General features: G+C 67.6%; 57 protein-coding genes, 1 tRNA gene and 1 riboswitch (1 of these 59 cut by a window edge). Of the genes, 32 read left to right on the forward strand and 26 right to left on the reverse strand.

Features of this window, described 5'->3' with window-relative positions; all coding sequences use genetic code 11:
- From BMX29_RS17345 to BMX29_RS17370, 6 genes are all read right to left on the reverse strand, one after another.
- Positions 1–152: GTP-binding protein (locus tag BMX29_RS17345; RefSeq protein WP_244889267.1), on the reverse strand; the 152-nt coding region annotated here is incomplete at its 3' end.
- A 116-nt stretch (positions 153–268) separates the two neighbouring features.
- Positions 269–937: a hypothetical protein gene (locus BMX29_RS17350; protein WP_051487795.1), complete on the reverse strand. Its 669-nt coding sequence runs from the start codon at positions 935–937 to the stop codon at positions 269–271.
- Between the two features lie 118 nt (positions 938–1,055).
- The gene (locus BMX29_RS17355) at positions 1,056–1,631 is read right to left on the reverse strand and encodes a cob(I)yrinic acid a,c-diamide adenosyltransferase (protein WP_043845336.1); all 576 of its coding nucleotides are present in this window, start codon (positions 1,629–1,631) and stop codon (positions 1,056–1,058) included.
- A 4-nt stretch (positions 1,632–1,635) separates the two neighbouring features.
- The gene (locus tag BMX29_RS17360; RefSeq protein WP_043845338.1) at positions 1,636–1,839 is read right to left on the reverse strand and encodes a twin transmembrane helix small protein; all 204 of its coding nucleotides are present in this window, start codon (positions 1,837–1,839) and stop codon (positions 1,636–1,638) included.
- Between the two features lie 41 nt (positions 1,840–1,880).
- Complete coding sequence (locus tag BMX29_RS17365) at positions 1,881–2,711, reverse strand: SDR family NAD(P)-dependent oxidoreductase (RefSeq protein WP_092815358.1); 831 nt, start codon at positions 2,709–2,711, stop codon at positions 1,881–1,883.
- Positions 2,712–2,774: 63 nt separating this feature from the next.
- Positions 2,775–3,386: an SH3 domain-containing protein gene (locus BMX29_RS17370; protein ID WP_043845341.1), complete on the reverse strand. Its 612-nt coding sequence runs from the start codon at positions 3,384–3,386 to the stop codon at positions 2,775–2,777.
- 179 nt (positions 3,387–3,565) lie between these two features.
- On the opposite strand from BMX29_RS17370, the gene BMX29_RS17375 reads away from it, so the two are divergent.
- The 5 genes from BMX29_RS17375 to BMX29_RS17395 all read left to right on the forward strand — a co-directional run bounded on the left by BMX29_RS17375 (position 3,566) and on the right by BMX29_RS17395 (position 10,164).
- The gene (locus BMX29_RS17375) at positions 3,566–5,884 is read left to right on the forward strand and encodes a DNA topoisomerase IV subunit A (RefSeq protein WP_092815361.1); all 2,319 of its coding nucleotides are present in this window, start codon (positions 3,566–3,568) and stop codon (positions 5,882–5,884) included.
- Positions 5,885–5,926: 42 nt separating this feature from the next.
- Positions 5,927–7,177 (forward strand): DUF898 family protein, encoded by a 1,251-nt coding sequence (locus tag BMX29_RS17380; RefSeq protein WP_092815364.1) that lies wholly within the window; start codon positions 5,927–5,929, stop codon positions 7,175–7,177.
- Between the two features lie 4 nt (positions 7,178–7,181).
- Positions 7,182–8,303 (forward strand): M48 family metallopeptidase, encoded by a 1,122-nt coding sequence (locus tag BMX29_RS17385; protein WP_092815475.1) that lies wholly within the window; start codon positions 7,182–7,184, stop codon positions 8,301–8,303.
- Between the two features lie 176 nt (positions 8,304–8,479).
- Positions 8,480–9,238 (forward strand): electron transfer flavoprotein subunit beta/FixA family protein, encoded by a 759-nt coding sequence (locus BMX29_RS17390; RefSeq protein ID WP_043845343.1) that lies wholly within the window; start codon positions 8,480–8,482, stop codon positions 9,236–9,238.
- Positions 9,238–10,164 (forward strand): electron transfer flavoprotein subunit alpha/FixB family protein, encoded by a 927-nt coding sequence (locus BMX29_RS17395; protein WP_092815367.1) that lies wholly within the window; start codon positions 9,238–9,240, stop codon positions 10,162–10,164. The genes BMX29_RS17390 and BMX29_RS17395 overlap by 1 nt, the downstream gene beginning before the upstream one ends.
- 56 nt (positions 10,165–10,220) lie before the next feature.
- On the opposite strand, the gene BMX29_RS17400 is transcribed toward BMX29_RS17395, so the two are convergent.
- Positions 10,221–11,066, reverse strand: a complete 846-nt coding sequence (locus BMX29_RS17400) for a DUF6473 family protein (protein ID WP_092815370.1) — start codon at positions 11,064–11,066, stop codon at positions 10,221–10,223.
- 161 nt (positions 11,067–11,227) lie between these two features.
- On the opposite strand from BMX29_RS17400, the gene BMX29_RS17405 reads away from it, so the two are divergent.
- The 4 genes from BMX29_RS17405 (at position 11,228) to BMX29_RS17420 (ending at position 15,544) form a co-directional block, all read left to right on the forward strand.
- Positions 11,228–12,103 carry a 3-hydroxybutyryl-CoA dehydrogenase gene (locus tag BMX29_RS17405; protein ID WP_092815373.1) on the forward strand — a complete coding sequence of 292 codons (876 nt, stop codon included), beginning with the start codon at positions 11,228–11,230 and terminating at the stop codon, positions 12,101–12,103.
- Positions 12,104–12,215: 112 nt separating this feature from the next.
- Entirely contained in the window at positions 12,216–12,398 is a 183-nt protein-coding gene (locus BMX29_RS17410) for a hypothetical protein (protein ID WP_092815376.1), read from the forward strand.
- Positions 12,399–12,504: 106 nt separating this feature from the next.
- Positions 12,505–14,052 (forward strand): murein biosynthesis integral membrane protein MurJ, encoded by a 1,548-nt coding sequence (gene murJ, locus BMX29_RS17415; protein WP_092815379.1) that lies wholly within the window; start codon positions 12,505–12,507, stop codon positions 14,050–14,052.
- A 19-nt stretch (positions 14,053–14,071) separates the two neighbouring features.
- Entirely contained in the window at positions 14,072–15,544 is a 1,473-nt protein-coding gene (locus BMX29_RS17420; protein WP_043845354.1) for a phospholipase D family protein, read from the forward strand.
- 7 nt (positions 15,545–15,551) lie between these two features.
- On the opposite strand, the gene BMX29_RS17425 is transcribed toward BMX29_RS17420, so the two are convergent.
- Entirely contained in the window at positions 15,552–16,229 is a 678-nt protein-coding gene (locus BMX29_RS17425) for a rhomboid family intramembrane serine protease (protein ID WP_092815382.1), read from the reverse strand.
- 118 nt (positions 16,230–16,347) lie between these two features.
- On the opposite strand from BMX29_RS17425, the gene BMX29_RS17430 reads away from it, so the two are divergent.
- The 14 genes from BMX29_RS17430 to BMX29_RS17495 all read left to right on the forward strand — a co-directional run bounded on the left by BMX29_RS17430 (position 16,348) and on the right by BMX29_RS17495 (position 29,267).
- A complete protein-coding gene (locus BMX29_RS17430; protein ID WP_092815385.1) occupies positions 16,348–17,676 on the forward strand; it encodes an ABC1 kinase family protein in 1,329 nt (442 codons plus the stop codon).
- A gap of 106 nt (positions 17,677–17,782) precedes the next feature.
- Complete coding sequence (locus tag BMX29_RS17435; RefSeq protein WP_092815388.1) at positions 17,783–18,283, forward strand: VOC family protein; 501 nt, start codon at positions 17,783–17,785, stop codon at positions 18,281–18,283.
- A gap of 61 nt (positions 18,284–18,344) precedes the next feature.
- Positions 18,345–19,217, forward strand: a complete 873-nt coding sequence (locus BMX29_RS17440; protein WP_092815391.1) for a branched-chain amino acid aminotransferase — start codon at positions 18,345–18,347, stop codon at positions 19,215–19,217.
- A 70-nt stretch (positions 19,218–19,287) separates the two neighbouring features.
- Positions 19,288–19,740, forward strand: a complete 453-nt coding sequence (locus tag BMX29_RS17445; RefSeq protein WP_043845364.1) for a universal stress protein — start codon at positions 19,288–19,290, stop codon at positions 19,738–19,740.
- A gap of 66 nt (positions 19,741–19,806) precedes the next feature.
- Entirely contained in the window at positions 19,807–20,910 is a 1,104-nt protein-coding gene (locus BMX29_RS17450; protein ID WP_139197075.1) for an endonuclease/exonuclease/phosphatase family protein, read from the forward strand.
- Positions 20,911–20,998: 88 nt separating this feature from the next.
- Positions 20,999–21,571 (forward strand): NifU family protein, encoded by a 573-nt coding sequence (locus BMX29_RS17455; RefSeq protein WP_043845366.1) that lies wholly within the window; start codon positions 20,999–21,001, stop codon positions 21,569–21,571.
- Complete coding sequence (gene tsaB, locus BMX29_RS17460) at positions 21,558–22,145, forward strand: tRNA (adenosine(37)-N6)-threonylcarbamoyltransferase complex dimerization subunit type 1 TsaB (protein ID WP_092815397.1); 588 nt, start codon at positions 21,558–21,560, stop codon at positions 22,143–22,145. The genes BMX29_RS17455 and tsaB overlap by 14 nt, the downstream gene beginning before the upstream one ends.
- Entirely contained in the window at positions 22,135–22,566 is a 432-nt protein-coding gene (locus tag BMX29_RS17465) for a GNAT family N-acetyltransferase (RefSeq protein ID WP_043845369.1), read from the forward strand. Before tsaB ends, BMX29_RS17465 begins: the two co-directional genes overlap by 11 nt.
- Before the next feature lie 132 nt (positions 22,567–22,698).
- Positions 22,699–23,703, forward strand: a complete 1,005-nt coding sequence (locus tag BMX29_RS17470; protein WP_092815403.1) for a BMP family lipoprotein — start codon at positions 22,699–22,701, stop codon at positions 23,701–23,703.
- A 79-nt stretch (positions 23,704–23,782) separates the two neighbouring features.
- Positions 23,783–25,384 carry an ABC transporter ATP-binding protein gene (locus tag BMX29_RS17475; RefSeq protein ID WP_092815406.1) on the forward strand — a complete coding sequence of 534 codons (1,602 nt, stop codon included), beginning with the start codon at positions 23,783–23,785 and terminating at the stop codon, positions 25,382–25,384.
- Positions 25,377–26,471, forward strand: coding sequence for an ABC transporter permease (locus tag BMX29_RS17480; RefSeq protein WP_092815409.1), 1,095 nt, complete (start codon positions 25,377–25,379; stop codon positions 26,469–26,471). The genes BMX29_RS17475 and BMX29_RS17480 overlap by 8 nt, the downstream gene beginning before the upstream one ends.
- Before the next feature lie 10 nt (positions 26,472–26,481).
- Entirely contained in the window at positions 26,482–27,447 is a 966-nt protein-coding gene (locus tag BMX29_RS17485; RefSeq protein WP_092815412.1) for an ABC transporter permease, read from the forward strand.
- Between the two features lie 111 nt (positions 27,448–27,558).
- A complete protein-coding gene (locus BMX29_RS17490) occupies positions 27,559–28,476 on the forward strand; it encodes a sulfite exporter TauE/SafE family protein (protein WP_092815415.1) in 918 nt (305 codons plus the stop codon).
- Positions 28,473–29,267 (forward strand): TIGR02186 family protein, encoded by a 795-nt coding sequence (locus tag BMX29_RS17495; RefSeq protein ID WP_081749803.1) that lies wholly within the window; start codon positions 28,473–28,475, stop codon positions 29,265–29,267. Before BMX29_RS17490 ends, BMX29_RS17495 begins: the two co-directional genes overlap by 4 nt.
- Positions 29,268–29,272: 5 nt before the next feature.
- On the opposite strand, the gene BMX29_RS17500 is transcribed toward BMX29_RS17495, so the two are convergent.
- On the reverse strand, positions 29,273–29,797 hold the full coding sequence (locus BMX29_RS17500; protein ID WP_092815418.1) for a DUF421 domain-containing protein: 525 nt from the start codon (positions 29,795–29,797) through the stop codon (positions 29,273–29,275).
- A gap of 97 nt (positions 29,798–29,894) precedes the next feature.
- Positions 29,895–30,015, forward strand: a riboswitch (TPP riboswitch).
- Positions 30,016–30,067: 52 nt separating this feature from the next.
- Here BMX29_RS17500 and BMX29_RS17505 point away from each other — a divergent pair.
- The 3 genes from BMX29_RS17505 to BMX29_RS17515 are packed head-to-tail and all read left to right on the forward strand — an operon-like array spanning position 30,068 to position 33,250.
- Positions 30,068–31,072 (forward strand): thiamine ABC transporter substrate-binding protein, encoded by a 1,005-nt coding sequence (locus tag BMX29_RS17505; RefSeq protein ID WP_092815421.1) that lies wholly within the window; start codon positions 30,068–30,070, stop codon positions 31,070–31,072.
- On the forward strand, positions 31,048–32,559 hold the full coding sequence (locus tag BMX29_RS17510) for an ABC transporter permease family protein (protein ID WP_092815424.1): 1,512 nt from the start codon (positions 31,048–31,050) through the stop codon (positions 32,557–32,559). Before BMX29_RS17505 ends, BMX29_RS17510 begins: the two co-directional genes overlap by 25 nt.
- Entirely contained in the window at positions 32,552–33,250 is a 699-nt protein-coding gene (locus BMX29_RS17515; RefSeq protein ID WP_092815426.1) for a thiamine ABC transporter ATP-binding protein, read from the forward strand. Before BMX29_RS17510 ends, BMX29_RS17515 begins: the two co-directional genes overlap by 8 nt.
- A 14-nt stretch (positions 33,251–33,264) precedes the next feature.
- Here BMX29_RS17515 and BMX29_RS17520 read toward each other — a convergent pair whose 3' ends face one another.
- The 5 genes from BMX29_RS17520 to BMX29_RS17540 form a co-directional block, all read right to left on the reverse strand.
- A complete protein-coding gene (locus BMX29_RS17520) occupies positions 33,265–33,867 on the reverse strand; it encodes a glutathione S-transferase (RefSeq protein WP_043845624.1) in 603 nt (200 codons plus the stop codon).
- A 79-nt stretch (positions 33,868–33,946) separates the two neighbouring features.
- Positions 33,947–34,573: an FMN-binding negative transcriptional regulator gene (locus tag BMX29_RS17525; RefSeq protein ID WP_092815429.1), complete on the reverse strand. Its 627-nt coding sequence runs from the start codon at positions 34,571–34,573 to the stop codon at positions 33,947–33,949.
- Between the two features lie 52 nt (positions 34,574–34,625).
- Positions 34,626–35,549: a tyrosine recombinase XerC gene (locus BMX29_RS17530; protein WP_092815432.1), complete on the reverse strand. Its 924-nt coding sequence runs from the start codon at positions 35,547–35,549 to the stop codon at positions 34,626–34,628.
- Positions 35,546–36,253, reverse strand: a complete 708-nt coding sequence (locus BMX29_RS17535) for a DUF484 family protein (RefSeq protein WP_092815435.1) — start codon at positions 36,251–36,253, stop codon at positions 35,546–35,548. The genes BMX29_RS17530 and BMX29_RS17535 overlap by 4 nt, the downstream gene beginning before the upstream one ends.
- 175 nt (positions 36,254–36,428) lie before the next feature.
- Positions 36,429–37,100, reverse strand: coding sequence for an outer membrane protein (locus BMX29_RS17540; RefSeq protein WP_092815438.1), 672 nt, complete (start codon positions 37,098–37,100; stop codon positions 36,429–36,431).
- A 229-nt stretch (positions 37,101–37,329) separates the two neighbouring features.
- Between BMX29_RS17540 and petA the strand changes: the two genes are divergently transcribed.
- The 4 genes from petA (at position 37,330) to BMX29_RS17560 (ending at position 40,606) form a co-directional block, all read left to right on the forward strand.
- The gene (gene petA, locus BMX29_RS17545; protein WP_092815441.1) at positions 37,330–37,893 is read left to right on the forward strand and encodes a ubiquinol-cytochrome c reductase iron-sulfur subunit; all 564 of its coding nucleotides are present in this window, start codon (positions 37,330–37,332) and stop codon (positions 37,891–37,893) included.
- Positions 37,894–37,908: 15 nt separating this feature from the next.
- Positions 37,909–39,255: a cytochrome b gene (gene petB / locus BMX29_RS17550; protein WP_043845393.1), complete on the forward strand. Its 1,347-nt coding sequence runs from the start codon at positions 37,909–37,911 to the stop codon at positions 39,253–39,255.
- Positions 39,256–39,275: 20 nt separating this feature from the next.
- Positions 39,276–40,073, forward strand: a complete 798-nt coding sequence (locus tag BMX29_RS17555) for a cytochrome c1 (protein WP_092815478.1) — start codon at positions 39,276–39,278, stop codon at positions 40,071–40,073.
- Between the two features lie 128 nt (positions 40,074–40,201).
- Positions 40,202–40,606, forward strand: a complete 405-nt coding sequence (locus tag BMX29_RS17560) for a hypothetical protein (RefSeq protein WP_092815443.1) — start codon at positions 40,202–40,204, stop codon at positions 40,604–40,606.
- A 36-nt stretch (positions 40,607–40,642) separates the two neighbouring features.
- Here BMX29_RS17560 and BMX29_RS17565 read toward each other — a convergent pair whose 3' ends face one another.
- The 8 genes from BMX29_RS17565 to dapF form a co-directional block, all read right to left on the reverse strand.
- Positions 40,643–41,128: a PRC-barrel domain-containing protein gene (locus BMX29_RS17565; protein WP_092815446.1), complete on the reverse strand. Its 486-nt coding sequence runs from the start codon at positions 41,126–41,128 to the stop codon at positions 40,643–40,645.
- A 70-nt stretch (positions 41,129–41,198) separates the two neighbouring features.
- Positions 41,199–43,067, reverse strand: a complete 1,869-nt coding sequence (gene uvrC / locus BMX29_RS17570) for an excinuclease ABC subunit UvrC (protein ID WP_092815449.1) — start codon at positions 43,065–43,067, stop codon at positions 41,199–41,201.
- 305 nt (positions 43,068–43,372) lie between these two features.
- The gene (locus tag BMX29_RS17575) at positions 43,373–44,167 is read right to left on the reverse strand and encodes an SDR family oxidoreductase (protein WP_092815451.1); all 795 of its coding nucleotides are present in this window, start codon (positions 44,165–44,167) and stop codon (positions 43,373–43,375) included.
- Between the two features lie 22 nt (positions 44,168–44,189).
- Entirely contained in the window at positions 44,190–45,137 is a 948-nt protein-coding gene (locus BMX29_RS17580; RefSeq protein ID WP_043845402.1) for a calcium/sodium antiporter, read from the reverse strand.
- Positions 45,138–45,308: 171 nt separating this feature from the next.
- Positions 45,309–46,106, reverse strand: a complete 798-nt coding sequence (locus BMX29_RS17585) for a S49 family peptidase (protein WP_092815453.1) — start codon at positions 46,104–46,106, stop codon at positions 45,309–45,311.
- 82 nt (positions 46,107–46,188) lie between these two features.
- On the reverse strand, positions 46,189–47,307 hold the full coding sequence (locus BMX29_RS17590) for a beta-ketoacyl-ACP synthase III (RefSeq protein WP_092815456.1): 1,119 nt from the start codon (positions 47,305–47,307) through the stop codon (positions 46,189–46,191).
- A 49-nt stretch (positions 47,308–47,356) separates the two neighbouring features.
- Positions 47,357–48,661 carry a tRNA (N(6)-L-threonylcarbamoyladenosine(37)-C(2))-methylthiotransferase MtaB gene (gene mtaB / locus BMX29_RS17595; RefSeq protein ID WP_092815459.1) on the reverse strand — a complete coding sequence of 435 codons (1,305 nt, stop codon included), beginning with the start codon at positions 48,659–48,661 and terminating at the stop codon, positions 47,357–47,359.
- Complete coding sequence (gene dapF, locus BMX29_RS17600) at positions 48,658–49,461, reverse strand: diaminopimelate epimerase (protein WP_342342399.1); 804 nt, start codon at positions 49,459–49,461, stop codon at positions 48,658–48,660. The genes mtaB and dapF overlap by 4 nt, the downstream gene beginning before the upstream one ends.
- A gap of 161 nt (positions 49,462–49,622) precedes the next feature.
- Here dapF and BMX29_RS17605 point away from each other — a divergent pair.
- Positions 49,623–49,698, forward strand: a tRNA-Lys gene (locus BMX29_RS17605).
- Positions 49,699–49,702: 4 nt separating this feature from the next.
- Here the strand turns inward: BMX29_RS17605 and BMX29_RS17610 are convergent.
- Together BMX29_RS17610 and BMX29_RS18960 are read right to left on the reverse strand one after the other, a co-directional pair.
- A complete protein-coding gene (locus BMX29_RS17610; RefSeq protein ID WP_092815463.1) occupies positions 49,703–50,821 on the reverse strand; it encodes a tyrosine-type recombinase/integrase in 1,119 nt (372 codons plus the stop codon).
- 188 nt (positions 50,822–51,009) lie between these two features.
- On the reverse strand, positions 51,010–51,234 hold the full coding sequence (locus BMX29_RS18960) for a hypothetical protein (RefSeq protein ID WP_139197077.1): 225 nt from the start codon (positions 51,232–51,234) through the stop codon (positions 51,010–51,012).
- Between the two features lie 138 nt (positions 51,235–51,372).
- Here BMX29_RS18960 and BMX29_RS17615 point away from each other — a divergent pair, with 138 nt between their 5' ends.
- Entirely contained in the window at positions 51,373–51,795 is a 423-nt protein-coding gene (locus tag BMX29_RS17615) for a helix-turn-helix domain-containing protein (RefSeq protein ID WP_092815466.1), read from the forward strand.
- Positions 51,796–52,352: 557 nt separating this feature from the next.
- Here the strand turns inward: BMX29_RS17615 and BMX29_RS17620 are convergent.
- Positions 52,353–53,741 carry an IS1182 family transposase gene (locus BMX29_RS17620; RefSeq protein ID WP_092815469.1) on the reverse strand — a complete coding sequence of 463 codons (1,389 nt, stop codon included), beginning with the start codon at positions 53,739–53,741 and terminating at the stop codon, positions 52,353–52,355.
- A gap of 606 nt (positions 53,742–54,347) precedes the next feature.
- Positions 54,348–54,511, reverse strand: the end of a protein-coding gene (locus BMX29_RS17625) for a cytochrome c oxidase assembly protein (protein ID WP_043843767.1). It continues 820 nt past the right edge of the window; only the last 164 of its 984 coding nucleotides appear in the window; the start codon falls outside the window, past its right edge — the gene reads right to left on this strand; its stop codon occupies positions 54,348–54,350.

Below are 54,511 nucleotides of genomic sequence, written 5' to 3' on the forward strand. Positions count from 1 at the left end.
TCTTCCGGCGCACCGTCGATCTGGTCATACGCCCGGAAGTCACCGAAATACTTCGTGATCGCAGCCGTCAGCGTCGTCTTGCCGTGGTCGACGTGACCAATGGTGCCGATGTTGCAGTGCGGCTTGCCGCGTTCGAACTTTTCCTTTGCCATCTCTCACAGACGCCTTTGTTGAGGGTTCTTGGACCTGGCGGCCCGGCTACATCGCGGGCCACATATTTTGTCGGGATCGGAAAATCAAGCGCGGTTTCCCGGCCCGCGGCCGACGCTCAGCCGGCAGCCGGCACCGGCGGGGACGCACCTTCCGCAGCGTCACCCGAGGTGTCGGACGTGGTCGCCGCCTCGGCCTCCTCCGCGGTCTCCTCGGCCACCGCGTCGGCGCCGCCGAACCAGCCCTCGGACTGGGCCTGGCGCCGCATCCACTTCTCGATCTGCAGCGCGGCGTTCTTTGACAGGTTCTCGAGTTGCTCGGCCTTGGACTGGGTGACGCCGGAGCCCACGATGGTCTCGGGCGACGGTGCTTCCAACGCGGTGATCTCCTCGGCCTCGGGGTTGAGCCGCGCCTCGGACACGGTCTCGTAGACGCCGTCCTTCAGCACCGAGACGCGCACGATCACGACCGACTTGGGCGAGAACACGATCGGAATGCCGGGCTGGGCCAGCACGAAGCCCTCGACGCTGACGCCGAGGTGGTAGAGCTGGTCGCCCTGATAGCGGCGGAAGCGTTCCTCGAGTGCCGCGTCCATCGCCTCGATCCACTCGTCGCCGCTGGCCTTCCGCGAGGCCGGCCCCTGCACGATGTTGGGCGCCGTCACCACGGCGTGACCGAGGCGGAAATCGCCAAGCGGGCGCAGCGGCCGTTCGAGCTCGCGCGCGCCGTCGGCGCAGGCGGCGAGCGTCAGGCAGGCGGCGGACAGGATGGCCAGTCGGCGCAGCATCGGGGTTCCTCCGGGGTCGGCGTGACCTCCGGCGGGATAGACCACACGGGCCTGCCGCGCAACGCCGGGCGGCGTCCGGCGTATCGACGGAGGCCGCGCGACGCGGGCGGTCGCGATCTCAGTCGCGGTTGGCGCCGGGCACCCAGAGGACGTCGGCCCGTCCCTCGTCGTTGCCGATCCGCGCGGCCACGAAGAACCAGTCCGACAGGCGGTTGAGATAGGTCACCGCGGCTTCGTTCACGCCCTCGATCGCCGAAAGTTCGATCACGTGGCGCTCGGCGCGACGGGCCACCGTGCGAGCATGGTGCAAGTGGGCCGAGACAGCCGAACCGCCCGGCAGGATGAAGCTGCGCAGCGGTTCGAGCTTCGCGTTCATCGCGTCGATCTCGCCTTCCAGCCGCTTGGTCTGCGAGGGCACCATACGCAGAGGCGTGTATTCGGCCTCCTGGTCGCGCTCCATGTCCGGGCGGCAGAGGTCCGCGCCGAGGTCGAAGAGATCGTTCTGGATGCGCGCGAGCTGCTCGGACATGACGCCCTCGGCATGGAGGCGGGCGATGCCCACGACCGAGTTCAGCTCGTCGGTGGTGCCGTAGGCGACCACACGGGCCGAGTGCTTTGCCACACGGGTGCCGTCGCCCAGCGCGGTTTCCCCCGCGTCGCCGGTGCGGGTGTAAATCTTGTTCAGGACGACCATGCTTTCAGCCTCCGCGCCGGACCCACACGAACAGCAGGATCAGCAGGACCGCAACGAACTGCGCCGCGATCCGCCACCGCATGAGCTTGTTGGCGTATTTCTTGTTGAATTCCCCACCCTTCGCGAAGCCGCCGATGCCGGTCATGAGGATCACGACCACGACGAACATCACGAGGGCCATGACGATGAATAGCGGGTCTGAGCTCATCTGTCCGTCCCTTTGCTTCCCTGCGCCGACGTAGCGCCGGGTTACGCCCGGTCGAGCAACCGGTCCAGCAGCCGCGCCGGCATCACCCGCTTGAGCGCACCCGCGACATGGGTGTGCGGGGTCACGTAATACCGCACCCGCGGGCGCGGGGCCTCGAGCGCGTGGATCAGCTTCTTCGTGACGTCCGAGGCGGGATAGCCGCCCCCGCTGCCCTCGTAGAGCTGGGTCAGCAGGCTTTCGCGATACTGATCGGCGCGCGCGCTCTTTTCCCAGTCCACCCATTTCTCGAACGCGGCGATGGCGTTCTTGCGAAAGGCGGTGTCGATGGGGCCGGGCTCGATCACCGAAACCTCGATGCCGGTGCCGCGCATCTCCATGCGAAGCGCGTCGGACCAGCCCTCGACCGCGAACTTGGTGGCGCAGTAGGCCCCGCGCCACTTGGTCGCGATGAGCCCCAGAACCGACGAATTCATCACGATCCGCCCGCCGCCGTGGGCGCGCATCATCGGGATCACCCGTGTGGTCAGGTCATGCCAACCGAGGAAGTTCGACTCGAAGATCGCCCGCATGGCCGCGGGGGGCACATCCTCGAGCGGTCCGGGAATCGCGTAGGCGCCGTTGTGGAACACCGCGTCAAGCCGCCCGCCGGTGCGCTCCGCGATCTCGGCCACGGCCGCGGCGATGCTGTCGGGATCGGCGTAGTCGAGGCGCAGCGCTTCCAGCCCCCCACCGGAGAGCCGTTCGACGTCCTCCGTTTTCCGGGCGGCGGCGAAAACGCGCCAGCCGCGCTCGGACAGGGTTCGGGCGGCATCGAGACCGATGCCCGAGGAACAGCCGGTGATCAGGAGAGTGCGCGTGTTAATCTCGGTCATGTCCCGCGCTTACGATGACCGCGGGCGCGGCGCAATTGCGCGCCGCGCCGCAGGGGCGCCGCTTCAGCGCGACGCGGTCACAAGGTAGTCGGCCATCCAGCCAATGCGGTTGTTCTCGACGGTGCGAAGCTTGACCCAGCCATCGTTGCTGCGCAGCACCTGCACTTCGTCGCCGCGGCGAAGCTGTGCGATCACCGAGAAATTGGTACCGGGCCCGGTCCGCATGTTGACCACGTTGCCATCGACGACCCGCATGTCCGCGGAAGACTCTTCCGCGTTGGAGGAACTCGCGGTGGTCTCGCGCACGCTCACCCCGGTCTCGACGTCAGTGTCCGTGGTGCGGCGGGTGAGCGGCACGTCGGCCAGCGGATCGTCCGAGCCTGCGCTTCCGCTGTTCAGCGATACCGCGATCGGCTCGGGCGTGTCGGACGCCTGCGCCGGCGCCTTCTGCGCGGGCGTCGCCTCGGACGCTTCGGCGGAGGCGACGACCTGCGTCAGCACGCCGCCGCTGTCGGCTCGCGCAACCTGCTCGGACTGCGCTTCGGCGGCGTCGGCTTCAGCCACCGCGTCGGCGTTCTTGTCCAGCCACCAGCCGGGTTCGAAATCGGATCCGCCTGACATTTCGTAGAAGGCCAGGAACAGGGCCCCGAACGTCACCAGAATGAACTTGTACATGGTCGTCACCTCGTTGGCTCGACCGCCGGCCTTCAATGGACCGGCGACATCTTGCTTACTCGATTCCCAACCTTTCGCGTAGCCAAAATGTTTCCCGAAATAAGCATCGCGCGCGATCCTATCAGCCGTAGAGGCGCATCCGCTTTACCCCTGCCGCGGGCGTGTATATCACAGGATTTATGGATGATCCGGCCGATGACCCCAACATGAACACCCGTGACCTCGCCGAGCCGTTGAGCCGCGCGATCGGTGAGCGCTATCTGACCTACGCGCTTTCGACGATCATGAATCGGGCACTTCCCGATGCGCGCGACGGCCTGAAGCCCGTGCACCGGCGAATCCTCTTCGCGATGCGCGAGTTGCGACTCGCGTCCAACGGCGGCTTCCGCAAGTCGGCCAAGATCTCGGGCGACGTGATGGGCAACTACCACCCGCACGGCGACGCCGCGATCTACGACGCGATGGCCCGCCTCGCCCAGGACTTCGTGATCCGCTACAAGCTGGTCGACGGCCAGGGCAACTTCGGTAACATCGACGGCGACAACCCGGCCGCCTCGCGCTACACCGAGGCCCGGCTGTCGGTCGCGGCCGAGGCGCTGCTGGACGGCCTCAACGAGAACGCCGTCGACTTCCGCCCGAACTACGACGGCACGCTCGAAGAACCCGCCGTCCTGCCCGCGTCGTTCCCGAACCTGCTGGCCAACGGCGCCTCGGGAATCGCGGTGGGCATGGCCACGAACATCCCGCCGCACAACATCGGCGAGTTGATCGATGCCTGCCTGCACCTGATCCGCACGCCGAACGCGCAGGACGACACGCTGGTCAACTACATCCCCGGCCCGGACTTCCCCACCGGGGGCGTGCTGGTCGAGGGCCGGGACCAGATCCTGCAGGCCTACCGCACCGGCCGCGGCTCGTTCCGCCTGCGCGCGCGCTGGCATATCGAGGATCTCGGCCGGGGCACGTGGCAGATCGTGGTCACCGAGATCCCCTACCAGGTCCAGAAGTCGAAGCTGGTGGAACGGCTGGCCGAACTGATCCAGACCAAGAAGGTCCCGATCCTCGCCGACATCCGCGACGAGAGCGCCGAGGACGTCCGCATGATCCTCGAGCCGCGCTCGAAGAACGTCGATCCCGACGTGATGATGTCGACGCTGTTCAAGAACTCGGACCTCGAACTGCGCTTCTCTCTCAACATGAACGTGCTGATCGACGGCGTGACGCCCAAGGTCTGCTCGCTCAAGGAAGTGCTGCGCGCCTTCCTCGATTTCAGGCGCGACGTGCTGATCCGCCGCTCGCACCACCGGATGGAGAAGATCGACCACCGGCTCGAGGTGCTCGAAGGCCTGATCGTCGCCTTCCTCAACCTCGACCGCGTTATCGACATCATCCGTTACGACGACGACCCCAAGGCGGCGCTGATGCGCGAGGACTGGGGCCGCGACCACGTCCGCGCCACGTCCGAGAAGGACTACATCGCCCCCGCGCCCCTGCCCGACGACGGTGCGGTCAGCCTGACCGAGGTCCAGGCCGAGGCCATCCTGAACATGCGCCTGCGCTCGTTGCGCCGCCTCGAGGAAATCGAGCTGGTGGCCGAACGCGACCGCCTGATGGAGGAACGCGCCGGGATCGAGGACCTGCTGGCCAGCGAGGACCTGCAATGGTCGCGCATCTCGGACCAGCTCAAAGAGACCAAGAAGGCCTTCACCAAGGACGTGGCGGGCAAGCGTCGCACCCTCATCGAAGAGGCCGGCGAATCCGAGGACGTGCCGATCGAGGCGATGATCGACCGCGAGCCGATCACGGTCGTCTGCTCCGAGCGCGGCTGGATCCGCGCGCTCAGCGGGCACGTCGCGCTGGACCGTGAGCTCAAGTTCAAGGACGGCGACGGACCGCGCTTCATCTTCCACGCCGAGACCACCGACAAGCTGCTGGTCTTCGGCTCGAACGGGCGCTTTTACACGGTATCGGCCGCGAACCTGCCCGGCGGGCGCGGCATGGGCGAGCCGCTGCGCCTGATGGTCGACCTTCCGAACGAGGCCGAGATCATCGACATCCTGATCCACCAGCCGCGCCGCAAGCTGCTGCTTGCGTCCACCGCGGGCGACGGTTTCGTCGTGCCCGAGGACGAGGTCGTGGCGCAGACCCGCGCGGGCAAGCAGGTCCTGACGGTGCGGGGCGACACCCGTGCCGCACTCTGCAAGCCGACAGCGGGCAATGCCGTCGCGGTGGTGGGCGAGAACCGCAAGCTGCTGGTCTTCGACATCGCCGAGCTGCCCGAAATGGCCAAGGGCAAGGGCGTGCGCCTGCAGAAGTACAAGGACGGCGGACTCTCGGACGCGATCACCTTCACGCTCGAGGCCGGTCTGACATGGCTGGACCCGGCAGGCCGCACGCGCACCGTCGCACAACCCGAGCTGGACGAGTGGCGCGCCAAGCGGGCGACCGCGGGCCGGATGGCGCCGCGCGGCTTCCCGCGGGACAACCGCTTTACCTGACGCGGCGCGCTGTGGCGGGCGCGGGAAACGCACGGAGGCCGAATGACCGACACGCCGCCGCCGCACCCGGCCGAGGCGCCGCCGCCCCTTCCGCCGCGCGCCGCCGGGCCGCGCTACACCGGTGCGCCCTACCCGATCTTCATGCTCGGGCTTAAGACCGGGCTGCTGACGGTCCTGACGCTCGGCATCTACCGCTTCTGGGCCAAGACCCGGGTCCGACGCTACATCTGGTCGTCGGTCGAGCTCGACGGCGACCGGTTTGAATACACCGGAACGGGCGTAGAGAAGCTCCTCGGCTTCCTGCTGGCGGTGGTGATCCTCGCCGTCTACGTCGGGCTGATCCAGATCGGGCTGTTCTATTTCGGCCTCACGCTCTGGACCGAGCCGGAGACCCGGGTCGAGGTCCTGGCCCGCTCCGTGGCCTTCCTGCTGACCGGCGCGGCGGTGCTGCCCTTCGTCCAGTTCGCGATCTACCGCGCGCGGCGCTACCGGCTGGCGCGCACGCGCTGGCGGGGCATCCGCTTCGGCATGGACAAGGCGGCGTGGGGCTACGCGGTCCGCGCGCTGGGGTACATGGCCCTCACCGGGGTGACGCTGGGCCTGCTTCTGCCACTGCAGACCTTCCGGCTGACGCGCTACATGACCGACCGCAGCTGGTTCGGCGACACGCGTTTCCGGCAGGAGGGCCACTGGACCGCGCTTTACGGCGCGATGCGGCAGATATTCTACGCGGTGGCGTTCGGCGCGGCCGCCGCCCTCATCACCTACCTGCTGGAGTGGCCACTGCTGCCGCCTCTCGCCCTGCCAGCCACCGGCATCTGGCTGGTGTTCGGCCTCTTCGTCTACCGCGTCAGGTCCTTCGCCTACCTCGCCTCGCACACGGTCCTCGACGGGCATGCGGGCCTCACCGCGTCACCGTCGGTGAAGACCATCTTCACACGCTACGCGCTCGGCAGCCTCGCCATCGGCCTCGTGTCCTCGGTGGTCTTCGGCGTGCTCGGCGGCGCCATCGCGATCATCGCGGGCGGGGCCGGGCAGATGGCGGGGGAGGACGGCGCATTGGTGGGCCTTGTCGTCGCCGCGCTGCCGGCCATGATGGTCTACCTTCTCGGCTTCGTCTTCATCGGCGCGGCGACGCTGGCGCTGATCTCCCAGCCGGTGCTGGCGCATTATGTCACGACGCTGACCGTCTCGGACGCCGATGCGCTCGGCGCCGTACAGCAGCGCACGGGCGATCGCGGCGCGGATGCCGAAGGCTTCGCCGACGCGCTCGACCTCGGCGGGGCGTTCTGAGGCGATGGACACCACAGCGCGCTTTTCCGACGGGCTTACCGCCGCCACCCGCGAGGTTCGCGTGCGGCTGTCCGCCGACCGGCTGGCCCTGATGATCGAAGGGGCGGGCACGGACGCGCCCCTGCGCTGGCCGTTGGGCGAGCTGCGCGCCCTGCCCGACCATTCCCGGCCCGACGAGATCGTCCTGACCCATGTGGAGCCGCACGGCGACGAGACGCAGGTGCAGGCCGCGCGGCTTGTCGTGTCGGAGCCCGACGCGGTGGCGTGGCTGCACCGGACCCGGCCTGCGCTGTTCTCGCGCCCGCATCGTCCGGGCACCGCGCGGCGCCTCGCGCTCTACGGCGGCGGCGCGCTGGCGGCGGTGGTGCTGATGCTGTTCGTCATCCTGCCCGCGCTTGCCGGCACGCTGGCAGGGATGCTGCCGCCCGAGCGCGAACAGGCCTTCGGTCAGACCGTCCTGAGGCAGATGGAGCGCGTGCTTGGCGCGGAAGATGCCGGCGCGCTCGATTGCTCGAGCACGGACGGACGTGCCGCACTCGACCTGATGACGGCGCGGCTCACCGAGGGGCGCGACCTCGCCTACGACATCGACGTGCGGGTCTTCGACCACGACATGGTCAACGCCTTCGCCGCGCCGGGCGGCCAGATCGTGCTGATCCGGGGCATGCTCGACCTCGCCGAGGGCCGGGACGAGATCGCCGCCGTCCTCGCTCACGAGATTGGCCACGTGGAAGCCCGCGACCCCACCCGTGCGGCGCTGCGCACAGCCGGGTCGGTCGGCCTTCTCGGGCTTCTGTTCGGCGATTTCGCCGGTGGCGCGGTCATGTTGACGTTGGCCGAGCGGCTGATCGACGCCTCTTACAGCCAGAAGGCCGAGGCCCGCGCCGACCGCTATGCCTACGGGCTGCTGCGCGAGGCGCAGGTGGAACCGGCCGCACTTGGCGACCTGTTCGAAACGCTGGCCGGGGAGGCCGGCGAAGCCCCCGGCGCACTGTCGCATTTCCTGAGCCACCCGCGCCTGTCGGACCGCGTCGAGGCCGCCCGCGCCGCCACGCGGGAGGACGCGGAGACCCGTCCGATCCTCGACGACGCGGCCTGGACCGACCTGCGCAACATCTGCGGATAACGGGCAGGTTCGCGGCGTTTCTTGCGTTCCACGCATGGGTGCATGCCGAAAACGCGACGTTCCGGGTCCATGAAGCGCCGGTTTTCCCCTGTTGCCGTGCCGGTCTGGGCGTTATCTCAATGCCAGCACACCGGCGCCCATCCCACGCGGCGCCAGCTTGAGGAGGTCAGAAGCGCATGAAGGTACTCGTGCCCGTCAAAAGGGTGATCGACTACAACGTGAAGGTCCGGGTTAAGTCGGACGGCACCGGGGTCGATCTCGCCAACGTCAAGATGTCGATGAACCCGTTCGACGAGATCGCCGTCGAAGAGGCGATCCGGCTGAAAGAGGCCGGCAAGGCCGAAGAAGTGATCGCGGTCTCGATCGGCGTGAAGCAGGCGCAGGAAACCCTGCGGACCGCGCTCGCCATGGGCGCCGACCGGGCGATCCTGATCGTCGCGGCCGACGACGTCCACCAGGACATCGAGCCGCTGGCCGTCGCGAAGCTCCTGAAGGGCGTGATCGACGCCGAGGAGCCGGGCCTCGTCATCGCCGGCAAGCAGGCGATCGACAACGACCTGAACGCCACCGGCCAGATGCTGGCCGCGCTGACCGGCTGGGCGCAGGCGACGAACGCCAACACGCTCGACATCGACGGCGATCACGCCGTGGTCGCGCGCGAGGTGGACGGCGGCCTGCAGACCATCAAGGTCAAGATGCCCGCCATCGTCACCACCGACCTGCGCCTCAACGAGCCGCGCTATGCGTCGCTTCCGAACATCATGAAGGCCAAGAAGAAGCCCCTCGAGGAGAAGACCCCCGAGGATTACGGCGTCGACGTGAGCCCCCGCCTCGAGGTTGTGAAGACCGCCGAGCCGCCGGAGCGCGCCGCGGGCGAGATGGTGCCCGACGTCGATACGCTCGTGGCGAAGCTCAAGGAAAAGGGAGTCGTGTGATGGCCGTTCTTCTGATGGCAGAAATCAACGACGGCGCGCTGTCGATGGACGCCACCGCCAAGGCGGTTGCGGCGGTCAGCTCGCTGGGAGATGTGCACGTTCTCGCCGTTGGCGCCAAGGCCGCCGACGCGGCCAACGAGGCAGCCACGATCGACGGCGTGGCCAAGGTGCTGGTCGCCGAGGACGCGCGCTACGGTCACCGTCTCGCGGAGCCGACCGCGGCGCTCGTCGCCAAGCTTGCCGAGGGCTACGACCACATCGTCGCGCCTGCGACCACCGACGCCAAGAACATCCTGCCGCGCGTCGCCGCGCTGCTGGATGTCATGGTGCTGACCGACGTGACCAACGTGGTCGATGCCGACACGTTCGAGCGTCCGATCTACGCCGGCAACGCGATGCAGACCGTCAAGTCGAAGGACGCCAAGAAGGTGCTGACCATCCGCACCTCGACCTTCGACGCGGCCGGAACCGGTGGCTCCGCCTCGGTCGAAACCGTGGACGCGGCGGACGATCCGGCCGTGTCCGAGTGGGTCGAGGACAAGCTTGCCGAAAGCGACCGTCCGGAACTCACCTCCGCGGGCATCGTCGTCTCGGGTGGCCGCGGCGTTGGCTCGGAAGAGAACTTCGCGGTGGTCGAGAAGCTCGCCGACAAGCTCGGTGCGGCCGTGGGCGCCTCGCGCGCGGCGGTCGATTCGGGCTTCGCCCCGAACGACTGGCAGGTCGGTCAGACCGGCAAGGTCGTGGCCCCCGATCTCTACATCGCCGTGGGCATCTCGGGCGCGATCCAGCACCTTGCCGGCATGAAGGACTCCAAGGTGATCGTCGCGATCAACAAGGACGAAGAGGCGCCGATCTTCCAGGTGGCCGATTACGGCCTCGTGGGCGACCTCTTCGAAGTGGTCCCCGAGCTGACCGAGAAGGTCTGATAGGACGACAGACCGCCCGGCGCCGAAACCATGGCGCCGGGCGGCTTTTTTCCGGCTCAGGCTGCCTGCAGGGCCCGCGCCACCAGCGGGGCCAGAAGTCCGGCGATCTCTTCGTGGGCCACGGCGCCCAGAAGCTGCCCAGCCGCTCCAGCATCGAAATCCGAGAATGTCATACCGTCGGTCCCCGCCGCGCGGGCCGCGTCGCTGCGGACATAGACGACCGTGTCGTCGGCCAGCGGCGCCAGTGCGTCGATCATGGCGCGCGTGACGAAGAGCGGCTCGGCGCCAAGCGGCTCGCCCTCGGCGTAGGAAAGCGTCTCGGGCGGCTCGGCCTCGGCGCACCACAACAACGTCACCGGCGCGGGCAGCAGGGCGATCAGCGCCTTCATTCGCGCCGTCCACGCAGCCTGCAACTCGGCCGTGACCAGCGCGAACCGCTCCGCGTCCGTGTCGAGAAGCGTGCGCAACAGGCCCCGCGTGAAGGCGTGCTCGCTGAAGTCGATCTCGGGATAGAGCGCGGCCAGAGTGTCGGACGCTTTCACGAAGCGGTCGTTCCGGCGTGGATGCACGCGATAGAGTCGGTTCGAATTGTTCTGCGCCCCGGTCAGCTCGATCACCACATGCGCGGCGCCGGCCGCGAGGCCCGGCACGACCGGGTCGCTGACGAAGGCATCCGGGCCCGCGTTGACCACCCCGAAGTTCACGCAGGGCAGACCGGAGGCGCGCTCCACCTGAGCGACGAACGGGTCCGGCACGAAGCGGCCGTAGGTTTCCGTGCCTCCGAGGAACGCGGCGAAGGCCCCCTCGCAGGACTTGCGCGGCCCGCGGAACGTGATCCGCGAGGCGCCGTAGCGGCAGGGATAATACTCCATCCCGCCGCGCTCATGGCTGGCGTACGACATCTCTCACCCAACATTTCAACTCACCCGAAGGGGAAGACACCCGATTCGCGTTGACGAAGGGCTAAGGTGAAAAAGCGTCTCGAACTTTCCCGGCCCGCCCTTGTGCCCGCGTTTTGCCCGTGCCTATGCTCTGGCCTGATCAAAAGGGCATGAGGCAGAATATGGAGATCAAGAGCGTCGGCGTCGTGGGCGCAGGCCAGATGGGCAACGGCATCGCGCACGTCATGGCGCTGGCCGGCTTCGACGTCATGCTCAACGACGTGAGCGGGGACGCGCTGGAGAAGGCGCGTGCGATCATCGAGAAGAACCTCGACCGTCAGGTCAGCCGCGAAAAGATCTCGGCCGAGGAACGCGATTCCGCGCTCGCGCGCATCCGCACCACGATGGAGCTTCCCGACCTCGGCCAGACCGACCTCGTGATCGAGGCCGCGACCGAACGCGAAGAGGTGAAGCACAAGATCTTCGAAGGCATCGTGCCCCATCTCAAGGAAAACACGATCCTGACGTCGAACACCTCTTCGATCTCGATCACGCGGCTCGCCTCGCGCACCGACCGCCCCGAGAAGTTCCTGGGCTTCCACTTCATGAACCCGGTTCCGGTGATGAGCCTCGTGGAACTGATCCGCGGCATCGCCACCGACCAGGAGACCTACGAGGCCTGCCTCGCCGTGGTCGAGAAGCTGGGCAAGACCGCCGCCTCGGCCGAGGACTTCCCGGCGTTCATCGTGAACCGCATCCTCGTGCCGATGATCAACGAGGCCTGCTACACGCTGCTCGAAGGCGTCGGCAACGTGCGCTCCATCGACCAGGCGATGAAGCTCGGGGCGAACCACCCGATGGGCCCGCTTGAACTGGCCGACTTCATCGGCCTCGACACCTGCCTCGCGATCATGAACGTGCTGCACGAGGGGCTCGGCGACACCAAGTATCGGCCCTGTCCCCTCCTGTCGAAATATGTCGAGGCGGGCTGGCTCGGCCGCAAGACCAAGCGCGGCTTCTACGACTACCGCGGAGACGAGCCGGTCCCGACCCGCTGATCGGCGGCGGATCGCCCGCCGTGGCGGGCCGGCGTTGCGCGGGGCCTGCGGTCTGCGTAGGTGAGGCTCGCCCGCACGAGGCGGGCTGCTTGCGTTCCGAGAAAGGCCCGCCATGCGCCCCGTTCTGACCGTCCTGCTCCTCGCGGCCGCGCTGCCGCTCTCGGGCTGCCTCGCGATCCGCACGGCCGATACCGCGAAGGATGCGACCGTCTTCACCACCAAGACCGCGGTGAAGGGCACCGTCGGCGCGGGCAAGCTGGCGACCCGCCCCTTCCGCGAGCGCGACGACGACTGACGCGCGCCCGCGCGATTTCGTTTCCTCCCGCCGCGACTTGGGATAAGCCTGCGCGCAACCGGCGTCCGCAGAACGGCGCCCCAAGGCGGGCAGAGGCACCCCTGACATGCAACCGATCCGACTGCTGACCGGCGTTCTGACCGTGGGGGTCTGGACCCTCCTGTCCCGTGTTCTGGGGCTCGTGCGCGAGATCGTCATCCTCGCCCTGATCGGGCCCGGCCCGGTGATGGACGCCTTCGTGGCCGCCTTCCGCCTGCCCAATATGTTCCGCCGCTTCTTCGCCGAGGGGGCGTTCAACGCGGCCTTCGTACCGATGTTCTCGAAGCGGCTCGAGGCCGACGACGCGCCGCTCGATTTCGGGTCGTCGGCGCTGTCCGGACTGGCCTTCGTGCTGCTGATCATCTCGGCGCTCGCGATGATCTTCATGCCGGCACTGGTCTACGCCACCGCCGAGGGCTTCGCCAACGACCCGCGCTTCGCGCTGACGGTCGATTTCGGCCGCATCGTCTTTCCCTACATCCTGTTCATCTCGCTGGCGGCGCTGCTGTCGGGCGCGCTAAACGCCGCCGGACGCTTTGCCGCCGCCGCCGCTGCGCCGGTTCTGCTGAACGTTCTGGTGATCTCGGGCATGGCAATCGCCGCCTGGCTCGGGGGCAACGTGGTGTTGACGCTCGTGTGGCTGATCCCGGTCGCGGGCATCGCGCAGCTCATCCTCGTCTGGGTGGCGGCCGAACGCGCGGGCCTCAAACTGCGCCCCCGCCGCCCCCGCTGGACGCCCGAGATGAAGAACCTCGTCCGCGTCGCCGTTCCCGCGGCGCTTGCGGGAGGCGTGATGCAGGTGAACCTGCTCGTGGGCCAGCAAGTCGCGTCGAACTTCGAGAAGGCCGTGGGCTGGCTCTACGCCGCCGACCGTCTGTACCAGCTTCCTCTGGGCGTTGTCGGCATCGCGGTGGGGATCGTGCTGCTGCCCGACCTGTCGCGCAAGCTCAAGGCAGGCGACGACGCCGGCGGCCGGGCGGCCTTCTCGCGCGCGGCGGAGATCTCACTGGCGCTGACCCTGCCCTCGGCGGTGGCGCTCGTGGTGATTCCACTGCCCATCGTCGCGGTGCTGTTCCAGCGCGGGGCGACCAGCATGGCGGACGCCGCCGCCATCGCGCAGGCTGTGGCGATCTACGGCCTCGGTCTGCCGGCCTTCGTGCTCCAGAAGGTGCTTCAGCCGCTGTTCTTCGCGCGCGAGGACACGAAGACCCCTTTCCGCTACGCCGTGGTGTCGATGGTGGTGAATGCCGTTCTGGCGATCGGCCTCGCGCCTGTGCTTGGCTGGCTCGCACCCGCCATAGCGACCACGGTCGCGGGCTGGGCTCTGGTGGCGCTTCTTCTGATCGGCGGCCGCAGGCTTGGACCGGTGGCCCGCGTGGATGATCGCTTTCGCAAGCGGGCATGGCGTATCGCCGCGGCGTCGGTCATTCTCGGGGCGGTGCTTTGGGGAACGATGTTCGCCCTCGAGCCTTTACTCAATGCGGGCGGCATGCGTTACGTCGCGCTTATTCTGCTGATCGCAATCGGAGCCGCCGTCTATGGCCTTGTCGGACACGCAATCGGAGCCTTCCGCCTCGGAGACTTCCGCGAGGCCGTCTCGCGGCGGCGCCGCTGAGGACGCCAAGCTTCGATCCATGATCACGGCCGCGGAGGTCTATCCGCAGCTGGAAGAGCTTGTCGCCGGGGCCGAGGACGAGGTTCTTCTGTCCTACCGCGTGTTCGAGCCCTCGACCCGGCTGCGGTCCGAGAGCGTGCGAGCCCACGGTCTGGAGACCTGGCTCGACCTCCTGGATTGGGTGACCAACCGCGGCGTGCGGCTGCGTCTCGCGATCACCGATTTCGACCCGCTCTTCGCCTCGGACCTGCACCGGCTGTCGTGGACCTCGGCCAGCAAGTTCGCCGACCACGTTTCGGGCGACGTGCAGATCCTGCTCGCGCCGCACGGGCAGGAGGTCGGCTGGATCTGGCGCCGCGCGCTCGTGTTCAAGATCGCCGAAAAGCTCAAATCGCTGAAATCCTCGCCCGAGGACCGCCTGACGCCGGTGCAACGCAAGCTCCTGAAGGCGCGCCCCTTCCTGCGGCCGGTCACGCTGCACCAGAAGGTCGCCGTGGTGGACGGGACGCGCACCATCGTCGGCGGCCTCGACGTGAACGAGCGCCGCTGGGACGACAACGACCACGACCGCCCCGCCGAGGAAACCTGGCACGACGTCAGCCTCTATGCCGAGGGCGAGATCGCTGCAGCCGCGCGCGCCCATTTCGCGGACACCTGGAACCAGGCCCTGGAAGACGATGCCTCGTCGCTCGCCGACCCGGCCCGCCCGATGCCGACGCCCGACCGTCCGCAGGGGCAGTCGGACCTGCGCTTCGTCCGGACCATGTCCAAACCGCGTCACGGCCCCCTCAGCTTCGGGCCGAAGCCCTACCTGACCGAGCACGAGGAGGTCACCCTCAAGGCCATCGGCGAGGCGGAGCACATGATCCACCTCGAGACGCAATTCCTGCGCCACCGTCCCATCTCGGATGCCCTCTGCGAGGCGGCGGAACGGTCGAAGGATCTGCAACTGGTGCTTCTGCTGCCGCCCGAGCCCGAGCGCATCCTCTTCGGCGGTGCCGACAGCTTCGACGCGCGCCACGCCCACGCGCTGCAGACGCTGGCGCTCGGCGACATCGTGAAGGCATACGGCGAACGCGCGGCGCTTCTGTCGCCGGGTCAGACCCGCTCTGCGCGCGAGGGGTTCTCCCGCGCGCTCGGTGGCGCCGGGCCGATCTACGTCCATGCCAAGGTGACGCTGATCGACGACCGCTTCGGACTGGTGGGGTCGGCAAACCTCAACGGCCGGTCCATGCGCTGGGACACCGAGGCGTCGATCCTCTTCCGCGACCATGAGCGGGTGCACGACCTGCGGATGCGCCTCGCGCGCAAGTGGCTGTCCTCGCACATCGAGGACGGCAGCCCGGATCGCGCCCTGACGTGGGCCGAGGCGGCCCGCGCGAACGCCCGCCTCGATCCCGAGGACCGGATCGGCTTCCTCATGCCCTACCCGCTTGGCCGCGCGCGCCGTTTCTCGCGGCACCTGCCGTTGCTGCCGGACGAAATGTTCTGACAGCGCCCTAGCGGCGGATGCGCGCCAGAAGCCGCGTGGCGCCGCCGGGCACCAGCAGCATGGTTAGCGCGAAGCCGCAGGCAAAGCCCGCGATCTCGGCGATCCACCACGGGCCGACCCCGAAGAACAGACCGAAGACCAGCTGCAGCCCCATCAGGATTCCGATCAGGCTGAAGGCGCGCAACTGGCCCTCGCCCGTCTGGCCGAGCCGGACATAGAGCAGGTAGGTGAACGCGCCGATCAGGCCGTAGACCGGCGGGAAGCCTCCGTAGAGCGGCTGTCCCGAGACCGCGCCGAACACCACCGCGCCGCCCGCAGCCGACCCGAAGAAGATCGCCAGCGTCTTCGCCTGCCCGAGCGTCTCGGCCACCATCTTGCCCAGCGCCAGCAGCATGACGCAGGCAAAGAGCGTCTGGCTGAACGCGCCGTTGATGAACGGGTAGGTCACAATCCGGACCACATGCTCGGGCGGGTATTGCCCGGTGCGGGTCATCCAGCCGACGATCTCGCCCGAAAAGGCGAAGCGCTCGATCAGCTGCACCCGCCAGCCGATGGCCTGCGGCCCACCGACGAGGCCCCGCGCCCCCAGCGACACCGCCGCCTCGACCAGCGCCATGACCCCGAAGAGGCCGAGGACCACGGGCGGGACCGGGTTGACCGGGCTGGCATTGTGGGGGTGCTGCATGGCGGGGCTCCCGTGACGCTTTGCCCCGGCCTAGAGCAGCCCGGCGGCGATGGCCAGACGGCGGCAGCGGCTTACCTCTCGGCTGCGCGCGATGGCGCGCCACCCGAGGACCCCGCCGATGACCGATGACCGCGATCGCTACCTCTCACGTCCGCTGCCGGTGCCGTCCCGACGGCTCGGCCGCATGGCGCGGCTGGGCGGGCTGACCGGTGGCGTCGTGGGCCGCGCCGCATGGGCCGGTGCGCGCGAGATGGCAGGCGGCCGGCGCCCCGACCTGCGCGGTCTCATGCTGACCCCGGCAAACGCCACCCGTGTCGCGTCCGAGCTTGCGCGGATGCGCGGGGCCGCGATGAAACTCGGACAGCTCGTGTCGATGGAGGCGGGCGAGTATCTCTCGCCCGAGTTGGCCGAAATCCTCGCCACCCTGCGCTCCGAGGCGCACGCCATGCCGGGGCCGCAGCTCAAGCGCGTGCTGGCCGAGAACTGGGGCGACGACTTCCTGACCCGGCTCGCCAAGTTCGACGTCCGCCCGATCGCGGCGGCCTCCATCGGGCAGGTGCACCGTGCCGTGACCCGCGACGACCGGACGCTGGCGGTGAAGGTGCAGTATCCCGGCATCCGCGACAGCATCGACAGCGACATCGCCAATCTCGGCGCGCTCATGCGCTGGTTGGGCATGGTGCCGAAGGGGCTCGACCTCGCGCCGCTTCTGGAGGATGCCCGCGTGCAGTTGCACGAGGAGGCCGACTACCGGCGCGAGGCCGGGCAGATGACGCGCTTCGCCGACCTTCTGGAGAACGATCCGGATTTCGTCGTGCCGCGGCCGCATGCGGATTTCACCAGCCGCGACGTACTGGCGATGGACTTCCTGCCCGGCGTGCCGGTCGAAACCCTCACCACCGCCCCGCAAGAGGCGCGCGACGGGGTGGCCCGGAGGCTGATCGCGCTGCTTCTGCGCGAGCTTTTCGAGTTCCGGCTGATCCAGACAGACCCGAACTTCGCCAACTACCGCTACGACCCGGAGACCGGGCGCATTTCCTTGCTGGATTTCGGCGCCACGCGCACCTTCCCCGCACCTCTCGTGGCCGATTTCCGCGACCTGCTGCGCGCCGGGCTCGCGGGCGACCGGGACGCCATGCGGGCAACGGCCACGCGCATCGGCTACCTCTCGGACGATTTGCCGCCGCCGCGTCTCGCCACGCTTCTGGACATGATGGAGATGTGCTTTGCGCCGCTCGGGCAGGATGCGCCGTTCGACTTCGCCGCATCGGATCTGCCCGCAAGGCTGACCGAACAGGCCATCGCCTTCGGCCGAGAGCGGGACATCGCCCCCGTGCCGCCCACCGACGCGCTGTTCCTGCAACGCAAGGTGGCGGGGCTCTACCTGCTTGCGGCCCGGCTGGGCGCGCGTGTGGCGTTGCGCCCCTTGGTCACGCCCTACGCCTGATCTGCGCAAAATTGCACATATCCAGTCCCGCCATGCCCGTATCGCGCGCGGCAGCACGGGTCTAAATCGGGGTCAACGCCAACACAGGTTCAAGGAGGGTCCCACGATGACCACCGAAGCCCCGGCCGGCATGCGCATCGGCCACGTTCACCTCAAGGTCTCCGACCTCGACCGCTCGATCGACTTCTACCAGCGTGTGCTCGGCCTCAAGCTGATGCAGAGATATGGCCCGAGCGCCGCGTTCCTGTCGGCGGGCGGCTACCACCACCACCTCGGCCTGAACACCTGGGACAGCAAGGGCGCCGGCCCCGCCCCGCGCGGCTATCCGGGCCTCTTCCACACCGCGTTCCTGTTCCCCGACCGCAAGACGCTGGGCGAGGCCCTGGCCCGCGCCATCGCGGCAGGCGTCGAGATCTCGGGCGCGGCGGATCACGGCGTGTCCGAGGCCGTCTACTTCGACGATCCCGACGGCAACGGCGTCGAGATCTACCGCGACCGCCCCGAGGCCGACTGGCCACGCGACGAGAACGGCGACCTGGCGCTCTACAACCGCCCGCTCGACCTGGAGGCGCTGCTCGCGGACGCCGGCGTCACGCTGCCGGCCTGATCGGGTGGACCTTCCGGCGCGGCGGGCATAGCGTCCGCCGCGCACGACCAAGGAGGGCCCGATGGCGACCGGCCGCAACATCCGCACCTATTTCGACGGCACCTGGCACGACGGCGACGTGGCGGTGATGCGCGCGGCCGACCACGGCGCGTGGCTGGGCTCCACCGTGTTCGACGGAGCCCGCTACGTGGACGGCATGGCGCCGGATCTCGACCTGCACTGCGCCCGGACCAACCGCTCGGCCCGCGCGCTGATGATCGAGCCCACCAGGACCGACGCCGAGATCCTCGAGATCGCACGCGAGGGCCTGTCGCAGATGCCCGCCGACGCGCCGGTCTACATCCGGCCGATGTACTGGTCGCTGAACTCGGAACCCTCGGCGATCATGCCCAAGATCGGCCCCGACCAGACCGGCTTCGCTTTTTGCCTCGAGGAATTCCCGATGCTGCCCGCCGATCACGCGGTGCGGCTGGGACGGACTTCGTTCCGCCGACCGGTGCTCGAGGACAACGTGGTGAACGCCAAGGCCGGCTGCCTCTATCCGAACAACGCCCGGATGCTGGCCGAGGTCGGCCGCCGCGGGTTCGAGAATGCGCTGGTGGCGGATGCCATGGGAAACGTGGCCGAGACGGCGACGTCGAACGTCTTCATGGTTCGCGACGGCGTGGTCTTCACTCCGATTCCGAACGGCACCTTCCTCGCCGGGATCACCCGCGCGCGCCATATCGAGAACCTGCGCGCAGACGGCGTCGAGGTGGTCGAGACGGTCCTGAGCTTTGCCGACTTCGAGGCCGCGGACGAGGTGTTCCTGACCGGCAACCTCAACAAGGTCACGCCGGTCTCGGCCTTCGAGGACACGACCTACGAGATCGGTCCGATGACCCGGCGGGCCCGCGACATCTACTGGGACTGGGCGGCGTCCAACCCGTTCTGATCGCAGGGCCGGGCGGCTTGCGCGGCCCCGGCCGCACTGCCATGATCGACCGGCAGGAAGGACCCAGCCCATGCGCAAGTTCCTCGTCGTGCTCGACGACAGCCGCGAATGTCTCAACGCCATGCGCTTCGCCGCCATGCGTGCGGCCAAGACCGGTGGCGGTGTGGCGATCCTGTCGGTGATCCCCCCCGACGAGTTCAACCACTGGATCGGCGTGGGCGACATCATGCGCGAAGAGGCCCGCGAGCGCATCCAGGCGCACTTCGAGGTCTTCGCCAAATGGATGCGCGACCGCCAGAAGGTCGACCCCGAGCTGGTGATCCGCGAGGGCGATCCGGTCACGCAGATCGTGGCTCAGGTGGGTGACGACCCCGATATAGGCGTTCTGGTACTCGGCGCCGGCACCGACGGCGGACCGGGTCCGCTGGTGACGCAGCTGACCCGGAACTCCGGCAGCCTGCCGATCCCGATCACCATCGTGCCGGGCGATCTGTCCAAGGAACGCCTCGAGGCGATCACCTGAGACGCGACCGGCGTGGCCGCGCGTGATAGGCTCGCGGCGATTTTCCATCACCTGGACATTGCCGCCATGCCCCGCACCAACATGCGCGACCTGACCTTCGCGACGATGAACCTGCTCAACCTGCAAGCGCCGGGCGGGCTGACCTATTCCAGCACCCCGCCCTTTCCGGACGACGCCGAGGGCCGCGCCGCCTACCGGCGCAAGGTGGCGTGGATCGGCGCGAAGATCGCGCAGGTCGAGGCCGAGGTCATCGCCTTCCAGGAGGTCTGGGACGCGGACGCGCTCCGTGCCTGTTTCGACGCGGCGGGCCTAACGGATACCTACGATATCGTGGCCCGAGACGCGCCCGGCCGGGGCCGGCCGCAGGTGGCGCTGGCCGTGGCGAGGGACCGCAACGGCGGCAGCCAGCTGATTGAGGCCGACTGGCACGCTGAGTTTCCCGACACCTTTCGCTTCGACGGCATCCGCGAAAGCGACGGCGCGCAGGAAGAGGTCACGATCACCATCAACGCGTTCTCGCGCCCCCTGCTGATCGCCCGCATCCAGCCCGAGGGCACCTCGCCCAGACCGCCCGAGGTCACGATCGTCTGCGCTCACCTGAAGTCCAAGGGCCCCGCCCGCGTCTCCTTCGCGCGGCCGCGCCCGGTGGTCCTGCAGGAACATGCCGCGCGCGCTAAGTCCGCCCTGTCCCATATCCGCCGGGTGATGGAGGCGGGCGCCCTCCGCGTGCTTCTGGACGAGCGCATGTCCGCGACCGACGAGGCGCCGCTATCCCCCGTCGTGGTGCTGGGCGATCTGAACGACGACACCTCCTCGGTCACGACCGAGCTGATCTCGGACCAGCCGACCTTTCGCGTGATCGAGAAAAGCACCGCGGGACGGCAGGCGGACAAGGGCCTCTACTCGGTGGAGCGGCTGCAGCAGTACCGCTCGCTCCGGCACGTATACTATACCCATATCTACCAGAACAAACGCGAGAGCCTCGACCATATCCTGGTGTCGGAAGAGTTCTACGACCACTCGCGCAAGCGGCTCTGGTCGTTCCGCGAGATGGAGGTCATCAACGACCACCTGAACCGCGAGGACTACGAGGAGGCGCTCGGTGCCTCGGATCACGGCATCGTGCGCGCCTATTTCGACTGGAACCCCATGCCGGACGAGATCGGCTGACAGCCGGCCAAAGTTTAGAACCGTTCCAAACCTTGACCCTGTTCGGGCGGATGGCCATATTCGCGGTCAACCGAGAAAGGGCAGCGCCATGTTCATCCAGACCGAATCGACTCCGAACCCGGCCACGCTGAAGTTCCTGCCGGGCCAGACGGTGCTCGAGGCGGGCACCGCCGACTTCCCGTCCCCCGAGGGCGCGGGCACCTCGCCGCTGGCCACGCGCCTGTTCGAGGTGCAGGGCGTCACGGGCGTGTTCTTCGGCAACGACTTCGTTACCGTGACCAAGGCCGACGAAAGCGACTGGGACCACGTGAAGCCCGGCGTGCTGGGTGCGATCATGGAGCACTTCCAGTCCGGCAAGCCGGTCATGGCCGAGGGTGCGATGGACGCCGCCGGTGACGGCCACGCCGAGCACACCGGCGAGGACGGCGAGATTGTCGGCCAGATCAAGGAGTTGCTCGACACCCGCGTGCGGCCCGCGGTGGCTCAGGATGGCGGCGACATCACGTTCCACGGCTTCGAGCGCGGCGTCGTCTACCTGCACATGCAGGGCGCCTGCGCGGGCTGCCCGTCCTCGACCCTGACGCTGAAGATGGGGATCGAGAACCTGCTGCGTCACTACATCCCCGAGGTCACCGAGGTGCGTCCGGTTGGCGTCTTCTGATCGACCGATCCTCGGGTTCGACACGTCGGCCGCGCATTGCGCGGCCGTCTTGCTGTCGGGCGACCGGATCCTTGCCCAGCGCACCGAAGAGATGACCCGCGGCCAGGCCGAGCGCCTGTTGCCGCTGATCGAAGATGTTCTGGCCGAGGCGGGCGTGGCCTGGGACGAGGTCGGGCGGCTTGGCGTCGGCACCGGCCCGGGAAACTTCACCGGGCTTCGGATCGCCGTCGCGGCGGCGCGCGGGCTGGCGCTGGCGCTCGACATTCCCGCGAGCGGCGTGTCCACCTTTGACGCGATCACGCCCGAGGCCGGCGCCCGCGCCGCGATCCCCGCGCCGCGCGATCAGGTTTACCTGCGCGACGCGGCCGGTGAAATCACCCTCCATCCCCGCGACGAGGCCGAGGCGGCAGGCCCGCTGACGTTCCCGCCCGAACCCGGCATACTCGCCGCCGCGATCGCACGCGCCGCGGCACGGGCCGAACCGCCCTTTACTGTTCCGGCCCCGCTCTATGTTCGTCCGGCGGATGCGGCCCCCGCCCGCGACGTGCCCCCGAGGATCCTCGATGACGCCTGACGATATTGCTGCCCTGATGCAGCGGGCCTATCGCCATCAGACACCGTGGCGTCCCGACGACGTGGCCGCAGTGACCGCGCGCCGGACGACGCGGGTCTTCTCCGACGACGGCGCGGTGCTGATCGCGCAGGTGGTCGCGGACGAGGCCGAGATCCTCGCGCTCGTGACCGATCCCGATCGCCAGCGCGAAGGCCGTGCGGCGCGGCTTCTCGATACCTTCCACGCCGAGATGGCCGAGGGCGGCGTGACCCGCACCGTGCTCGACGTGGCCGAGGACAACGCGCCGGCTCTCGCCCTTTACGAATCCCGTGGCTACCGGACAACGGCGGCGCGCGCGGCCTACTACAAGCGTCCCGAGGGTGGGCATGCCGACGCATTGCTCATGGCGCGACCGATGACGGAAGGTCACGCGAGGTCGTGACCGGCCGGACCCCGCGTTCCGGGGAAAAACCGGTTGACCCTCTCATACCCCTCCGTCCTAAATTGCCGCCGATGCAATAACAGGACGCCGGCGGCGCAAGATCGCCCGCGCGTCCGGACCAGGGAGCCCTGCATGACCGTGATGAAATCCCTTCTCGGCGCCTCCGCCGCGCTGGCGCTGAGCGCCGCCGCCGCGATCGCCGACCCCGCGCTGATCTACGATCTGGGCGGGAAGTTCGACAAGTCGTTCAACGAGGCCGCCTTCAACGGTGCACAGCGCTGGGCCGATGAAACCGGCGGCTCCTACCGCGATATCGAGCTTCAGTCCGAGGCGCAGCGCGAGCAGGCCCTGCGCCGCTTCGCCGAGGCGGGCTTCAACCCGGTCATCACCACCGGCTTCTCGATGTCGACGCCGATCGCCAACGTCGCCGGCGACTATCCCGACACCAAGTTCGTGACCATCGACGGCTACGTCGACCCGGAGGAGCACGAGAACGTGAAATCCATCCTCTTCGCGGAGGAGCAGGGCTCGTATCTCGTCGGCATGCTGGCGGCGATGGCGTCGGAGTCGAACACGGTATCCTTCGTGGGCGGCATGGACATCCCGCTGATCCGGGCCTTCGCCTGCGGCTACGCGCAGGGCGCCAAGTCCGTCAGCGACGACATTGAGGTGATCGTCAACATGACCGGCACCACGCCGGCGGCCTGGAACGACCCGGTGAAGGGCTCGGAGCTGACCAACGCGCAGATCAGCCAAGGCTCGGACGTGGTGTTCGCCGCGGCCGGCGGCACCGGCATCGGCGTTCTGCAGACCGCCGCGGACGAGGACATCCTGTCGATCGGCGTGGACAGCAACCAGAACTACCTGCACCCGGGCCAGGTCCTGACCTCGATGCTCAAGCGCGTGGACGTCGCCGTCTATGACGCGATGCAGGCGGGACCCGATCTCGAGACCGGCGTCGAGACGCTGGCGCTCGCGGATGACGGCGTAGGCTACGCCCTCGACGAGAACAACGAAGAGCTCATCACCGAAGAGATGAAGACGGCCGTCGACGAGGCGCGCCAGCAGATCATCGACGGCGAGATCGAGGTCCACGACTACCGCTCGGACGACAGCTGCCCGGCGATCAGCTTCTGATCCCGGCCTTCATCACGACACTCTCGACGGGGGCTGCACCTGCTGCAGCCCCCGTATCGGACGTTCACCGGAGCCACGGATGACCGACCCCGCCCCAGCCATCGAACTTCAGGGCATTTCCAAATCCTTCGGCCCGGTGCAGGCCAACAAGGACATCTCGCTGCGCGTGATGCCGGGCACGATCCACGGGATCATCGGCGAGAACGGCGCGGGCAAGTCCACGCTCATGTCGATCCTCTACGGCTTCTACGCCGCGGACAAAGGCGACATCTGGATCAAGGGCGAGAAGCGCCAGATTCCCGACAGTCAGGCCGCGATCAAGGCCGGCATCGGCATGGTCTTCCAGCATTTCAAGCTGGTGCAGAACTTCACCGTGCTCGAGAACGTCATCCTCGGTGCCGAGGACGGCGGCCTTCTGCGCCCGTCGCTGGCCAAGGCGCGCGGCGTGCTGAAGAGCCTCGCCGAGGAATACGAGCTGTCGGTCGATCCCGACATGCAGGTCCAGCACCTCTCGGTCGGGCATCAGCAGCGGGTCGAGATCCTCAAGGCGCTTTACCGGCAGGCGGACATCCTGATCCTCGACGAGCCCACGGGCGTGCTCACGCCCGCCGAGGCCGACCACCTCTTCCGCATCCTCGACAACCTGCGGGCCGAGGGGAAGACGATCATCCTCATCACCCACAAGCTGCGCGAGATCATGGAGATCACCGACACCGTGTCGGTCATGCGCCGCGGCGAGATGACGGCGACGGTCAAGACAGCGCAAACCACGCCCGAGGAGCTGGCCGAGCTGATGGTCGGCCGCAAGGTGCTGTTGCGCGTCGACAAGGCACCGGCCCAGCCCAAGGGCGCCGCGCTCGAGGTCCGCGACCTGCGGCACGTGGACACCAGCGGCGTGGAGCGCCTGCGCGGCGTTTCCTTCGACCTGCACGCCGGCGAAGTGCTGGGCATCGCGGGCGTCGCCGGTAATGGCCAGTCCGAGCTGCTCGAGGTCTTGGGCGGTTATGCCGACGCGACCGGCTCGGTCACCCTGAACGGGTCCGCCCTGCCCCTGTCGGGCGCGGGCTGCGACGGCATGGCCCGGCGCGCGGCCGGCATCGGGCACGTTCCCGAGGACCGGCAGAGCGAGGGCCTCATCATGCCCTACAGCGCGTGGGAGAACTCGGTCTTCGGGTATCACCGGGATCCCATGTGGCAGTCGGGCCTGCTGATGAAGAACGCGGCCATCCGCGAGGACGCCGCCGGGAAGATGGAGCGCTTCGACGTGCGCCCGCCGAACCCGGACCTTGCCGCCAAGAACTTCTCGGGCGGCAACCAGCAGAAGATCGTGCTTGCGCGCGAGATCGAGCGGAACCCCGACGTCCTGCTGATCGGCCAGCCGACGCGTGGCGTGGACATCGGCGCGATCGAGTTCATCCACCAGCAGATCGTGCGCCTGCGCGATGCCGGCAAGGCGATCCTGCTCGTGTCGGTGGAGCTCGACGAAATCTTCGCGCTGTCGGACCGCATCGGCGTGATGTTCGACGGCCGGCTCATGGGCATCCGCGACGCCGCCGCGGCCGACCAGCGCGAGCTGGGCCTGCTGATGGCGGGCGTCGGCGAGGACGAGGGCCAGGATCCGATGGCGGCCGCCGAGGCCGCGGAACGCGAACGGGAACGCCGGGAGGCGACGCATGGATAAGCTGCCCCCCTGGGCCGACGCGGTGCTGGTGCCGCTGATCTCGCTTTTGCTGGCCGCAGCGCTGTCGGCGCTGGTGATCCTCGGGATCGGCGAGAACCCCGTCGAGGCGTTCCGCCTGATGGTCGAGGGTGCGCTCCTGCGATCCGCGGGCTGGGGCTACACGCTCTACTACGCCACCAACTTCATCTTCACCGGCCTCGCCGTGTCGGTCGCCTTCCACGCGCGGCTGTTCAACATCGGCGGCGAGGGTCAGGCAACGCTGGGCGGTCTCGGCGTGGCCATCGTCTGCCTCTACCTGCCATGGCCGCACTGGACGCTGGCGATGCTCGGCGCCTCGGTAGCCGCCGCGCTCTTCGGGGCGGCGTGGGCATTCATCCCCGCCTACCTGCAGGCGAAACGCGGCAGCCACATCGTCATCACCACGATCATGTTCAACTTCATCGCCGCGGCGCTGCTGAACTACCTCCTGGTGAACGTGATGAAACCGGCGGGCCAGCAGGACCCGGCGACCGACATCTTCCCGGCCGCGACGCACCTGCCAACCTTCCAGGACATGTTCGCCACCGAGGCCAACCCGCTTTTCCGCGGAGCTCCGGGCAACGTGACCTTCTTCCTCGCCATCGCGGCCTGCGTGGCGATCTGGGCGCTGATCTGGCGCACCCGGCTCGGCTACGAGATCCGGGCGCTCGGCCATTCGGAGAGCGCCGCGCGCTACGCCGGCATCTCGCCGGTGAAAACCATTGTCGTCGCCATGCTGATCTCCGGCGGGCTTGCCGGGCTGATGGGCGTGAACACCGCCATGGGCGAGGCCGAGCGGCTGGTGATGAACGCGACCGAAGGCGCGGGCTTCATCGGGATCGCCGTTGCGCTGATGGGCCGCAATCACCCCGTGGGCGTGTTCCTCGCCGCGATCCTTTTCGGGTTTCTCTACCAGGGCGGGGCCGAGCTCGCGCTTTGGACCAACATCCCGCGCGAGTTGATCGTGGTCATCCAGGCGCTGGTGATCCTGTTCACCGGCGCGCTCGACAACGCGGTGCGGATGCCGCTGGCGCGCGTCTTCGCGATGCGCCGCAAACCGGCGGAATAAGGGGACAGGCATGGACTACGCCACGCTGTTGCAGGTGCTCGATTCGACCATGCGGCTTGCCACGCCCTTGCTGCTGGCCTGCCTTGCCGGTCTCTTTTCCGAGCGCGCGGGCGTCATCGACATCGGCCTCGAGGGCAAGATGCTGATCGCGGCCTTCTTCTCGGCAGCCATCGCGGCGGCCACCGGCTCGGTCTGGCTGGGCCTCCTGGCGGGCCTCGTGTCGTCCACGCTGCTGAGCTTCGTGCACGGGCTTGCCTCGATCACGTTCCGGGGCAACCAGCTGATCTCGGGCGTGGCGATCAACTTTCTCGCCGCCGGCCTGACCGTGCTGATCGCGCAGGACTGGTTCGGCCAGGGGGGGCGCACGCCGTCCCTGATCGGGTCCGGGCGCTGGGAGAACATCACCCTGCCGCTGGCCGAGACGCTGCGCCCGGTGCCCGTGTTGGGCCCGCTCTACGCCGACCTGATCTCCGGCCACTCGCTGCTGGTCTACGTGGGCCTCGTGATGGTGCCGGTGACGTGGTGGGTGCTGTTCCGCACCCGCTTCGGGCTGCGCCTGCGCGCCGTGGGCGAGGCGCCCGAGGCGGTGGACACCGCCGGCGTCTCGGTCACCGGGCTGCGCTACGCCGCGGTAGGCATCTGCGGCCTGCTCTGCGGGCTTGCGGGATCCTACCTCGCCACGGGCCTGCAGGCGGGCTTCGTCAAGGACATGACCGCGGGCCGGGGCTACATCGCGCTGGCGGCGCTGATCTTCGCCAAGTGGCGGCCTTGGTCGGCGCTCGGGGCCTGCCTGCTCTTCGGGCTGCTGCAGGCAGTCGCGCTGCGCTACCAGAACATCGACCTCGGCGGGATCACGATCCCGGTGCAGGTGATGGACGCCCTGCCCTACATCCTGACCGTGGTGATCCTCGCGGGCTTCGTCGGCAAGGCGATCCCGCCGCGGGCGGGCGGAGAGCCCTACGTCAAGGAGCGCTAGGCGCCTCCGCGCTGCCCGTGCCGTTGCGCCAAGGCGCTGCGGCGCAGAAAATCCGACCGTGACACGCCACGGGGCGTTGCCTTGCCCCACCGCCCCGCGCAATCTGGCGCCATGCAGCTCTACCTCCCCATCGCCGAGGTTTCGGTCAGCCTGTTCCTGCTTCTCGGCCTCGGCGTGATGGTGGGAATCCTGTCCGGCATGTTCGGCGTGGGCGGCGGGTTTCTGATCACTCCGCTCCTGTTCTTCCTCGGCATCCCGCCCGCCGTGGCGGTCGCCACCGGCGCCAACCAGATCGTGGCCAGTTCGGTCTCGGCCGTTCTTGCGCACCTGAGGCGAAAGACCGTGGACCTTAAAATGGGCACCGTCCTGCTGGTAGGGGGTCTCGGCGGGTCGGGCGTGGGCGTGTGGCTGTTCAACTACCTCAAGGAGGCCGGCCAGGTCGATCTGCTGGTGCGGCTGTGCTACGTTGTCTTCCTCGGCATCATCGGCGGGCTGATGTTGATCGAGAGCCTGCGCGCCCTCCTGAACGCGCAGAAGGGCAAGCGCGGCAAGCGCAAGTCCCACGGCTGGGTGCACGGCCTGCCCTTCACGATGCGGTTCCGGGCCTCGGGCCTCTACATCTCGGCGATCCCGCCCCTGCTGGTCGGCGCGGCGGTGGGCGTGCTGGCGGCGATCATGGGCGTGGGCGGCGGCTTCATCATGGTGCCGGCGATGATCTACCTGCTGGGGATGCCGACCAAGGTGGTCGTCGGCACGTCGCTCTTCCAGATCATTTTCGTCACCGCCTTCACCACGATCATGCACGCGGTCACCACGCAGACGGTCGACATCTTCCTTGCCCTCGCGCTGATCTGTGGCGGTGTGGTCGGCGCGCAGATCGGCACGGCGCTCGGCTCGCGGCTCAAGGCCGAGCAGTTGCGTATCCTGCTCGCGCTGCTGGTGTGCGCGGTCTGCGTGAAGCTCGGTCTCGACCTCGTGATCGAGCCGACGGAGCTTTACGTGATCTCGCAGGAAGGCGCGCCGGAATGACCCCGCTCCGCCGCCTCCTCGCCGCGGCCGCGCTGTGGTCTGCGGCCGCCCTGCCAGCCGCCGCGCAGGAGACCGGAGAGGGCGCGGGCGCCGAAAGCGTGGTGCTCGGGCTCAGCCAGGACAGCGTGTCGATCTCGACCGACTTCGACGGTTCCGAGATCCTCGTCTACGGCGCGGTGAAGCGCGAGGTGCCGATCCCCGCCGATCCGCCGCTTGAGGTGGTGGTCACCGTGTCGGGCCCGTTCGTGCCGATCACCGTCTACCGCAAGGAACGCCGCTTCGGCATCTGGGTGAACACCGATGCCGTCGAGATCGACCTCGCGCCCTCGTTCTACGCGGTTGCCACCTCCGGCCCCTTCGACAGCGTGTTGTCGAACGTCGAGGACCTGCGCCACTCGGTGTCGGTGCCGCGCGCGATCCGGTCCGTCGGCGCAAGGGTGGAGAACGCGCAGGCCTTCACCGAAGCCGCGATCCGCATCCGCGACGAGGCCGGGCTCTACCAGCTGCTCGAGGGCGCGGTGCACGTGCGCGAGGAGACGCTGTTCTCGACCCGCATCCGCTTGCCCGCGAACCTGACCGAGGGCAACTACGCCACCCGCATCTTCCTGACCCGCGGCGGCCGGGTGATCGGTGATACATCGAGCATGATTGACGTCCGCAAGGTCGGGCTGGAACGATGGCTCTACAACCTGTCGCGCGACCTGCCGCTGGTCTACGGCCTCTTGTCCCTGACGCTGGCGATCGTCGCCGGCTGGGGCGCGTCCACGGCCTTCCGATACATGCGGAACTGATCCGGTCAGCCTTCGGTGCGTTCGCGGGCAAGCGGCGCCATCTGCCGGTGCCCGTCCGAAACCACCGAGAAGGAGCCGTCGGATTCCAGCACCACGGCATCCACGTCCGCAAGGCTGCGCCAGCCCTCGGTGCGGACCACCGTGTCCAGTTCCTCGCGAGTGACGCGGGCACGGCGCATGGCGCCGGGAAGCGCCTCGCCGCGTCGGGCCAGCAATGTCGGCTCGGAGCGCACCGCGCGCGCGAACCACGACGCCCGCACCGAGGCCGTGGCCACCGCCCATTGCAGCGCGATCAGCAGCACCAGGGCGGTGATCCCCTCGGCAAGGGCGACGCTCTCGCTCAGCAGGATCGACGCCAGGGTCGAGCCGAACGCCACGGTGATGACGAGGTCGAAGGCGTTGAGCTTGGCCAGCGTCCGGTTGCCGGAAAGCCGCAGCGAGAACACGAGGAACGCGTAGGCCATAGTGCCGACAATGAGCGTCCGGACGATGCCGCTCCAGCTTTGGAAGAACATTTCGGACCAGTCCATGCGCGCCCCGCTTTCGTGTTTCCAAGGACCCAACCATTGGTCCGGTCACCGGTTTCATCGCACTGCCTTGCCGAGGGCGCGTCCCGGGGCTACGGTCCGCCTCACCTCGGGGTGCCGGACCGTGCGAGACGCGCGCAAGGCTGAGATGCGGGAGCCCCCGCGAACCCGTTGAACCTGAACCGGGTAACACCGGCGGAGGGAAGGTGTCCGGCGTCCCCGCATCGACGGGTCGCCCCCTGCCCGTCCGCCGCGACAAACGGAGGATCGGCCATGAATGCCACAACCCCGCTCGCCGCGGCCACCACGCTCGCGCTTTCCGCCCTCGGCACCGTCGCCGCTGCGCAGGAAGACCGCCCCGTGCTGACCGTCTATGCCGGCGACTACGTCGCCTCGGAATGGGGGCCCGGCCCCCGCATCGAGGAGATGTTCGAGGCGCGCTGCGACTGCGACCTGCAGTTCTCGACCGGGGATCTGCTGCCGCGCCTCATGCTCGAGGGCGAGCGCACCGACGCCGACATCGTGTTCGGCCTGAACACCGACGTGACGCGGAAGGCGCGCGAGTCGGGCCTCTTCGCCCCGCATGGGCAGGACACCTCGGACCTGACCCTGCCGGTCGAATGGACCGACGACACCTTCCTGCCCTACAATTACGGGCACACGGCCTTCGTCTACGACACCGACCGCGTGACCGAGCCGCCCGAGAGCTTCGACGCCCTGCTCGAGGCGCCCGACGATCTGTCCATCGTCATCCAGGACCCTCGCACGTCGATCTCGGGGCTCGCCATGGCGCTGTGGATCGATGCAGTCTACGGCGACGAGGCACAGGCCGCGTGGGAGGCGCTCGCACCGAAGATCCTCACCGTCACCAAGGGCTGGTCCGAGAGCTACGGCCTCTTCACCGACGGCGAGGCCGACATGGTGCTGAGCTACACCACGTCGCCCGCCTACCACCTGATCGCCGAGGACGACGATACGGTGAAGGCCGCGATTTTCCCCGAGGGCCACTACTTCATGGTCGAGCTGGTCGCGCGAACGTCCACCACCGACGTGCCCGAGCTTGCGGACGAGTTCCTGTCCTTCGTGCTGTCCGAGGACTTCCAGTCGATGATCGCCACCGGCAACTGGTCGATCCCGGCCAAGCTCCCGCGCGAGAAGTGGCCGGAGGGCTTCCAGGCTCTCGAGCTGCCCGACGAGGTCCTGTTCTACGACGAGGACGAGGCCGCGGCGCGGCGCGAGGAGGCGATCGAGGCGTGGCGGCGCGGTCTTTCGCAGTAATCGCGGCGGGCCTCGTGGCGCTTCTGGCGCTGGGGCCCGTCGTGGCGGTCGTCTGGCGGGCCGGAGGATTCGCGTCCTTCGGCCCCGGCGACATGCAGGCGTTGCGCTTCACGCTCTGGCAGGCGGCGGCCTCCGCCGCCCTGAGTGTCGGGCTGGCGATCCCGGTGGCGCGCGCGCTGGCCCGGCGTCGTTTCGTCGGGCGCGGCCTGCTTGTGGCCCTGCTGGGCGCGCCGTTCATCCTGCCGGTGATCGTGGCCGTGCTGGGCCTGATCGCGGTCTTCGGATCGCAGGGCCTCGTGAACCGTGCGCTGTCGGGCCTCGGGTTGCCGTCTCTCAGCATCTACGGTGCGCACGGCGTGATCCTCGCGCACGTGTTCTTCAACCTTCCGCTGGCCACGCGGATGATCCTGCAAGGCTGGCTGGCGATCCCCGGAGAGCGGCTGCGCCTCGCCGCCGCGCTCGACCTCGGTCCGTGGACGATGCTGCGCGTGCTGGAATGGCCGATGCTGCGCCGGATCGTGCCTCAGGCCTTCGCGGTGATCTTCGTGATCTGCCTGTCCTCCTTCGCCGTGGCGCTGACACTGGGCGGCGGGCCGCGCGCGACCACGGTGGAGCTGGCGATCTACCAGGCCATGCGCTTCGACTTCGACCTTGGCCGCGCTGCCGCGCTGGCGTGCCTGCAACTGGCACTGGCGCTGTCGGCGGGCCTCGTCGCGCTTGCGCTGTCAGGGGGCACCGGCTTCGGCGCGGGCCTCGACCGTGCGATCCCGCGCTGGGACGCGGACCGCGCGGGCGCGAAGGTGCTCGATGCGGCGTGGATCGGCTTCGCGGCGCTGTTCCTGCTCACCCCGCTGGTGTTGGTGACCCTGAACGGCGTGCCGGGGCTCACGCAACTCGGCGCCTCCACCCTGGCGTCCGCGGGCCGGTCGCTGGCCGTGGCGCTCGCCTCCACGCTCCTGTGCCTTCTCTGGGCGCTGCCTCTTGCCACGCGCCGGGGCGAGGTCGCGGGCCTCGCGGGCATCGCCATCTCGCCCCTGGTGATCGGTACGGGCCTGTTCATCGTGGTTCGCCCCTATGCCGCGCCCACGGACCTAGCCCTTCCGGTCACCATGCTGGTCAACGCGATGGCGGCGCTGCCCTTTGCGCTGCGTATCCTGCGTCCCGAGGCCGAGAGCATCCGCGCCGAGCATCGCAGGCTCGCGCAGTCGCTGGGCCTTTCGGGACGGGTCTGGCTCATGCGTATCCTGCTGCCGCGCCTGCGCCGCCCGCTGGGCTTCGCTGCCGGTCTGACGGCGGCGCTGTCGATGGGCGACCTCGGCGTGATCGCCCTTTTCGCCGATCCCGGCCACGCGACGCTGCCCTTCCACGTCTACGGGCTGATGGGCTCCTACCGGATGGAGGCGGCCCAGGGCGCGGCGCTATTGCTGCTGGCGCTGTCGTTGGGGCTGTTCTGGCTGTTCGACCGAGGGGGACGGGTGAATGCTTGAGGTGCGAGGCGTGACCCACGGCGCGGGCGCGTTCCGTCTGGAGGCGGACCTGACCCTGCCCCGCGCGGGCCGCGTGGCGGTGATCGGGCCGTCGGGGGCGGGAAAATCCACGCTGCTCGACCTGATTGCCGGATTCCGCGCGCCCGACGCGGGCCGTATCCTTTGGGACGGCTCCGACCTGACCGACCAGCCGCCGGGCCGGCGTCCGGTGGCGACGCTCTTCCAGGACAACAACCTGTTTCCGCACCTGAGCGTGAACGAGAACCTCGCGCTGGCGCTCCGACCGCGCGGCGGACGTCTCGACGCGGACCAGCGGACCGCTCGAAGCGAGGCGCTGGAGCGCGTCAGCCTGCCGGAGATGGGCGCGCGTCGTCCCGGCGACCTGTCCGGCGGTCAGCAGAGCCGCGCGGCGCTTGCACGTGTGCTGCTGCAGCGCCGCCCGGTCATGCTGCTCGACGAGCCTTTTGCGGCCCTCGGCCCGGCGCTCAAGCGCGAAATGCTCGACCTGGTGCGAGACGTCGGCGACACGCTGGATGCCCTGGTTCTGGTAGTCACCCACGATCCCCGCGACGCGCAGGGCTTCGCCGCACAGACCGTCCTTGTGGACGAGGGCCGCGTGCACCCGCCGGTTGCCACGGAGACGCTCTTCTCCGATCCGCCCCCCGCCCTGCGCGCCTATCTCGGCGACTGAGTCCTGAACCGGCCCTATTCGGGCTTCGTCGCCTGCATCGCCTCGGTCTCGGAGGCCTTCTCGAACCACGCCGCCAGCTGCGGCCGCCCCGCGCGCCAGTCCCTCTCCGGGTGGCGGAAGTCAAGGTATCCAAGCGCACAGCCGATGGCGATCTGCGCCATGGTCACGCGGCCTGCGAGGTGGCTGGTCCAGCGGTCCTCGAGCGCGTCGAGCGACCGGGCGATCTTGGCCCACTGCCCTTCGAGCCACGGCGCGTGGCGCTTCTCCTCGGGGCGGAAGCGCGCCTCGTAGATCATGCCCACGGCGGCATCGAGGATGCCGTCCGCCGTCGCCTCCAGCGTCAGGACCTCCCACAGGCGGCTTTCGGGATAGAGCCCCGCGCCCGCACGTGCATCGAGGTAGCGGCAGATCACCCGGCTGTCGTAGAGCGCGGGGCCGTCCTCGCGCAGGAGCGTCGGCACCTTGCCCACGGGGTTCATCGCGGTGAGCGTTGGATCGGGCTCGAGCGGCGAGGCCGCGACCTTCTGGGTTTCGGTCTGGTCGGCGAGGCCGGTCTCGATCAGCGTGACGCGGACCTTGCGCACGTAGGGCGAGGGTCCGGCCATCAGGAGCGTCATCATCGCGGGGGCCTCCGGGCTGTTGCGTGTCGTGGCGCAGGCTAGACCCGCGCCGCGCCCGCCGAAAGGGGAAGCAGGATCACGGCGCCGGCGGATCGGTCATCAGCCGCGCGAGGGCGTCGAGCTCGTGCCCGATGCCCGCCGCCGCGATCCGGTCGGCCGCACCGTAGCGCGCCCCGGGCGTCTTGTTCTGGTTCAGCTTCCACGTCGCGTCGATCGCATCGACCCGCAGGACGTAGGGCACGATGACGCGCAGCAGCTTGTCGCGCGCGGCCTCGGTCATCTTGGCGGTGGTCCAGGGCCGCTTGGGCGCGAGGCGGGCCTCGAACGCCTCCGACAGCCTGTCGAGCATGGGGAGCAGCTCGTCCGTCGGTCGCCTCTCGAGCGTGCCGGTAAGGTGGACGGCGACGTAGTTCCACGTGGGCACCTGGTCGTCGAGGCCGTACCAGTCGGGCGAGACGTAGCCGTCCGGGCCCGAAACGGCGAGCCGTGCGCCAGCGCGGTCGCTCACCGAGCGGGCGATGGGGTTCGACCGGACGAGGTGCAGCTCGGCGGTGGTGCCGTCCCCGGACAAAAGGAACGGAACGTGGGACAGGTGCGGCACGCCGGCACCGTCGCCCACGGCGAGCACACCGAAGCCGCGCTCACGGGCGAAGGCGATGTCGGCTGCGTGGTCGGAGGTGCGAAAAGCGGGATTCGGGTGCATTTGATCAAACCTGTCGGGTCGCGCCCATCCAGACGGGCCGGTGGGGCCCCTGTCAACGCGCCTTGGGGTGGGTGTCCTCGTAGACCCTCATCAAATGCGCGCCGTCGACCGAGGTATAGGCCTGCGTCGTCGACAGCGAGGCGTGGCCCAGCAGGTCCTGGATCGCCCTCAGGTCACCGCCCGAGGCCAGCAGATGCGTGGCAAAGCTGTGACGGAAGGCGTGGGGCGTCGCGCTCGACGGCAGGCCGAGCTGGAGCCGCGCGCGCTCGGTCGCCTTGCGGACCAGCCGCGCGTTCAGCGGCCCGCCCCGCGCCCCGCGGAACAGCGGGTCTTCGGCCCCGAGGTCGAACGGGCAAAGCGCAACGTACCGGTCGACCGCCGTCCGGGCCACGGGCAATACCGGCACGACCCGCTCCTTGCCGCCCTTGCCGACGATCCGCAGCGCTTCGGCCAGCGGCACGGACGCGCCGGTGAGGCCCAACGCCTCGGACATCCGCAGGCCGCAGCCGTATAGCAGCGTGACCACCGCGGCATCGCGCGCGGCGATCCAGCCGTCGGCCTGCGACTCCACGGTGCCGATCATGTCCCGTGCCGCATCCTCGGTCATCGGGCGCGGCAGCTTCTTCTGGAAACGGGGGGCGCGGGTGGTCAGCACAGCCGTGGGCTCGAAGCCCTCGCGCTCGGCCAGCCAGCGGTAGAACGCCTTGACCGCCGACAGCTTGCGCGCAACCGACCGCGAGCCGACACCGCCCGAGCGCAGGCCGGCGAGCCAGGCCCGCATGTCGCGCACCTCGATCCGCGACAGCGCGGCCAGGCCCTGCGGCTCGGCCCGGTGGGCTGTCATGAAGGCGATGAACTCGACCACGTCGCCGCGATAGGCGGACAGGGTTGCCGGGGCGTTGCCGCGCAGGGCACCGGCGGCGGCGATCCACCCCTCGAGCGCGTCGCGCGCCTGGGGCGAGATCGCGAGGCTCATGCCAGCCAGCGCCGCATCGAGCGTTCGAACACCCCGGCGAAAAAGCCGAGAAGATCGGTGCCGTGCTGCGGCGTGAACTGGTGGGGGTCCTCTGCGCCGAGGATCAGCAGGCCCGGCAGGCGGCCTTCACCCAGATCGAGCCGCAGGGACGCCTCGGACCGGATCCAGTCGGCCAGCTCGCCGTAAATGCGGGAATCGCCCTCGCCCAGCTGGCGCAGGGTCACGGGACGTGCGGGCCCGCCCCGGCCGGCGGCGATGTAGTCGTCGACAAAGCCCGGCTCGGCCACGGTCAGAACCTCGCCCAGACGGCGCACCGCGGGCACTTCGCCGCCGTCCCGGCTTTCGAGCACGAGCTTCACGCAGTCGACGCGCAGGATGTCCGCGACCTCGCCGCCGAGATCGCGCAGGAACGCCTCGAACTCGACCGGGTCGAGCATCCGCAGGATGGCACGGTGGATCTGGTTGGTCCCGGCAAGGTTCTCGTAGGCTGCCGCGATGACCGAGCGGTGCGTCTCCTCGAGACGGTCCAGCCGGGTTTCCAGCCGTTCCATCGCGATGCCGCGCAGGTCGACGATGTTGGTGCCGAGGGCCCGCTCGTTCGCGGCCACCAGCGCGCGCATGAGCTCGGTGTCCTCGAGCACCATGTCCGGCTGGGCGATGATCGTCTCGCGCAGGGAGTCTTCGATTCGTGCGGGGTCGGTCATCGGCTGCCTCGTGCTCGGGATCCGTCGTCGCGCGGCGAACCGCGCGCGCGGCCAGTGTTTTATCCCGGTTTCCCGAAGTTGCCGCGGCAAGTCAATCCGGCCCGTCCCCTCCTGTGGCGGGAGGTTGCCTGCCGGTCACGCAACGCTTGCGGGCGATAGCGCCCGCCGCAAGCGATCAGAACTTGAGCGTTAGGCCGAAATTGACCGCGTTCGTCTTGATGTTCGTCTGCAGGTCGCCGTCACCCTCGAGCTCGACGTCGTTGGCCGAGTATGTGAACTGGTATTCCCCGAAAAGCGCGACGCGCTCGGACAGGTCGTAGCTTGCCCCCGCCATCAGGCGCATGGCCGGACCGCCGTATTGCAGCTCGTAGGTGTCGATGCCGGTGGTGGTGTCCACGTCCACGTGGGGCACCGACACACCGACGCCGCCGCCGACGTAGGGCGTGAACGACCCCCAGCGGTCGGGCCAGCGATACATGGCGTTCGCCGTGACGATGTTGAGGCCGTCGGTGAACTCGAGGTCCTCGAATCCGATTTCGGCCTTCTCGTCATCAGGGGCGTAGACCTTGGTGTGGGTGAACTCGACGCCGAAGCCCAGACGGTCGGTCTTCCACCACGTTCCTCGCACGCCATAGTAGGGCGGCATCTCGAAAGACTTGCCGTCCCACCCGATGAGGGCGTCGAAGTCCTCTCCGGTTCCGGGATAGTCACCTTCCACGCGGCTGTGCGGAGCGGTCTGCCAGCCCGAGTAGAGCGAAAATTCGTAGTCTTGCGCCGCGACGAGTTGCGCGGAGGCCGGAACCAGGACCGCCGCGGTGGCGGCAGCCGCGAGCCAGGTGGTCTTCATTCGTCAGTCATCCCCAATGCCGGAACGGCACGTATCCGAACCGTTACAGGCAACTTGGGTTCCACTCAACCGCGACACAACCGCGCTGCGTGCATTTCCGCGCCTTTGTAATCTGGACGCGCGCGGGAGGTCCCGTTAAACACCGCCTCCATAAGGCTGCGGCGGCGTTCCGTGGCCCGACAGGCCAATCGCGCGCCCGTCCGGGGCGCTCAGGAATGGAGATGACCTCTTGTCCCACGCAGAAGATACGCAAGGCACCCGGAGGGACTTCCTCTACTATGCCACAGCAGGCGCGGGCACCGTCGCCGCAGGCGCCGCGGTGTGGCCGCTGGTGAACCAGATGAACCCCTCGGCGGACGTGCGCGCGCTGTCGTCGATCCGGGTCGATGTCTCGGGCGTCTCCGAGGGCAGCCAGATCACTGTGCAGTGGCTCGGCAAGCCGGTCTTCATCCGCCGCCGCACGCCCACCGAGATCGAGGAAGGCCGCGCCGTCGACCTGTCGCAGCTGATCGACCCGATCGCGCGCAACGAGAACATCCAGGGCGAGGCCGACGCGGTCGACGAGAACCGCACGCTGGACCCCGACGGCCAGTGGCTGGTGATGATGGGCGTCTGCACGCACCTCGGCTGCGTGCCGCTGGGCAACGGCGCCGGCGACTTCGACGGCTGGTTCTGCCCCTGCCACGGCTCGCACTACGACACCGCCGGGCGGATCCGCCGCGGCCCCGCTCCGCAGAACCTGCCGGTTCCCGTCGCCGCCTTCGACGGCGAAACCACCATCGTACTGGGCTGAGGGAGGACACACCGAATGGCCGGAATTCCCCACGACCACTACCAGCCGTCCACCGGCGGCGAAAAGTGGCTCCACAAGCGGCTGCCGATCCTCGGCATCCTCTACGACACCATCATGATCCCCACGCCCAAGAACCTGAACTGGATGTGGATCTGGGGCATCGTGCTGACCTTCACCCTGGTCCTGCAGATCGCCACCGGCATCACGCTGGTGATGCACTACACCCCCGATGCCGACCTTGCGTTCCGCTCGGTCGAGCACATCATGCGTGACGTGAACGGCGGCTGGGCCCTGCGCTACATCCACGCCAACGGCGCATCGCTGTTCTTCGTGGCGGTCTACTTCCACATCTTCCGCGGCCTCTACTACGGCTCGTACAAGGCTCCGCGCGAAGTCACGTGGATCATCGGCATCCTGATCTACCTTCTGATGATGGGCACCGCCTTCATGGGTTACGTGCTGCCGTGGGGTCAGATGTCGTTCTGGGGCGCCACCGTGATCACCGGCCTGTTCGGCGCAATCCCGTTCATCGGCGAGACCATCCAAACCTGGCTTCTGGGCGGACCGGCTGTGGGCAACTACACCCTCACCCGCTTCTTCTCGCTGCACTACCTGTTCCCGTTCGTGATCGCCGGCCTCGTGATCGTCCACATCTGGGCGTTCCACACCACCGGCAACAACAACCCCTCGGGCGTCGAGGTCCGCCGCGGCTCCAAGGGCGAAGCGGCCAAGGACACGGTTCCGTTCTGGCCCTACTACGTCCTCAAGGACCTGTTCGCGCTGGCGGTGATCCTTGCCGTGTTCTTCGCGATCGTGGGCTTCATGCCGAACTACCTCGGCCACCCCGACAACTACATCGAGGCCAACCCGCTGGCAACGCCCGCGCACATCGTGCCCGAATGGTACTTCCTGCCGTTCTACGCGATCCTGCGTGCGTTCACCTCGGAAGTCTGGGTCGTGCAGCTGGCGAGCTTCATCACCGGCGGCATCATCGACGCGAAGTTCTTCGGCGTGCTCGCCATGTTCGGTGCGATCGCGGTCATGGCGCTGGCGCCCTGGCTCGACACGTCGAGCGTCCGGTCGGGCCGCTACCGCCCCATGTTCAAGTGGTGGTTCGCCCTGCTCGTCGTGGACTTCGTGGTGCTGATGTGGGTCGGCGCGCAGCCGACGACCTTCCCCTACGACTGGATCTCGCTGATCGCCTCGGCCTACTGGTTCGCCTACTTCCTGGTGATCCTGCCGCTTCTTGGCGTGATCGAGAAGCCGCTGAAGCGCCCCGACACGATCGAGGCCGACTTCGAGGCCCACTACGGCGCCTCCGGCGGCACCGCCCAGAAGCCCAACGTCGCTCCGGCGGAATGAGAATGGATCGGACGAAAGAGATGATTAAGAAACTCGCCCTCTCCGCCCTCCTTGCGACCGGCCTTGCCGGCGGCGCCCACGCCGCCGGAGAGGTTCACCAGGAAATCGAGGACTTCGACTTCTCGTTCGAGGGCCCCTTCGGCAGCTACGACCAAGCGCAGCTTCAGCGCGGCCTGCAGATCTACACGCAGGTCTGCTCGGGCTGTCACGGTCTGCAATACGTCCCGCTGCGGGCGCTCGGCGACGAAAGCGGCCCCGGCTACTCGGACGCCGAGGTCCGCGCCTACGCCCAGCAGAACTACGAGGTCTTCGACGAGGACCTCGACGACTACCGTCCTGCCACGCCCACCGACACGTTCCCCGCGAACGATGCCGTCGGCGCCCCGGACCTGTCGCTGATGGCCAAGGCGCGCGCGGGCTTCCACGGCCCGTACGGCACCGGCATCAACCAGCTGGTCAAGGGCATGGGCGGCCCGGAATACATCGCGTCGCTGCTGACCGGCTACACCGGTGAGCAGATGGAGCAGGCCGGCACCATCCTCTACGAGAACACCGCCTTCCCGGGCGGCTGGATCTCGATGGCGCCCCCGCTCTACGGCGAGGACGTGAGCTATTCCGAAGGCCAGCCCGAGCCCACGCTCGAGCAGGAAGCCCAGGACGTGGCCGCGTTCCTGATGTGGACCGCCGAGCCCAAGATGATGGCGCGCAAGCAGGCCGGCCTGACCGGCGTCGTCTTCCTCACCCTGCTGTCGGTGCTGCTCTACCTCACCAACAAGCGCATCTGGAAGCCGGTGAAGCGCAAGGCCGACGAGGCCTGAGCCTTCCCTCGGTCCGACTCATGCGAAGGCCCCGCCGTCCGGCGGGGCCTTTTTCGTTGCGCGGCGGCAGTTGCCGGATCGCGTAGGCGGGCGCAACATGGACTAGCCCGTTCACAGGAGTCGTCGTGATGAAAAGCCTGCTGACCTGTTTTGCCTTGATCCTCGCCCTGCCCGTGGCTGCCACGGCCCAAGCTCGGTCCGAGGTCCGCTTTGAGCCCGGCAATTACGGCGCCATGGTCGAGGGTCAGATCACCGGCCGCAATTATGCCGACTACGTCGTCGCCGCGCGCGGCGGGCAGGAGCTGTTCGCGGAAATCGATGTCGTGGAGTCCGACGGCTACGGCACCGTGTATTTCAACATCCTGCCGCCGGGCAGCGACGACGTGGCGATCTGGATCGGCTCCACCGAGGGCGACACGGCCCGGATAGAATTGCCCGAGGATGGCACCTACACACTGCGCGTCTACCAGATGGGCAACGACCGCGACACAGGCGCCACCACATCCTTCCGGCTGGACCTTTCGATCCAGTAAACGACGCGGGGCACGATCGCCCCGCGCCCCCGTGGATCAGTCGTCGATCTCGAACGCCGGCTGGTTCTCGAGTGCCTCGCGGTCGAGGCGGGTGACGATTGACAGCTCGTCATCGTCATCGGGGGACCGCGCGAGACGGATATCGCTCAGCGGGATCATCACCGCCTTGTCGCCAATGCCGAGGAAGCCGCCCACGTCGGTCGTGAGGCCCTGCACCTGGCCCTGGTTGTCCATGACGATTTCCTCGACCTCGCCGATCTCGCTCAGGTCGGCCAGCATGGCGGCGAAGGGCTCCTCGCCCTCCCACACGGTCGAGTCGTAATTGCCCTCGAGCGAGACGATCCGTGCATCCTGGATCATCGACGCGGTGATGTAGGCTTGCTGGTCCTGCTGCTGGTCTTCGGCCTGGGCCTGCTCCTGCGCGGCGGCGTCATCCCCGCTTTGCGAAGACCCCGAGTCCTGGGCGAAGGCGGGAAAAGCGAGACCGCCAGCGATCAGCGCGGCGTAAATGGCACGGGACATGGGGGAACCTCCTCGGGACAACAACCGAGTGAGGAACCGCCCTGCCCTTCCTTTGTTCCGGCCAATCGGCTTAGCCGCTGTCGTGGAAATGCCCGTAGATGCGTTCGGCCAGCGCCGCGGACACCCCCTCGACCGCCTTGAGGTCTGCGAGGTTCGCGCGGCTCACTGCCTTGGCCGATCCGAAATGCTGAAGCAGCGCCCGCTTGCGCGATGCGCCGACCCCGGCAATCTCGTCCAAGGGGTTCGCCGAAACGGCCTTGGCCCGCTTGGCGCGATGACTGCCGATGGCGAAGCGGTGGGCCTCGTCGCGCATCCGCTGCACGAAGTAGAGAACCGGGTCGTTGCGCCGCAGCGCGAAGGGCCGCTGCCCGAAGCGGTGGAATTCTTCCTTGCCGTTGTCGCGGTCGACGCCCTTGGCGACGCCGATCATCGCCACGTCTTCGACCCCGTGCTCGGCCATGATCTCGTGCACGGCGCTGACCTGTCCAGCGCCGCCGTCGATCAGCAGGAGATCCGGCCAGAGCCCCTTTTCACGGTCCGGGTCGTCCTTGAGCAGGCGCTTGAACCGACGCGCCAGCACCTCTTTCATCATCCCGAAGTCATCGCCTGGGGTCAGGTCCTCGCCGCGGATGTTGAACTTGCGGTACTGGTTCTTGATGAAGCCGTCCGGCCCCGCGACGATCATCGCACCGACCGCGTGGGCGCCCTGGATGTGCGAGTTGTCGTAGACCTCGATCCGCTCCGGCACGGTTTCCAGCCCGAAGGCCTCGGCGAGGCCGCGCAGGAGTTTTCCCTGCGCCGCGCTCTCGGCCATCTTGCGGCCGAGGCTCTCGCGGGCGTTGCGCATCGCCCCTTCCATCAGTTCGGCTTTCTCGCCCCGGCGAGGCACCGCGATCTCGACCTTCCTGCCAAGCTTGTCGGACAGAAGCTCGGTCATCAGGTCGGGGTTCTCGATCTCGTGGCTCAGCAGCAGCAGCCGCGCGGGCTCTTTCGTATCGTAGAACTGGCCGATGAAGGCCTCCAGAACCTCGGCCTGGTCCACGTCCTCGCCGACGCGGGGGTAGAAGTCGCGGTTGCCCCAGTTCTGGTTCGCGCGGATGAAAAAGACCTGCACGCAGGCCTGCCCGTTCTCGAGGTGCAGCGCGAGGATGTCCGCCTCCGTCACGCTGCGCGGGTTGATGCCCTGCGCCGTCTGCACCTGTGTCAGCGCGCGGATGCGATCGCGCAGCGCGGCGGCACGTTCGAACTCCATCGCGGCGGAGGCCTCGGTCATCTGCTCCTTGAGCGTCTCCTGTACCTTCGTGTCCCGCCCCGAGAGGAAGCGTTCGGCGTCCTGCACGCTGGCGCGGTAGTCCTCCTCCGAGATCTTGCCGACGCAGGGCGCACTGCACCGCTTGATCTGGTGCAAGAGGCACGGCCGCGTGCGGGTCTCGAAGACGCTGTCGGTGCAGTTGCGCAGCAGGAACGCCTTCTGCAGCTGGTTCAGGGTCCTGTTCACCGCCCCGGCGCTGGCGAAGGGTCCGTAATAACTGCCCTTCTCGGTTTTCGCGCCGCGATGCTTCTTGATCTGCGGATAGGCGTGGTCGCCGGTGACGAGGATGTTCGGGAACGACTTGTCGTCGCGCAGCAGCACGTTGAACTTCGGCTTGAGCTGCTTGATGAGGTTCTGCTCGAGCAGCAGCGCCTCGGTCTCGGTGCGCGTCGTCAGGAACATCATCGACGCGGTCTCGCGGATCATCCGTGCGATCCGCGGTGTATGCCCGGTGGGGCGCGCGTAGCTCGACACTCTCGCCTTCAGGTTGCGCGCCTTCCCGACGTAGAGCACCCGGCTCTGCGCGTCGAGCATGCGGTAAACCCCCGGCGAGGACTCGAGGGTGCGCAAATAATCCTGGATGACCGCGTGGCCCGTTTTGGGCGGAGTGTCAGGCGAAGTTGTCATGGCGTCGTGCAAAGCTCTTCGAATCGGTCGATTCGCAGGGATGGCTGCCCAATCCGGAGGTCTGTCGCAAGATGGAAGGCATCCACCGAACCTGTGGACAAGTCTTTGGGCAACTCTGCGGACATGCCGTCTTAGGCCAACAGAACAAGGCTGTAAATCGACTTGCCTGTTTTTTAGGCCATTTCGTAACCCATTGTTTTATTTGCATACTTTTTCAAAGCATCACCAACCACCTGTTATTCTTAAGATTTTTGTAACGGGTCTGTGACGCTCCGTGTGCCGGTGCACAACTCCACTCGAAGGTGTCAGCCCTTGCCGACAACGTCCGGTGTTTGCCACGCCAGATGCTGCCCACCGTCGACGCACAGAAGTTGCCCGGTGATCGCCGGAGAATCGTGAAAATAACCGAGGGCCGCGCAGATATCGTCGGGCTTCGCACCCCGGCCGAGGACGGTCGCCCCGCGCTGCTGCGCGAAGTGCTCGGCGGGCTGATCCGCGCCCTGCAAGGTCGGACCGGGTCCAATGGCGTTCACCCGCACCGTACCCCCCAGCGCTTGCGCGGCGGTGCGAGTCAGCGTCCACAGCCCCATCTTGGCGATGGTGTAGCTCATGAAGTGCGGCGTCAGCTTGCGGACGCGCTGGTCGATCATGTTGACCACGAGGCCCTGCGCCAGCGGCTCTCCGTTCTCGTCGGAGCGCGCTGGCGGCACTTGCGCTGCAAGCGCCTGCGTCAGAACGAAAGGCGCGCGCAGGTTGCTCTCGATGCTGCGGTCCCAGCTTTCCCGCGTGGCTCCGTGGATGGAATCGTATTCGAAGATCGAGGCATTGTTCACGAGCCGGGTGATCGGCCCGCCCAGCGCCTCGGCCGCCTTGGGCAGAAGCGCCTGCGTCGCGTCCTCGTCCAGCAGGTCGGCCTGCACCGTGACCGCCTCGCGGCCCTTCTCGCGGATCAGAGAGGCGACCTCCTCTGCGGCATCCTCGGAGCCGCCGTAATGCACCGCCACGTCACAGCCGCGGTCCGCAAGGTAGAGCGCCATGGCGCGGCCAAGCCGCTTGCCCCCGCCGGTGACAAGCGCGCGGTGTCGGGTCGTGTCGGTCATCGATGTCTCCGGTCGGTATGTCTCAGCTCAGCACGACGAGCACATAGCCCACATAGGCCGCCGACAAGACCACGCCCCAGACGCGCGTCAGGTTCATCTTGAACAGCACGAATGGCGCCAGCAGGACCGACGCACCCAGCATCACCCACAGATCGAAGCGCAGGAACGAGGGGTCCACCTCGATCGGTGCGATCAGCGACGCGATCCCGATTATGGCCAGAAGGTTGAACATGTTCGAGCCGATGACGTTGCCCAAGGCCACGTCCGCCTGTCGCCGCAGCGCCGCCGACACGGTGGTGGCCAGTTCGGGCAACGAGGTGCCGACCGCCACCATGGTCAGGCCGATCACAGTGTCCGACACGCCGAACCGCTGCGCGATCTCGGTGGCGCTGTCGACCAGCAGGTCGGCGCCGAACGGCAGGCCGATCAGGCCCAGGGCGAGGAACAGGATGATTTTCCACCAGGGCATCGACGGGTCGGCCCCTTCGAGGTCCTCTTCGGCGTCCGCCGCCTCGCCCGCGCGGCGATGCTTGACCGAGTCCCAGAAGTTGTCCCCGAGGATCAGCGCCAGTGCCGCCAGAAGCACGAGGCCCGCGATCCAGTCGAACACGCCGCGGAACGCAAGGCCGATGAACAGCACCGAGGCCGCCATCATGAACCAGTAGCTCTTGCGGGTGTCGTGCTCGGCCGTGTGCATCACCGCGATCAGCGCGGGGATGCCCAGCACCATCAGCACGTTGGCGGTGTTCGAGCCGACCACGTTTCCCAACGCGATGCCCGATGCGCCCTCCAGACCCGCATTGATCGAGATCAGCAGCTCGGGCGCCGAGGTGCCGAAGGCGACGATGGTGAGCGACACGATCAGCGCAGGCACCCCCAGCCGCAGCGCGAGGTTCACCGCCCCCTTCACCAGTGCATCGCCCGCGAGAAGAAGGACCGCGAGGCCCAGTGCCGCCGTCAGCCAGACCATTCAGCCGTTCCTGTTCTGCTTGCAGGGGCACGGCCCCTTTCCGATCCTGTGGCGCCCGCAGTCAGGGCACTTGCCCGCGCCGAACCTGGGCAGTCGCGGGCGGCGCCATTTGCCGAACATGCCCATGACGCCCATGAAGACGAGGAAGAGAAGAACGATCTTCAGGATCATTCAGAGACCGAAGCGCGCGAAGCCCGCGCGGTCCTCTATCGCCGCCATCGCGTCGCTGGCGAGGCTCGCCCCAAAGCGCGCCAGCAGCGGGCGCTTCTGCTCGTAGCGGCGGAACTTCACCTTGTCGCCGAAGCGCGATTTCATCTCTGGCGCGAGGTGCGCGACACCGTCCGCAAGCCCGACCTTCACCGCGCGCTCGCCGATCCAGATTTCGCCGGTGAACAGGTCCGGATCGTCGGCCAGCGTGTCACCGCGGCGGCCCTTCACGTGGTCGATGAAGGTCTCGTGCAGTTGTCCGAGCCAGCGCTCGAGACGGGCCACGTCCTCTTCGCTCTCGGGGCGGAAGGGGTCGAGCATGGATTTGGACTCGCCCGCGGTGTGGACGCGCCGCTCGATCCCTTGCCGCTGCAGGAAGACATGCGCGCCGAAGCCCGCAGAGATGACGCCGATGGAGCCCACGATGGACGAGCGGTCCACGAATATCTTGTCGGCGGCCGAGGCGATCCAGTAGCCGCCCGAGGCCGCCACGTCCTCGACGAAGGCGTAGACGGGGATCTTCTTCTCGTCGGCGAGCCGCCGGATGCGCGCGCCGATCAGCGCGGATTGCACCGGCGATCCGCCGGGCGAATTGACCTCCAGCGCGACCGCCTTGGGCTTCCCGCGCGAGAACGCGCGCTCGATCTGCTGGGCGACCGCGCGGTCGCTCAACGCGCCGCGCCCGGTTCCCCCGATCGTGCCCTGAAGGCGGACGATCGAAACGACGGGCACGGATTTCCTGAAAGGCAGTCGGATGTTCATGCCGAGGGATGTAGAGGCGCCACCGGCGACAAACAAGCGGCGCCCGGACGCAGGCACGCGCATGTCGCCGCGTCGGCCCCCTTCACGCCCTCTGAACCAGGACCGAGCCGACCGAGTAGCCCGCGCCGAAGGAGCAGATCACCCCCCGGTCACCCGACGCGAGATCGTCGGAATTCTGCGCGAACGCGATGATCGAGCCCGCCGAGGACGTGTTGGCGTAGTCCTGAAGAATGTTCGGCTGTTCGCCCGCCTCCGGGTCGCGGCCGAGGACCTTCTTGCCGATGAAGTCGTTCATCGCCTTGTTGGCCTGATGCAGCCACAGCCGCTTGAGATCGCCGGCCTGCCAGCCCTCGTCGCCCATGTGCCCCGCGATATGGGCCGATACGAGCGGCAGCACTTCCTTGAAGACCTTCCGGCCGTTCTGCATGAACCGCATGTCCCGGCGGTCCTCCATCTGGTCGTGGACCGGGCGCAGGAAGCCGTGGTTGTTGCGGATGTTGTTGGAATACTGCGTCGCGCACCGGGTCGAGACGATGTCGAAACGTGCGCCCTTGGCATCCTCTGCGGGTTCGATCAGCACCGCCGTTGCCACGTCTCCGAAAATGAAGTGGCAGTCGCGGTCGCGCCATTCCAGGTGGCCCGAGCAGATCTCGGGGCTGATGACCAGCGCGCGCCGGGCCGAGCCGCCGCGGATCATGTCCGCCGCAGCCTGGATGCCGAAGGTGGCCGAGGAGCACGCCACGTTCATGTCGAACGCGAAGCCGCCGGCGCCGAGGATCTGCTGGATCTCGATGGCGACCGCCGGGTAGGGCCGCTCGTGGTTCGAGGCGGCGCAGATCACGAAGTCCACCTCGTCCGCACTGCGGCCCGCCTGCGCCAGAGCCTGACGCGCCGCGTCGACGCCCATCTCGGCCATGATCGACGGAGCATCGTCCGGTCGCGGCGGCAGACTGGGATACATCCGGTCGGGGTCGAGCACGCCGGACTTGTCGAGCACGTAGCGCTGCTCGATCCCGGAGGCCTGCACGATGAACTCGGACGAGGAATGCGGCTTGGCCTCCACCTCGCCCGCCGCGATGGCGTCGGCGTGGCTCTCGTTCCAGCGGTCGGCATAGGCGTTGAAGGCGGCGACCAGCTCGTCGTTGGTGATGACCTCGGCGGGCGTGAAAACACCGCTGCCGGTGATCGCGGGCTGGCTCATGTTCGTCTCCTCCTGGGTGGGGCGAGCAGACCCGACGCGGCCGGGCGGGTCAACCCGCGGCCAGCGCGCTCCGGGCGGGGTGCGGGCCGCAGGCGGCGGCCGACGCGCTCAGGTGGCGCCCGTCGTGCCCGTCGGGCGTGACCGACACCAGCGCGCCTTCGGTCTGCGGCGCGGCGAAGTGGACCTCCGCGAAGTGCGCGGTCCGCCCCATCTCGGGCGATTCCATCAGCACGGTCTGGGGTCGGCCGGCTTGCGCCTCGAGGTGCCGAACCACCGCTGCCGACCCGGCCTCGCGCAGGCGACGGGCCCGGTCCTTGATCGCCCGGCCGTCGACCTGCGGCATCCGCGCGGCGGGCGTGCCCGGGCGCGGCGAGTAGGGAAAGACGTGCAGCCACGTCAGGTCACAGGCCTCGACCATCCGCAAGGCGTTGGCGAAATGCGCCTCGGTCTCGGTCGGGAAGCCCGCGATGATGTCGGCGCCGAAGGTCATGTCGGGCCGCAGGGCGCGCGCCTCCTCGCAGAAGCGGATGGCGTCGTCGGACAGGTGCCGGCGCTTCATCCGCTTGAGTATCAGGTCGTCGCCGTGCTGCAGCGACAGGTGCAGGTGCGGCATCAGGCGCGGCTCGGTCGCGATGGCCTGCATCAGCGCCTCGTCCACCTCGATCGAGTCGATGGACGAAATCCGCAGCCGCGGCAGGTCCGGCACCAGCTTGAGGATCCGGAGAACCAGGTCGCCCAGTCGCGGCTCGGACGGCAAATCGGCGCCCCAGCTCGTCAGGTCCACGCCGGTCAGCACGACCTCGTTGAAGCCCCGCTGCACCAGCCGCTTGATCTGGTCGACCACGACCCCTGCGGGGACCGAGCGCGAATTGCCCCGGCCGTAGGGAATGATGCAGAAGGTGCAGCGGTGGTCGCAGCCGTTCTGGACCTGCACGTAGGCCCGGCTGCGCGTGCCGAAACCGTCGATCAGGTGTCCGGCGGTCTCGGTCACCGACATGATGTCGTCGACCTGCACGCGCTCCGTCTCGCCCACGAAGTCGGCGGCGAGCCGGGTCCAGGTTTCGGGCGCCATCTTCTCGGTATTGCCGACCACCGCGTCGACCTCGTCCATGGCCGAGAACGTCTCGGGTTCGGTCTGGGCGGCACAGCCGGTGACGATGACGCGCGCGTCGGGGTTCTCGCGGCGCAGCCGGCGGATTTCCTGCCGTGCCTTGCGGACGGCCTCGGCGGTGACGGCACAGGTGTTCACAACGACCGCGCCTTCCAGCCCGGCCTGCCCCGCGAGGTCCTTCATCGCCTGCGTCTCGTAGGCATTGAGCCGGCAGCCCATGGTCGAGAAGATCGGCGCGCTCATGTCACGGCCTCCAGCCAGTCGTCGGTCAGCACCCCGTCGAAGACGTGGGCCGTGGGACCGGTCATCCACACCCCGTCCTCGCGCCAGTCGACATCGAGCGTGCCGCCGTCGAGGTCGATGGTCACCGCGCGCCCGGTGAGCCCGCGGCGCGCCGCCGCCACCGCCGTCGCGCAGGACGACGAGCCCGAGGCCAGCGTGATGCCTGCGCCCCTCTCCCACACGCGCATCCGCAGACGGTCCGGGCCGGTCAGCGTCGCCACCTGCACGTTGGTCCGCTCGGGGTAGAGCGGGTGATGCTCGATCGCCGGACCGAAGCGCGCGAGGTCCACCGCCTCGGCGTCCTCCACGAAGAAGGTGCAGTGCGGGTTGCCCATGCCTGTCGCGACCGGGTCGCCGTCGATGGGCAGGTGAAGCGTGTCGGTCTCGGAGGCCAGCGGCACCGCGCGCCAGTCGGTCTGTGGCGGCCCCATGTTCACCGAGACGCGGCCGGCCCCGGCCTCCACCGCCTCAAGTCGGCCCGCATCGGTGGTCAGCACGAGCCGGTCGCGGCCCGTCTCGGTCATCAGGAAACGCGCAATGCAGCGGGTGGCATTGCCGCAGGCGGCCGAGGTCGAGCCGTCGGCGTTCAGAAACGTCAGGTGCGCGTCCCCCTCGCCGCCTGTGCCGATCACCGCGAGCTGGTCGAAGCCCACGCCGAAGTGCCGGTCCGCGAGCGCCCGCGCCAGAGCAGGGGTCACGTCGAGGGCGCGCGCCCGCGCGTCGAGCACGACGAAGTCGTTGCCCAGCCCGTGCATCTTCATGAAGGGCAGTCCGGTTGTGCGCGCGCGTGTCATTCGCGGGCATATACGCAAGCGTCCCGGCGCTTTCCAGAGGGCGCGGGATGCCCCCGCGGCACGCAGCCGATTTCACGTCGTTTTTCGGGTTGACCCCCGGAGGCGGTCTTTCTAAGTAGCCCGCCAGTGGGCCGTTAGCTCAGTTGGTAGAGCAACTGACTTTTAATCAGTGGGTCGCAGGTTCGAATCCTGCACGGCTCACCACTGATCAACATTGATCGTTTCCTTTCAATCGGTTGCTCGATGTTTTGGCGAACCTGTCGGTTAGGTTCGTCACGCTTCGTTCCCCGTTCGGCCTCGCTATCAGCTTGCAGAAGGCGGAGTCGGCCATGCCCTCGCGTTGGGCGTCAGCCGTGTATCGCTGCACTTCCGATAGCGTTTTATGGCCCGTGACTGCACCAATTTCATGTGCGGTCGCCCCGGCTTCGGCCAACCTGCGCGCGCAGGCTTTGCGAAGTCCGTGGGCAGTGCAGGCCGACAAGTCCGCCTCGTCGCACCATTGCCGCATGTAGTTGCCAAAGCTCTCAGCTGTGCGCGCGGTGCCGCGATTCGTCGCGAGGAAAGGCCGATCGTCCGGAAGTTTGCTAAGAACCTCACGCAAGTCCTCATGCATTGGGATACTCACTGGAACACCACCGCTCCGCGCTGTCTTCTGGCGACGGTACTCAATCCGGCCGGCTTTCACATTCCAAGGTCCGAGTTTCACCGCATCCACGCGAGCGGCGCCCGTATAGAGCATCAGGGTCACCGCTCGATGCGCCAACGTGCCGGTTCTGTGCACATAGAAGAACCGTTCGATCTCACCTTCGTCCCAGGTGTGAAAGCCAGTACCGTCAACGCGGTAGGGCTTCGTTGCGCGGGCCGGGTTGTCCCCGCGCCAATCGAGAGAAATGGCATGATCCAACAGCGTGATCAGCCGCTTTCGCAGGTTGTTCGCTGCGGCCGGCGTCTCCGATTTTTCCGCGAGGATCTTCTGAACATGCCGTCGCTGCATAGAGTGCGCTGGCTTGTCACCATGCTCGGCTCGAAACTTCTCGATCACCCCCTTATAGACTCGTTTGGTGCTGTCCGAGAGGCCAAGAAAGTCGGGCGAACGGTAGTATGACGCGATCAGCGCGGACACGGAGCCCGGCTTCGTCCGCTCGGCACCGATCATGCCACGCGTTCGGTAACCTGCCACCGCTGCATCGTAGCGGTGCACGAAGTCATCCGAACCGTAGGCGCGCCCAAGTTCGGCGGTGAAACCGCCCTTTCGGAATCGCCAGCGCCGGCGCCCATGCCGATCAAAGTAAGCGGTGGCTCCGGGAAACTGCTTCCGGCTCTTCATGGGGCGTCCCAAGGGTTCAAAGCGGTCCCGATAGTCTGCTCGGTGCTATAGATGATCACTTTTCCGTCGCGGCTGATCTCGGACCTTACGACCGGTATTCCAGCGTCACGGTACGCTTTCAGGTACCTTGTCAGCTCACTTTGGGTCAGTGCTGTGCGAACTGTGGACATTAGATTTTACCTTCTCGATCACCACGACCCGGGGCCCGCCGCGGACCCATGATCATCCAGCGACTTCACTTTGGTTGCGCTCTTGCGGAAGCGTTCCCAGCCGCTCAGCGTCAGCATCTTGGTCTTTGGGGATATTTCGACAAATTCAAGCCGACCGTCATTCATCAGCGCTCGTATTTGCGCCGCGCTCAGGCCGACGATACTGCCAAGCTGTTTGGGCGAAAGAAGACGTTCTTGCTCCATGCTGGACCTCCCGGTGTCTTTAAGCACGACGTGACTTGCTCAGCACCATCTGACGTGATCTACTGATGACAACAACAAATGTTTGTCATTTTGTGCGAACTTCGCTCAAAATGGCGATGTCGTCAACTAGCTGCGCAAATGAAACGAACAACCGAAGAGATCCATCGCGCCATCGGCGCCCGCCTCGCCATAGCGCGAAACGAGATTGGCCTATCCCAAGCGGCAATGGCTGAGGCTATCGGCGTCTCGCATCGCGCTTATCATAGCTATGAGAAGGGTAAGCGAGGCATGCCGGTCGAGGCGCTCGTCGCCTTAAGCCATCAGTTTGACGCCGACGTTGCTTGGCTTCTTCATGGCACAAAGTCCGTCCGATCCGCGCGAGATGTCGAAGCTTTGAAGGAGTTTGAGGTGTCTCTGGACCGATACTTGGATGAACATAAGATCAAAATAAAAAGTGAGAAACGGGGCGCCATCGTTGCCCGCTGGTATCAATCTTACGTTGAGGGCAGGGAAGTGCCGGCAGATGATGTACACACTTGGATAGAACTGGTGAGGGATTGATCGCCATGGAGGGACCAACCGACAAGTTCTGTAAAATTCGGCAAGCGACAATTGAGCGAGCGGCGCGCAAAGTGATCGCACCGTTGATGCCTCTGCACTTCGTGTACTGGGGAATTTGCTCAATCTACTTAGCAGGGTTCCTCCACTTGAGGTTCGCTGAAGCACCAGAGACGCTCGCAGGACTTTCCGCAATCGTTGTACTGGTCGTCGGAGCTTCCGGGATGCTGATCCCCATCCTGACAGGATCGGTGCTCATACTTCACTTCACTAGCAAAAAGTTAACGAAGCTGGCCGACGAACCGAATGGCCGAACATACAACTTCATTTCGGGATGAAATAGGGAGTATGTCAGGTGTCAGACAAAAGCGACTTTCCTTTCAGGTCGCTGACCCAGATCGCATGTGCAAAGGAAGAGCTGTCGTTCGTGCCCCATGCAGCGAAGGTCGGGATCGAGCCGATGATGTTGAAAAACGTCTGTCGTGGCGCTGGTCGAGTTGGCCTTCGAATGACGGGTCAGCGAGAGGATCGGGGATTTTGATGGGACGCACTCGTCCGCCTCAGGCGGGCGCCGCTCCATTTGAGCTCTGTGACCGAAGTTTCGCCAGTTTCCGAAGGTTTTGGGCCGTTGCTGCCAAGGTGAACTCGTCTTTCGAGCCAAGCGGGCCCCTGAGCCGGAGTCTACCGAGGCCCAGGATCCGCTTCAGGTGAGCGAACAGCATCTCGACCTTTTTCCGCCGCCGCTGTGCCACCTCGTTAAACGCGGAAGCCGTGCAGGCTCGAGCGAAGTCTCGGACGATCTCGTATTTCTCACGATTGATGCTGCGCACGTCGCTCTTCAGACAACACTTGGCCTTTGACGGGCAGTCCTGACAGTCCGCCTTCAGCGCGCGATACCGGCGCGGCCTCATCCCTGTCGCCGAGCGGCCCGGATCGGAATAGTTGCGCCGGGAATGCCGGAGCTCCTTGCCCTCGGGGCAGAGGTAGCGATCGCCTTCCTCATCCCACGTGAAGTCTGACCGAGACCAGGTCCCATCCGTGCGCTCGGACTTGTCGAAGACCGGGATGAAGGGAAGGATCTGCCGCTTCAGCGTCAGCCAGACGAGGTTCTCTTCCGAACCGTAGGCCGTGTCGGCAGCCAGCCAGTCCGGACGGAGACCAAAGCGCCGCTCGGTGCGATCCAGCATCGTGCGGGCCGACCCGACCTCTGCCTGCCGGACCGACCTCGTCGCCTCGACGTCCATGATGATCCCGTGATCGGTGTCGATCAGGTAGTTGTCGGAATAGGCAAAGAAGGCCGGACCCTTGCGCGCGGCCGTCCACTGGCTTGCCGGATCGGCATGAGCGGTGAACTTCGGCGTCACCGTCGTGGCCGCCCCGAACGCCGCTTCGTCGAGCGTGTCGAGATACTCGCGAACAGCGCGCGGGGCCTCCGAGGGATCGATGGCTGCGGCGTCCCAGTCCTCGGCTTTGCTGGAACTCTGCTTCTGGACGTCCGCGCTGATCAGGCTTGCATCGACGGCGAACCCGGTTCCGCCGACCAAGCCCTCGGCAATGCACGTCGCGACGACGTCCTCGAACAGGCGGCGGAACAGGTCGCTCTCACGGAACTTGCCGTGGCGCAGCTTCGAAAAGGTCGAGTGATCGGGGATCTTGTCTTCGAGACCGAGGCGACAGAACCATCGATACGCCAGGTTGAGATGGACCTCCTGGCACAGCCGGCGTTCCGACCTGATCCCCATCACGTAGCCGATGACGAGCATGCGGATGATGAGTTCCGGGTCGATCGATGGCCGCCCGGTGTGACTGTAAAAGCCGCGAAGATCTCTGTGCAATTCGCGGAGATCGAGGAACCGGTCGATCCCGCGCACGAGGTGGTTCTCCGGAATATGCGTCTCGAGATCGAACTCGTAGAACAGCCGCGCATGCGCCTTTTGAGTTCCCAGCATCCCGTGCCCTCCCGCTCCCGCAAATAAAGGGAATCAGAAGCTTCGGCCTCCGGCAAGCGCGGAGTTTTTCAACACCATCAGCCCGTTGCGGAAATGCCAAGTTCTCGCTGCGCGCGCTCGCAGAAGTATGTCTGCTGTGCTGCGGCAGCTTTCCACGCCCCGCCGCAGTCACAAATGCGGTCGTTCGTGCTTGGCGCAGCAAAATCTTCGGGAGCAGCAACCGCAACGCGGTCGGAAGGGTCATTCAAGCCGGACCGCGTCTTCCGTTTCGTCGAGGATGATTTGGCGTCGGAACCCCTTGTTCGGCGGTGGCAGCGCTGGTTGATCTGATGCCTGGCAGGTATGCACGAACCGCCCCACGGCCGCTGTCTGCGAGAAGAACGCGTTTCGGATCGACCGGCCTCGCGCGGGATCGCTTCGCCCAGTTTCGCGCGACGTCGGAGGCCCCGACACCGAAAGGTAGGGAAAAAATGGGCGGGCGAATGGCCGAGGGCGTGCTGGCGCATGGCCACTGACGTCGGCGAATGTGTAGCGGACGCGCCGGCATTCCATCATCCGGGGGGCAAGTGACGGTTGGCTCGCGAGGCGCGGCAAGCCTTCATGCCTTCACCCAAGTGACACCACGGTGATCGCCGTCACCATGACGACGACGAACATCGAAAGCGCCGCCACGGCCAGCGTACGGCCTAGGTCACGGTTGGGCCGCGTGACCTTGAGCCGAAGTTCTTGGGCAGTTTCGGGAAATTCGAGAGCGGCCGAGTTCGACTGCT

The organism is Roseivivax marinus (assembly GCF_900109705.1).
Lineage (GTDB): Bacteria > Pseudomonadota > Alphaproteobacteria > Rhodobacterales > Rhodobacteraceae > Roseivivax > Roseivivax marinus.

What these genes read in the sequence shown, in the direction of transcription:
- murJ (WP_092815379.1), top strand. Translation starts at nt 12,505, where the DNA reads ATGCAACCGATCCGACTGCTGACCGGCGTTCTGACCGTGGGGGTCTGG.
- BMX29_RS17450 (WP_139197075.1), top strand. Translation starts at nt 19,807, where the DNA reads ATGCCCCGCACCAACATGCGCGACCTGACCTTCGCGACGATGAACCTG.
- BMX29_RS17480 (WP_092815409.1), top strand. Translation starts at nt 25,377, where the DNA reads ATGGATAAGCTGCCCCCCTGGGCCGACGCGGTGCTGGTGCCGCTGATC.
- BMX29_RS17370 (WP_043845341.1), bottom strand. Translation starts at nt 3,386, where the DNA reads ATGTACAAGTTCATTCTGGTGACGTTCGGGGCCCTGTTCCTGGCCTTC.
- BMX29_RS17560 (WP_092815443.1), top strand. Translation starts at nt 40,202, where the DNA reads ATGAAAAGCCTGCTGACCTGTTTTGCCTTGATCCTCGCCCTGCCCGTG.
- BMX29_RS17615 (WP_092815466.1), top strand. Translation starts at nt 51,373, where the DNA reads ATGAAACGAACAACCGAAGAGATCCATCGCGCCATCGGCGCCCGCCTC.
- BMX29_RS17465 (WP_043845369.1), top strand. Translation starts at nt 22,135, where the DNA reads ATGACGCCTGACGATATTGCTGCCCTGATGCAGCGGGCCTATCGCCAT.
- BMX29_RS17390 (WP_043845343.1), top strand. Translation starts at nt 8,480, where the DNA reads ATGAAGGTACTCGTGCCCGTCAAAAGGGTGATCGACTACAACGTGAAG.
- BMX29_RS17400 (WP_092815370.1), bottom strand. Translation starts at nt 11,066, where the DNA reads ATGTCGTACGCCAGCCATGAGCGCGGCGGGATGGAGTATTATCCCTGC.
- petB (WP_043845393.1), top strand. Translation starts at nt 37,909, where the DNA reads ATGGCCGGAATTCCCCACGACCACTACCAGCCGTCCACCGGCGGCGAA.
- BMX29_RS17580 (WP_043845402.1), bottom strand. Translation starts at nt 45,137, where the DNA reads ATGGTCTGGCTGACGGCGGCACTGGGCCTCGCGGTCCTTCTTCTCGCG.
- BMX29_RS17380 (WP_092815364.1), top strand. Translation starts at nt 5,927, where the DNA reads ATGACCGACACGCCGCCGCCGCACCCGGCCGAGGCGCCGCCGCCCCTT.
- BMX29_RS17620 (WP_092815469.1), bottom strand. Translation starts at nt 53,741, where the DNA reads ATGCTGGGAACTCAAAAGGCGCATGCGCGGCTGTTCTACGAGTTCGAT.
- BMX29_RS17575 (WP_092815451.1), bottom strand. Translation starts at nt 44,167, where the DNA reads ATGACCGACACGACCCGACACCGCGCGCTTGTCACCGGCGGGGGCAAG.
- BMX29_RS17590 (WP_092815456.1), bottom strand. Translation starts at nt 47,307, where the DNA reads ATGAGCCAGCCCGCGATCACCGGCAGCGGTGTTTTCACGCCCGCCGAG.
- uvrC (WP_092815449.1), bottom strand. Translation starts at nt 43,067, where the DNA reads ATGACAACTTCGCCTGACACTCCGCCCAAAACGGGCCACGCGGTCATC.
- BMX29_RS17555 (WP_092815478.1), top strand. Translation starts at nt 39,276, where the DNA reads ATGATTAAGAAACTCGCCCTCTCCGCCCTCCTTGCGACCGGCCTTGCC.
- BMX29_RS17535 (WP_092815435.1), bottom strand. Translation starts at nt 36,253, where the DNA reads ATGACCGACCCCGCACGAATCGAAGACTCCCTGCGCGAGACGATCATC.
- BMX29_RS17565 (WP_092815446.1), bottom strand. Translation starts at nt 41,128, where the DNA reads ATGTCCCGTGCCATTTACGCCGCGCTGATCGCTGGCGGTCTCGCTTTT.
- BMX29_RS17490 (WP_092815415.1), top strand. Translation starts at nt 27,559, where the DNA reads ATGCAGCTCTACCTCCCCATCGCCGAGGTTTCGGTCAGCCTGTTCCTG.
- BMX29_RS17500 (WP_092815418.1), bottom strand. Translation starts at nt 29,797, where the DNA reads ATGGACTGGTCCGAAATGTTCTTCCAAAGCTGGAGCGGCATCGTCCGG.
- BMX29_RS17440 (WP_092815391.1), top strand. Translation starts at nt 18,345, where the DNA reads ATGGCGACCGGCCGCAACATCCGCACCTATTTCGACGGCACCTGGCAC.
- BMX29_RS17525 (WP_092815429.1), bottom strand. Translation starts at nt 34,573, where the DNA reads ATGCACCCGAATCCCGCTTTTCGCACCTCCGACCACGCAGCCGACATC.
- BMX29_RS18960 (WP_139197077.1), bottom strand. Translation starts at nt 51,234, where the DNA reads ATGGAGCAAGAACGTCTTCTTTCGCCCAAACAGCTTGGCAGTATCGTC.
- BMX29_RS17385 (WP_092815475.1), top strand. Translation starts at nt 7,182, where the DNA reads ATGGACACCACAGCGCGCTTTTCCGACGGGCTTACCGCCGCCACCCGC.
- BMX29_RS17485 (WP_092815412.1), top strand. Translation starts at nt 26,482, where the DNA reads ATGGACTACGCCACGCTGTTGCAGGTGCTCGATTCGACCATGCGGCTT.
- BMX29_RS17445 (WP_043845364.1), top strand. Translation starts at nt 19,288, where the DNA reads ATGCGCAAGTTCCTCGTCGTGCTCGACGACAGCCGCGAATGTCTCAAC.
- BMX29_RS17435 (WP_092815388.1), top strand. Translation starts at nt 17,783, where the DNA reads ATGACCACCGAAGCCCCGGCCGGCATGCGCATCGGCCACGTTCACCTC.
- BMX29_RS17395 (WP_092815367.1), top strand. Translation starts at nt 9,238, where the DNA reads ATGGCCGTTCTTCTGATGGCAGAAATCAACGACGGCGCGCTGTCGATG.
- BMX29_RS17350 (WP_051487795.1), bottom strand. Translation starts at nt 937, where the DNA reads ATGCTGCGCCGACTGGCCATCCTGTCCGCCGCCTGCCTGACGCTCGCC.
- BMX29_RS17425 (WP_092815382.1), bottom strand. Translation starts at nt 16,229, where the DNA reads ATGCAGCACCCCCACAATGCCAGCCCGGTCAACCCGGTCCCGCCCGTG.
- BMX29_RS17410 (WP_092815376.1), top strand. Translation starts at nt 12,216, where the DNA reads ATGCGCCCCGTTCTGACCGTCCTGCTCCTCGCGGCCGCGCTGCCGCTC.
- BMX29_RS17355 (WP_043845336.1), bottom strand. Translation starts at nt 1,631, where the DNA reads ATGGTCGTCCTGAACAAGATTTACACCCGCACCGGCGACGCGGGGGAA.
- BMX29_RS17375 (WP_092815361.1), top strand. Translation starts at nt 3,566, where the DNA reads ATGGATGATCCGGCCGATGACCCCAACATGAACACCCGTGACCTCGCC.
- BMX29_RS17520 (WP_043845624.1), bottom strand. Translation starts at nt 33,867, where the DNA reads ATGACGCTCCTGATGGCCGGACCCTCGCCCTACGTGCGCAAGGTCCGC.
- BMX29_RS17530 (WP_092815432.1), bottom strand. Translation starts at nt 35,549, where the DNA reads ATGAGCCTCGCGATCTCGCCCCAGGCGCGCGACGCGCTCGAGGGGTGG.
- BMX29_RS17515 (WP_092815426.1), top strand. Translation starts at nt 32,552, where the DNA reads ATGCTTGAGGTGCGAGGCGTGACCCACGGCGCGGGCGCGTTCCGTCTG.
- BMX29_RS17495 (WP_081749803.1), top strand. Translation starts at nt 28,473, where the DNA reads ATGACCCCGCTCCGCCGCCTCCTCGCCGCGGCCGCGCTGTGGTCTGCG.
- BMX29_RS17365 (WP_092815358.1), bottom strand. Translation starts at nt 2,711, where the DNA reads ATGACCGAGATTAACACGCGCACTCTCCTGATCACCGGCTGTTCCTCG.
- BMX29_RS17360 (WP_043845338.1), bottom strand. Translation starts at nt 1,839, where the DNA reads ATGAGCTCAGACCCGCTATTCATCGTCATGGCCCTCGTGATGTTCGTC.
- BMX29_RS17430 (WP_092815385.1), top strand. Translation starts at nt 16,348, where the DNA reads ATGACCGATGACCGCGATCGCTACCTCTCACGTCCGCTGCCGGTGCCG.
- BMX29_RS17455 (WP_043845366.1), top strand. Translation starts at nt 20,999, where the DNA reads ATGTTCATCCAGACCGAATCGACTCCGAACCCGGCCACGCTGAAGTTC.
- mtaB (WP_092815459.1), bottom strand. Translation starts at nt 48,661, where the DNA reads ATGAGCGCGCCGATCTTCTCGACCATGGGCTGCCGGCTCAATGCCTAC.
- BMX29_RS17505 (WP_092815421.1), top strand. Translation starts at nt 30,068, where the DNA reads ATGAATGCCACAACCCCGCTCGCCGCGGCCACCACGCTCGCGCTTTCC.
- BMX29_RS17475 (WP_092815406.1), top strand. Translation starts at nt 23,783, where the DNA reads ATGACCGACCCCGCCCCAGCCATCGAACTTCAGGGCATTTCCAAATCC.
- BMX29_RS17585 (WP_092815453.1), bottom strand. Translation starts at nt 46,106, where the DNA reads ATGAACATCCGACTGCCTTTCAGGAAATCCGTGCCCGTCGTTTCGATC.
- BMX29_RS17540 (WP_092815438.1), bottom strand. Translation starts at nt 37,100, where the DNA reads ATGAAGACCACCTGGCTCGCGGCTGCCGCCACCGCGGCGGTCCTGGTT.
- BMX29_RS17405 (WP_092815373.1), top strand. Translation starts at nt 11,228, where the DNA reads ATGGAGATCAAGAGCGTCGGCGTCGTGGGCGCAGGCCAGATGGGCAAC.
- dapF (WP_342342399.1), bottom strand. Translation starts at nt 49,461, where the DNA reads ATGAAGATGCACGGGCTGGGCAACGACTTCGTCGTGCTCGACGCGCGG.
- BMX29_RS17420 (WP_043845354.1), top strand. Translation starts at nt 14,072, where the DNA reads ATGATCACGGCCGCGGAGGTCTATCCGCAGCTGGAAGAGCTTGTCGCC.
- BMX29_RS17610 (WP_092815463.1), bottom strand. Translation starts at nt 50,821, where the DNA reads ATGAAGAGCCGGAAGCAGTTTCCCGGAGCCACCGCTTACTTTGATCGG.
- BMX29_RS17470 (WP_092815403.1), top strand. Translation starts at nt 22,699, where the DNA reads ATGACCGTGATGAAATCCCTTCTCGGCGCCTCCGCCGCGCTGGCGCTG.